The sequence below is a fragment of the Saccharopolyspora karakumensis genome (genome assembly GCF_004349225.1).
Classification (GTDB): domain Bacteria; phylum Actinomycetota; class Actinomycetes; order Mycobacteriales; family Pseudonocardiaceae; genus Saccharopolyspora; species Saccharopolyspora endophytica.
The window spans coordinates 111,149-167,790 of sequence record NZ_SMLA01000010.1; the positions used below are offsets into that span (position 1 = coordinate 111,149).

53 protein-coding genes (3 of these 53 only partly in view) are annotated in these 56,642 nt (G+C 70.2%); 33 read left to right on the forward strand and 20 right to left on the reverse strand.

The window, feature by feature from the left end:
• A protein-coding gene (locus tag E1202_RS09890; protein ID WP_132682407.1) for an SDR family oxidoreductase crosses the window boundary here: on the forward strand, positions 1-4 show its final stretch. It extends 683 nt beyond the left edge of the window; only the last 4 of its 687 coding nucleotides appear in the window; the start codon falls outside the window, past its left edge; the stop codon is at positions 2-4.
• Positions 1-723: the 3' portion of a hypothetical protein gene (locus E1202_RS09895; protein WP_132682409.1), read on the forward strand. It extends 6 nt beyond the left edge of the window; only the last 723 of its 729 coding nucleotides appear in the window; its start codon lies off the left edge, out of view; the stop codon is at positions 721-723. Before E1202_RS09890 ends, E1202_RS09895 begins: the two co-directional genes overlap by 10 nt.
• Before the next feature lie 28 nt (positions 724-751).
• Positions 752-2,041 (forward strand): UDP-glucose dehydrogenase family protein, encoded by a 1,290-nt coding sequence (locus tag E1202_RS09900; RefSeq protein ID WP_132682410.1) that lies wholly within the window; start codon positions 752-754, stop codon positions 2,039-2,041.
• Between the two features lie 55 nt (positions 2,042-2,096).
• Here the strand turns inward: E1202_RS09900 and E1202_RS09905 are convergent, their stop codons facing one another.
• Positions 2,097-2,489, reverse strand: a complete 393-nt coding sequence (locus tag E1202_RS09905) for an ATP-binding protein (protein WP_165943807.1) — start codon at positions 2,487-2,489, stop codon at positions 2,097-2,099.
• Positions 2,490-3,096: 607 nt separating this feature from the next.
• On the opposite strand from E1202_RS09905, the gene E1202_RS09910 reads away from it, so the two are divergent.
• Positions 3,097-4,269 carry a PP2C family protein-serine/threonine phosphatase gene (locus E1202_RS09910; RefSeq protein ID WP_235877963.1) on the forward strand — a complete coding sequence of 391 codons (1,173 nt, stop codon included), beginning with the start codon at positions 3,097-3,099 and terminating at the stop codon, positions 4,267-4,269.
• 45 nt (positions 4,270-4,314) lie between these two features.
• Here the strand turns inward: E1202_RS09910 and E1202_RS09915 are convergent, their stop codons facing one another.
• A complete protein-coding gene (locus E1202_RS09915; RefSeq protein ID WP_132682415.1) occupies positions 4,315-5,307 on the reverse strand; it encodes a patatin-like phospholipase family protein in 993 nt (330 codons plus the stop codon).
• Between the two features lie 270 nt (positions 5,308-5,577).
• Between E1202_RS09915 and E1202_RS09920 the strand changes: the two genes are divergently transcribed.
• Positions 5,578-6,141: a hemerythrin domain-containing protein gene (locus E1202_RS09920; protein WP_132682417.1), complete on the forward strand. Its 564-nt coding sequence runs from the start codon at positions 5,578-5,580 to the stop codon at positions 6,139-6,141.
• A gap of 67 nt (positions 6,142-6,208) precedes the next feature.
• Here the strand turns inward: E1202_RS09920 and E1202_RS09925 are convergent, their stop codons facing one another.
• Complete coding sequence (locus E1202_RS09925; RefSeq protein ID WP_132682418.1) at positions 6,209-6,433, reverse strand: hypothetical protein; 225 nt, start codon at positions 6,431-6,433, stop codon at positions 6,209-6,211.
• A gap of 238 nt (positions 6,434-6,671) precedes the next feature.
• Between E1202_RS09925 and E1202_RS09930 the strand changes: the two genes are divergently transcribed.
• Complete coding sequence (locus tag E1202_RS09930) at positions 6,672-7,694, forward strand: SDR family oxidoreductase (protein ID WP_132682420.1); 1,023 nt, start codon at positions 6,672-6,674, stop codon at positions 7,692-7,694.
• Positions 7,695-7,753: 59 nt separating this feature from the next.
• Here the strand turns inward: E1202_RS09930 and E1202_RS09935 are convergent, their stop codons facing one another.
• The 5 genes from E1202_RS09935 to E1202_RS09955 form a co-directional block, all read right to left on the reverse strand.
• The gene (locus E1202_RS09935) at positions 7,754-8,608 is read right to left on the reverse strand and encodes an MBL fold metallo-hydrolase (protein WP_132682422.1); all 855 of its coding nucleotides are present in this window, start codon (positions 8,606-8,608) and stop codon (positions 7,754-7,756) included.
• Between the two features lie 211 nt (positions 8,609-8,819).
• Positions 8,820-9,347, reverse strand: coding sequence for a hypothetical protein (locus E1202_RS09940; RefSeq protein WP_132682423.1), 528 nt, complete (start codon positions 9,345-9,347; stop codon positions 8,820-8,822).
• Between the two features lie 27 nt (positions 9,348-9,374).
• Positions 9,375-10,172 (reverse strand): SDR family NAD(P)-dependent oxidoreductase, encoded by a 798-nt coding sequence (locus tag E1202_RS09945; protein WP_132682425.1) that lies wholly within the window; start codon positions 10,170-10,172, stop codon positions 9,375-9,377.
• Between the two features lie 206 nt (positions 10,173-10,378).
• Complete coding sequence (gene hutH, locus E1202_RS09950; protein ID WP_132682426.1) at positions 10,379-11,959, reverse strand: histidine ammonia-lyase; 1,581 nt, start codon at positions 11,957-11,959, stop codon at positions 10,379-10,381.
• 130 nt (positions 11,960-12,089) lie between these two features.
• Positions 12,090-13,490, reverse strand: a complete 1,401-nt coding sequence (locus E1202_RS09955; RefSeq protein ID WP_132682428.1) for an amino acid permease — start codon at positions 13,488-13,490, stop codon at positions 12,090-12,092.
• 159 nt (positions 13,491-13,649) lie between these two features.
• Between E1202_RS09955 and E1202_RS09960 the strand changes: the two genes are divergently transcribed.
• Positions 13,650-14,441, forward strand: coding sequence for an IclR family transcriptional regulator (locus E1202_RS09960; RefSeq protein WP_132682429.1), 792 nt, complete (start codon positions 13,650-13,652; stop codon positions 14,439-14,441).
• 3 nt (positions 14,442-14,444) lie between these two features.
• Here E1202_RS09960 and hutC read toward each other — a convergent pair whose 3' ends face one another.
• Complete coding sequence (gene hutC / locus E1202_RS09965) at positions 14,445-15,200, reverse strand: histidine utilization repressor (protein WP_235877965.1); 756 nt, start codon at positions 15,198-15,200, stop codon at positions 14,445-14,447.
• Positions 15,201-15,392: 192 nt separating this feature from the next.
• Between hutC and hutU the strand changes: the two genes are divergently transcribed.
• The 3 genes from hutU (at position 15,393) to E1202_RS31365 (ending at position 18,278) form a co-directional block, all read left to right on the forward strand.
• A complete protein-coding gene (gene hutU / locus E1202_RS09970; RefSeq protein WP_132682432.1) occupies positions 15,393-17,066 on the forward strand; it encodes a urocanate hydratase in 1,674 nt (557 codons plus the stop codon).
• 88 nt (positions 17,067-17,154) lie between these two features.
• Positions 17,155-18,123 carry a formimidoylglutamase gene (gene hutG, locus E1202_RS09975; protein ID WP_132682434.1) on the forward strand — a complete coding sequence of 323 codons (969 nt, stop codon included), beginning with the start codon at positions 17,155-17,157 and terminating at the stop codon, positions 18,121-18,123.
• Positions 18,120-18,278 (forward strand): hypothetical protein, encoded by a 159-nt coding sequence (locus E1202_RS31365; protein ID WP_165943809.1) that lies wholly within the window; start codon positions 18,120-18,122, stop codon positions 18,276-18,278. The genes hutG and E1202_RS31365 overlap by 4 nt, the downstream gene beginning before the upstream one ends.
• Before the next feature lie 110 nt (positions 18,279-18,388).
• On the opposite strand, the gene E1202_RS09980 is transcribed toward E1202_RS31365, so the two are convergent.
• The 3 genes from E1202_RS09980 to E1202_RS09990 form a co-directional block, all read right to left on the reverse strand.
• Positions 18,389-19,243 (reverse strand): SAM-dependent methyltransferase, encoded by an 855-nt coding sequence (locus E1202_RS09980; RefSeq protein WP_132682436.1) that lies wholly within the window; start codon positions 19,241-19,243, stop codon positions 18,389-18,391.
• Positions 19,244-19,469: 226 nt separating this feature from the next.
• Complete coding sequence (locus E1202_RS09985; protein WP_235877967.1) at positions 19,470-20,777, reverse strand: hypothetical protein; 1,308 nt, start codon at positions 20,775-20,777, stop codon at positions 19,470-19,472.
• 208 nt (positions 20,778-20,985) lie between these two features.
• Entirely contained in the window at positions 20,986-21,660 is a 675-nt protein-coding gene (locus tag E1202_RS09990; RefSeq protein WP_132682438.1) for a haloacid dehalogenase type II, read from the reverse strand.
• 409 nt (positions 21,661-22,069) lie between these two features.
• Between E1202_RS09990 and E1202_RS10000 the strand changes: the two genes are divergently transcribed.
• Positions 22,070-22,939, forward strand: a complete 870-nt coding sequence (locus E1202_RS10000; protein WP_132682439.1) for a glycerophosphodiester phosphodiesterase — start codon at positions 22,070-22,072, stop codon at positions 22,937-22,939.
• A gap of 270 nt (positions 22,940-23,209) precedes the next feature.
• On the opposite strand, the gene E1202_RS10005 is transcribed toward E1202_RS10000, so the two are convergent.
• Both E1202_RS10005 and E1202_RS10010 read right to left on the reverse strand, forming a co-directional pair.
• A complete protein-coding gene (locus E1202_RS10005) occupies positions 23,210-24,628 on the reverse strand; it encodes an alkaline phosphatase PhoX (protein ID WP_132682440.1) in 1,419 nt (472 codons plus the stop codon).
• Positions 24,629-24,875: 247 nt separating this feature from the next.
• Positions 24,876-25,349 (reverse strand): MarR family winged helix-turn-helix transcriptional regulator, encoded by a 474-nt coding sequence (locus tag E1202_RS10010; RefSeq protein ID WP_132682441.1) that lies wholly within the window; start codon positions 25,347-25,349, stop codon positions 24,876-24,878.
• A 142-nt stretch (positions 25,350-25,491) separates the two neighbouring features.
• Here E1202_RS10010 and E1202_RS10015 point away from each other — a divergent pair, with 142 nt between their 5' ends.
• The 14 genes from E1202_RS10015 (at position 25,492) to E1202_RS10080 (ending at position 44,145) form a co-directional block, all read left to right on the forward strand.
• The gene (locus E1202_RS10015) at positions 25,492-26,187 is read left to right on the forward strand and encodes a cytochrome P450 family protein (protein ID WP_132682443.1); all 696 of its coding nucleotides are present in this window, start codon (positions 25,492-25,494) and stop codon (positions 26,185-26,187) included.
• Complete coding sequence (locus tag E1202_RS10020) at positions 26,169-26,708, forward strand: cytochrome P450 (protein WP_132682445.1); 540 nt, start codon at positions 26,169-26,171, stop codon at positions 26,706-26,708. Before E1202_RS10015 ends, E1202_RS10020 begins: the two co-directional genes overlap by 19 nt.
• Positions 26,709-26,721: 13 nt before the next feature.
• Positions 26,722-26,916, forward strand: coding sequence for a ferredoxin (locus tag E1202_RS10025; RefSeq protein WP_132682446.1), 195 nt, complete (start codon positions 26,722-26,724; stop codon positions 26,914-26,916).
• Between the two features lie 5 nt (positions 26,917-26,921).
• Positions 26,922-27,794, forward strand: coding sequence for an NAD(P)/FAD-dependent oxidoreductase (locus E1202_RS10030; protein ID WP_165943810.1), 873 nt, complete (start codon positions 26,922-26,924; stop codon positions 27,792-27,794).
• Complete coding sequence (locus E1202_RS10035) at positions 27,791-28,066, forward strand: oxidoreductase C-terminal domain-containing protein (protein WP_132682450.1); 276 nt, start codon at positions 27,791-27,793, stop codon at positions 28,064-28,066. Before E1202_RS10030 ends, E1202_RS10035 begins: the two co-directional genes overlap by 4 nt.
• A gap of 224 nt (positions 28,067-28,290) precedes the next feature.
• Positions 28,291-28,929: a TetR/AcrR family transcriptional regulator gene (locus tag E1202_RS10040; RefSeq protein WP_235877969.1), complete on the forward strand. Its 639-nt coding sequence runs from the start codon at positions 28,291-28,293 to the stop codon at positions 28,927-28,929.
• A gap of 9 nt (positions 28,930-28,938) precedes the next feature.
• Complete coding sequence (locus E1202_RS10045) at positions 28,939-30,639, forward strand: AMP-binding protein (protein ID WP_132682453.1); 1,701 nt, start codon at positions 28,939-28,941, stop codon at positions 30,637-30,639.
• A gap of 18 nt (positions 30,640-30,657) precedes the next feature.
• Positions 30,658-33,879, forward strand: a complete 3,222-nt coding sequence (locus tag E1202_RS10050; RefSeq protein ID WP_132682455.1) for an acetyl-CoA carboxylase family protein — start codon at positions 30,658-30,660, stop codon at positions 33,877-33,879.
• A 305-nt stretch (positions 33,880-34,184) separates the two neighbouring features.
• Complete coding sequence (locus E1202_RS10055; RefSeq protein WP_207918534.1) at positions 34,185-35,765, forward strand: SLC13 family permease; 1,581 nt, start codon at positions 34,185-34,187, stop codon at positions 35,763-35,765.
• A 299-nt stretch (positions 35,766-36,064) separates the two neighbouring features.
• Entirely contained in the window at positions 36,065-38,152 is a 2,088-nt protein-coding gene (locus E1202_RS10060) for a glycoside hydrolase family 3 protein (RefSeq protein WP_165943811.1), read from the forward strand.
• Between the two features lie 293 nt (positions 38,153-38,445).
• Positions 38,446-39,936, forward strand: coding sequence for a sodium:solute symporter family protein (locus tag E1202_RS10065; protein WP_132682459.1), 1,491 nt, complete (start codon positions 38,446-38,448; stop codon positions 39,934-39,936).
• Positions 39,937-40,171: 235 nt separating this feature from the next.
• Positions 40,172-41,656 (forward strand): bifunctional metallophosphatase/5'-nucleotidase, encoded by a 1,485-nt coding sequence (locus tag E1202_RS10070; RefSeq protein ID WP_132682460.1) that lies wholly within the window; start codon positions 40,172-40,174, stop codon positions 41,654-41,656.
• Positions 41,657-41,830: 174 nt separating this feature from the next.
• Entirely contained in the window at positions 41,831-42,106 is a 276-nt protein-coding gene (locus E1202_RS10075) for a YggT family protein (RefSeq protein WP_132682461.1), read from the forward strand.
• Positions 42,107-42,309: 203 nt separating this feature from the next.
• Positions 42,310-44,145 (forward strand): CocE/NonD family hydrolase, encoded by a 1,836-nt coding sequence (locus E1202_RS10080; RefSeq protein ID WP_165943812.1) that lies wholly within the window; start codon positions 42,310-42,312, stop codon positions 44,143-44,145.
• Positions 44,146-44,230: 85 nt separating this feature from the next.
• Here E1202_RS10080 and dctA read toward each other — a convergent pair whose 3' ends face one another.
• On the reverse strand, positions 44,231-45,604 hold the full coding sequence (dctA, locus tag E1202_RS10085; RefSeq protein WP_207918535.1) for a C4-dicarboxylate transporter DctA: 1,374 nt from the start codon (positions 45,602-45,604) through the stop codon (positions 44,231-44,233).
• Between the two features lie 449 nt (positions 45,605-46,053).
• Positions 46,054-46,455, reverse strand: coding sequence for an FCD domain-containing protein (locus E1202_RS10090; RefSeq protein ID WP_132682465.1), 402 nt, complete (start codon positions 46,453-46,455; stop codon positions 46,054-46,056).
• Here E1202_RS10090 and E1202_RS10095 point away from each other — a divergent pair.
• The gene (locus E1202_RS10095) at positions 46,436-47,155 is read left to right on the forward strand and encodes a cation:dicarboxylate symporter family transporter (protein ID WP_207918536.1); all 720 of its coding nucleotides are present in this window, start codon (positions 46,436-46,438) and stop codon (positions 47,153-47,155) included. The genes E1202_RS10090 and E1202_RS10095 overlap by 20 nt on opposite strands.
• Positions 47,156-47,279: 124 nt before the next feature.
• Here E1202_RS10095 and E1202_RS10100 read toward each other — a convergent pair whose 3' ends face one another.
• On the reverse strand, positions 47,280-48,230 hold the full coding sequence (locus E1202_RS10100; RefSeq protein WP_132682466.1) for a GlxA family transcriptional regulator: 951 nt from the start codon (positions 48,228-48,230) through the stop codon (positions 47,280-47,282).
• 132 nt (positions 48,231-48,362) lie between these two features.
• Between E1202_RS10100 and E1202_RS10105 the strand changes: the two genes are divergently transcribed.
• Both E1202_RS10105 and E1202_RS10110 read left to right on the forward strand, forming a co-directional pair.
• The gene (locus E1202_RS10105) at positions 48,363-49,001 is read left to right on the forward strand and encodes an isochorismatase family protein (protein ID WP_132682468.1); all 639 of its coding nucleotides are present in this window, start codon (positions 48,363-48,365) and stop codon (positions 48,999-49,001) included.
• Between the two features lie 83 nt (positions 49,002-49,084).
• Positions 49,085-50,164 (forward strand): LLM class flavin-dependent oxidoreductase, encoded by a 1,080-nt coding sequence (locus E1202_RS10110; protein ID WP_207918537.1) that lies wholly within the window; start codon positions 49,085-49,087, stop codon positions 50,162-50,164.
• An 82-nt stretch (positions 50,165-50,246) separates the two neighbouring features.
• On the opposite strand, the gene E1202_RS10115 is transcribed toward E1202_RS10110, so the two are convergent.
• The 3 genes from E1202_RS10115 to E1202_RS10125 are packed head-to-tail and all read right to left on the reverse strand — an operon-like array spanning position 50,247 to position 52,113.
• Positions 50,247-51,272, reverse strand: a complete 1,026-nt coding sequence (locus E1202_RS10115) for a M56 family metallopeptidase (RefSeq protein ID WP_132682472.1) — start codon at positions 51,270-51,272, stop codon at positions 50,247-50,249.
• Positions 51,269-51,634: a BlaI/MecI/CopY family transcriptional regulator gene (locus E1202_RS10120; RefSeq protein WP_132682474.1), complete on the reverse strand. Its 366-nt coding sequence runs from the start codon at positions 51,632-51,634 to the stop codon at positions 51,269-51,271. Before E1202_RS10120 ends, E1202_RS10115 begins: the two co-directional genes overlap by 4 nt.
• Positions 51,635-51,666: 32 nt before the next feature.
• The gene (locus E1202_RS10125) at positions 51,667-52,113 is read right to left on the reverse strand and encodes a hypothetical protein (RefSeq protein ID WP_132682476.1); all 447 of its coding nucleotides are present in this window, start codon (positions 52,111-52,113) and stop codon (positions 51,667-51,669) included.
• A 267-nt stretch (positions 52,114-52,380) separates the two neighbouring features.
• Between E1202_RS10125 and E1202_RS10130 the strand changes: the two genes are divergently transcribed.
• From E1202_RS10130 to E1202_RS10150, 5 genes are all read left to right on the forward strand, one after another.
• Positions 52,381-53,418: a C40 family peptidase gene (locus E1202_RS10130; RefSeq protein WP_207918538.1), complete on the forward strand. Its 1,038-nt coding sequence runs from the start codon at positions 52,381-52,383 to the stop codon at positions 53,416-53,418.
• A gap of 92 nt (positions 53,419-53,510) precedes the next feature.
• Entirely contained in the window at positions 53,511-53,780 is a 270-nt protein-coding gene (locus tag E1202_RS10135; RefSeq protein WP_132678314.1) for a metal-sensitive transcriptional regulator, read from the forward strand.
• Between the two features lie 123 nt (positions 53,781-53,903).
• Positions 53,904-55,337 carry an MBL fold metallo-hydrolase gene (locus tag E1202_RS10140; RefSeq protein ID WP_207918539.1) on the forward strand — a complete coding sequence of 478 codons (1,434 nt, stop codon included), beginning with the start codon at positions 53,904-53,906 and terminating at the stop codon, positions 55,335-55,337.
• 38 nt (positions 55,338-55,375) lie between these two features.
• Positions 55,376-55,966 carry a rhodanese-like domain-containing protein gene (locus E1202_RS10145; RefSeq protein WP_132682479.1) on the forward strand — a complete coding sequence of 197 codons (591 nt, stop codon included), beginning with the start codon at positions 55,376-55,378 and terminating at the stop codon, positions 55,964-55,966.
• Positions 55,967-56,037: 71 nt separating this feature from the next.
• On the forward strand, positions 56,038-56,642 hold the 5' portion of the coding sequence (locus E1202_RS10150; protein ID WP_132682499.1) for a sulfite exporter TauE/SafE family protein. Its footprint extends 178 nt past the window's final position; only the first 605 of its 783 coding nucleotides appear in the window; the start codon lies at positions 56,038-56,040; the stop codon falls past the right edge of the window.

Consider the following 56,642-nt stretch of genomic DNA (forward strand, 5'->3'; position numbering starts at 1 on the left):
GTGAGAGAACTGCGCGCCCGCGTGCTGGGTGACGGGCTGACCGCCATCGCGGTCGCCACCGGACTGGCCTGGAGCGGTCTCCGGGTGAGCTGCGCCCGCCCGGACCCGGCGGTGTCGGCGAGCGAACCGCGGCTGCAGGAGCTGGCGCGGAGCCTGCGCCGCAGCGGTGCGCTGAGCTTCGGCGAGTTGGCCGATCCCGACGCCGTGTTCGTCTGCGGCGCCGATGAGGTCACCGCCCCACCGGGCGGCTCCGTGATCAACTGCGCGCTCCCGCCGTGGGAGTGCACCCGGGATCTCCAGGCAGCGCTGGGCAGGCCGGTGGTGAGCCACCCGCAGCTGCTGCGAGAAGGCTCTGCGCTGGAGGACTTCCTGAGCGCCGACTACGCCGTGCTCGGCGCCGACGATGCCGAGGCCTTGGTGCGTGCCGACGTGGTCCTGGCGGGTGTGCCCGTGCCGCCGCTGCACTGCGACCTCGACAGCGCCGACCTGGTGCTGCACGCGACCAACGGGCTCCTCGAAGTGGAGCGCGAGTACTTCCACGAGCTGGCCGAACTGTGCCGTGCGGTCGGAGCGGACGTGGCGAGGGTGATCGAGTGCGTCCGGGCGGACCCGCGCATCGGTGCCGACACCGAGCGGCGTGGGGATTCGCCACGGCGCGGACCTGCGACGCGGCTGCGGGAGGACCGACCACCACCGGTGCTCGCGGAGCTCGAAACCTTGTGACGACGAGGGGTTTTCGCAGGAGGAGCGGATGGATGCGGAACGGGTCGTCGTGATCGGTTGCGGCTACGTCGGCCTCACCACGGGCGCGTGCCTGGCCAGGCTCGGCCATGACGTGACCTGCTGCGACGTCGACGGGGACAAGATCGCGAGGTTGGCCCGGGGTGAGGTGGAGATCCGCGAGCCCGACCTCGGCGAGCTCGTCTCGGAGGGGGTGGCCGCAGGCTCCCTGCGCTTCACCCAGGACAGCGCGCGGGCCGTCGCCGCGGCCGAGATCGTGTTCCTGTGCCTGCCCACGCCGATGGGCGCCGACGGGGCAGCCGACCTCAGCGCCGTGGAAACCGTCGCCGGGGAGGTCCGCGAGCTGCTGCCGCGCGGAGCGGTGGTGGTCACCAAGTCGACCGTGCCGGTGGGAACGGCGATGCGCCTCACCCGGTTGTTGGGGCGCGAGGACGTAGCCGTGGTCAGCAATCCGGAGTTCCTGCGCGAGGGCTTCGCGGTCCAGGACTTCCTGCACCCGGCCCGCGTCGTGGTCGGTGCCGAGGAGCAGCAGGCGGCCGAGCGCGTAGCCTCGCTCTACGACCGGCTGGACGCGCGCGCGGTGCTGATCGACCCGGTCAGCGCCGAGCTCGTCAAGTACGCCGCCAACGGCTTCCTGGCCACCAAGCTCTCCTACGTCAACGACATCGCCGAGATGTGCGAGCGCACCGGCGGTGACATCGATGTGGTCACCGAGGGGATGAAGCGCGATCACCGGGTCGCGCCGTCGTTCCTGAGCGCCGGGCCGGGCTGGGGAGGTTCCTGCCTGCCGAAGGACACCGCAGCGCTGCTCCACACCGCCGACTCCGCAGGCGTGGGGTTTCCGCTGCTGGGCGCCGCGGTCCGCGCGAACGCGCACCACCAGGCCCGGGTGGTGCGCAAGGTGGTGGACTGCTGCGGCGGTGACGTGTCGGGCTCGCGGATCGGTCTGCTCGGTCTGACGTTCAAGGCGGGCACGGGCGACCTGCGCGACTCACCGGCCCTCGCGGTGGCGCGGATGCTGTCCGACCTGGGCGCGCGACTGCGCGGCTACGACCCGACGTGCGCGGAGCGGTCCGAGGTGGAGCGGATTCGGTGCGTCGCCGATCCGTACCTGGCCGCGGAGGACGCTGACGTCGTGGTGCTGCTGACCGACTGGGCGGAGTTCGCGGTGCTGGAATGGGCGAAGGTCGCCGAGGTGATGCGGGCACCGGTCCTGGTCGACGCTCGCAACCAGCTCGACCCCCGCGCGCTCACGCGCGAGGGGATGATCTGGCGAGGAACCGGACGCACGCTGCGGTGATGTGATCAACGGGCCACGAGGCCGAGGTGGACCGCTCGCACCGTCCACGTCGGACTCAAACATCCGCCGGCGCCACGGCGTCGCTTCGCGGCTCCGAGGTGCTCCAGCGCATCTGCACCCGGGTGCCGTGCTCCCCGGAGGTCACCACCGCCTCGTCGGCGAGCCGCTCGACCAGCGGCAGGCCGCGCCTGCGCTGACCGTCGCTCTCATCCGGTGCGCGCCAAGTGCCGTGGTCGGTCACGGCGACCTCGACCCCGGTTCCACTGAGGACCGCGTCCACGTCGAGAACTCCGCAAGCGCCGCCGTAGGCGTGCTCGACGGCGTTGGCCATCGCCTCGTAGGTGGCCAAGGCCAACGATTCGACGATCCCGTCTTCGAGCCCCGCGGCGCGGGCCCACCCGTCCACTTCGTCGCGCAGCACCGGCAGGTTCCCGGCGGTTGCGCGCACGCCATGGCGGCGGAGGTCGTCGCGTTCCTCGGAAGCTGGCTCCGGCTCGCCTGGTTGAGCGCGTGCCATAGATGTGTCCTCATCGTCCGGGCTGAGTTCCCGCTTCCAGGGTAGGCGGGCTCGTCCGGTCACAAACCCGCCGCGCCGACGAATGCCCCTTCCCCGTCGGCGAAGACCTCGAACTCCTGGTCCAACCCCATGAGCTGGATCGGTCGCAGGGTGGCCGGGTTGTTCGCGACGAGGAGCTGCGGTGAGTGCGCACGAGCACTGCCAGGCCTGCGGAGGACAGGAACGTGACAGCCGTGGTGTCGAGCACCAGCACGTCAGGTCGTTCGTCGACCGCCTGGTCCAGGACCGCCCCCGGTCGAGGCGCGTTGACCAGTTCGACCTCACCGGTCGCGGTGGCGAACGACGTGCGGCCCGACCACTCGGTCACCGCGCTGAAGGGAGCTTGGTGCTCGGTCATGTCGGGAGTCCTGCGCTCCATGGTGGCGGCCGCGGTCCGCGCTGGCACAGAGACCGCCCGCCGTGGGGCGGACACCGCTGCCGCGCCACGGTTATGCTGGCCGACATGCATGCTTCCGCGGAATCTTCCGCCGAGGAGCGTTTGCGACGCATCGAACTGGTCACGGACACCTCGCTCGCACACCTGGATGTCAACGAACTGCTGCGCGAAATCCTGGCGCGAGTGCGCGATGTCCTGGACGTGGACATGGCGACCGTCCTGCTGCTCGACGCCGACGGCGAGGAGCTGATCGCCACCGCAGCGGTCGGCATCGAGGACGACGTCAAGCAAGGTGTTCGGATGCCGGTGGGACACGGTTTCGCCGGCACCGTGCTGGCCGGCCGCGAGGCATGCGTTTTCGACCGCGTGGTCGACGAGCTGCTGGTCAGCCGAGCGCTGCGGGACAAGGGCATCAGCTCGCTCGTGGGCGCGCCCATGGTCGCCGACGGCGACACGATCGGAGTGCTGTGCGTCGGTTCCTTCAACGAGCGCGAGTTCGCCGACGAGGACGCACGGCTGGTCCAGGTCGCCGCCGACCGCATCGCCACGGTCTCCCAGGCGGGCGCTTCGCGGGCCGAGCGCATCGCGGCGACCGTGTTGCAACACAGCCTGCTCCCCGGCAGGTTGCCCGCGATCCCCGGCGTTTCGATGGACGGGCGCTACGTCGGCGGCGCGGACAACGGGGTGGGCGGTGACTGGTACGACGTCTTCCGGCTTCCGTCGGGGCGGGTCGGGATCGTCGTGGGTGACGTCGTCGGGCACGGTCTGTCGGCGGCCGTGGTCATGGGGCGGCTGCGCAGCGCGCTGCGGGCCTACGCGCTCGACGACGAGGACCCCGCACGCGTGCTGCACAAGCTCGACCGCAAGGTCACCCACTTCGAGCCCGACGCCATGGCCACCGTGTGCTACGCGGTCTACGACCCGGACGCGGCGCGACTCGAGTTCTCGCTCGCCGGGCACCTGGCACCGGTGATGGCTCGTCCCGGCGAGCGCGGCGAGGTCGTCGACGCCGCGGTCGACCCACCGGTCGGCGTCGCGGTGTCGAAGCGGCGGCGTCGCTCGACCGAGATCGACGTGCCGCCGGAGTCGGTGGTGTGCTTCTACACCGATGGGCTCATCGAACGCCGCCAGCAGCCGATCGACATCGGGCTGAAGGCCCTGTGCGAATCGGTCCTCTGCGCATCCGCGAGCGACGTCTGCTCTGCGGTGATGAACCAGCTGATGACCTCGGCGTCATCCGGTGACGACGTCACGCTGCTGGTCCTGAGCAGGTGACCACCAAGGACTCGCGTGCGCACGGGATGGCCGGCCGCACGTGGCTCAGATCGAGGTTCGGATGCGAGGTGGCCGCTCTTCCAACTGCTGGCCGGTCGTGCGCAGCGCGGTGTCCATGACCGATAACCTGCGGGAGCAGTTGAGCATGTTGACGCCGATGGCGGCGAGGTCCTCGGCGGTCGGGGCGAGCACCGTGGTGCTGATTCCGGCTTCCTCCAGCTGGGCGACCTCGGCGGTGAGTCGGCTCGTCACCCTTCTGCGGAGGAGCCGTTCGGCGTGGGTCACCGGCGACAGCGGACGGTCGAGCGAGTTCGCGGCCATCGGCGCCACCACGACGGCGGTGTCCACGCCCTCGTCGAGGAGCAGGTCGGCGTTCGTGCTGGAGCCGACCGCGCCGTCGACGTAGCGCCGGTCCGCGACGGTCACCGGCGGGAACAACCCCGGTACCGAGCAAGAGGCGACGACGGCCTCGGCGAGGGACGGAGCGTCATCGGTTCCCGGGCGGAAGACCTCTCGCCGTCCGCTGTCGTAGTCGGTCGCGACCACGTTCAGAGGCGAACCAGTGCCTCGCGAGCCGGCGATGTGCTCCACGAGCTCATGAAGTGCCCCCAGCGAGCCGCGGCCGCACGGCGCCAGTGCGGTGCACCAGTGCAGGAGGGGCGCTCCGAGGGGGTTGGCCAGGCATCGCGCCAGCAACCTCGGTGAGCCCAGCCCGGGAAAGCTCAGCGGACTGCGCAGCAGCAAGGGGTTGGCGCAGTTGAACCCGTGTTCGGCCAGGACTCCTTCGTCAGGGCAGCGCTGGCTGGTGTCGAGGTCCTGGGCGCCGATGCCGCAGACCAGCATCGCGGAGAGCACCGCACCGGATGAAGTGCCCACGATCGTGTCACAGTCGCGAGGATCGCAGTGACCCGCGGTTTCCAGGGCGCGCAACGCGCCTATGCTCCAACACGCTCCCAACACCCCTCCGGCTCCCAGCACGAGCCCGATACCGGGTGCGGAATTCGTGGGAGTGGCCTTCGCGTCGCCTCGCGTGAGCATGGGAGCCTCCGTAAGGTCGGTACGGGTCGCCTCGTCCTCCTGGGACCTCACAGCGGGTTTCGCGCGGAGCGTCCCGTCCTCCCGCACCGGTTACCCGAGATCGACCCGATCAACCCGTGCACCGTTCCAGTCGAGGGTCGTGGACGAGCTTTCGCGACGATTCCCCAGCTGTGCCCAGCACCGGGGCGTTTGGCGATCTGCCGCTGTTGGGCAGCCTCGAAGTGCGCTTCTGCGCGACGACCTGCATGACCGAAGGGAGCGGTGCGCGCCATGGCACGAACGCACGAGGGCGATCTCGTCGCCGTCCTGACCGATGACCACCGGGCAGTGGACTCGGCGTTCGAGAAGTACGAGAACGGTGGTCTTTCCGAGAAGCAGCGCCGTGACCTCGTCGATCACATCATCACCGAGCTGGTTCGGCATTCGGTCGCCGAGGAGCAGTACCTCTACCCAGCCGCGCGCACGCACCTGCCGGGCGGCGATGAGCTGGCCGACCACGAGATCGAGGAGCACGCCGAGGCCGAGAAGCTCATGAAGGAGCTCGAGCGGCTTGAGGTCTCGGACGCGAACTTCGACCAGAAGGTCTTCAAGCTCGCGCGAGACATCCGCCACCACGTCGAAGAAGAGGAGCGCGGCTTGTTCCCCCGTCTTCAAGCGGCGTGCACGGTGCAGGAGCTCCAAGACCTGGGAGGCAAGATTCTCGAGGCGAAGGAACGTGCCCCCACGCGCCCTCACCCATCGGCGCCGGACACCCCGCCGGTGAACATGCTCCTCGACCCGGGGGCCGGCATGATCGACCGGATGCGGGACGCGCTGTCCGGACGGCAGCGATGAGGACGCCCGGACGCTCGCGCTCGCCCAGCTGACCGCGTCCTGGAGCGATCACCAGGGCAGGCGGTGCTCACCGCTCCGGGAGCTCGCCCGGTGGGATGTCCGCCGGCAAGTGGTGGGTCGCCTTGCCCCCGGATTCCTCGGTTGCTTCCGTTTCCTCCGCCTCCGACCTGACCTGGTCACCGGTTCCCTCGTCGTAGGACGTGTCGTCGTCCGATCCGGCGGTGGGGTTCTGCGTCGTCGGCTCACCTTCTGCCGGAGTCTGCTCACGTTCGCCACGTGCACCGCGGTCCATGATCGCCTCCCAAGACGTCCTTTCCCGAACGCCGTCGAGCTACCCGGTGCGGAGATGGCTGCAAACCCCCGTCCCGAGATCGGCCGACCGGCACCCTCTCGCGCCGACCGCTCCTGCCGGCACCGGGTTGCGGTGACGGTTCTCGCGGGTAGCCCCGAGTGGAAGGGGTCGATCAGCGCGCTGAGCGCGAGGGGGTCGATCGTGGCTCCACCCTCGACGGCAGGAAGGTGGTCCGGGAGTGCGAAACGCAGCGCGGTCGCAGGTCGTCGTGATCACGGGCGCGAGCGGTGGTGTGGGGCGGGCGGTGGTCCGCGAATACGCTCGGCGCGCTCGGGGCGTGGCCTTGCTGGCCCGGGGCAGGGCAGGTTTGGAGGCCGCCGCGAAGGAGGCCCGGGACGCCGGATGCGAAGCGTTGCCCCTGCAGGTCGACGTCGCTGATGATGAGCAGGTCAGCGACGCCGCCGACGAGGTCGAGGAACGCCTGGGCCCGATCGACGTCTGGGTGAACGCGGCGTTCACCTCGGTGTTCGCACCGTTCTCGCAGATCGCTCCGGAGGAGTTCCGCCGTGTCGTGGAGGTGGACCTCCTCGGGTTCGTCCACGGGACGAACGCGGCGCTGGAGCGGATGCGTCCGCGCGATCGAGGAACGATCGTGCAGGTGGGTTCGGCGTTGGCGTACCGGGGAGTTCCGCTGCAGTCGGCCTACTGCGCTTCCAAGCACGCCGTCCAAGGTTTCCACGAATCGCTGCGGTGCGAGCTGCTGCACGACCGCAGTGGTGTTCGGGTGACGATGGTGCAGCTTCCCGCCGTGAACACGCCGCAGTTCTCGTGGGTGCTGTCCCGGTTGCCGAAGCACCCCCAGCCGCTGCCGCCGATCTTCCAGCCGGAGGTGGCGGCCCGGGCCGTGGTGCACGCGGCCGATCACCCTCGTCGTCGTGAGCACTGGTGCGGGGGCAGCACGGTGGGCACCTTGATCGCCAACGCCGTCGCGCCGGGCGTCGTGGACCGCTACCTCGCGCGCAACGGATGTGAGGCCCAGCAGGCGGACGTGCTCTCCGATCCCGACCGGCCCGCGAACCTGTGGGCTCCCGCCGACGGCGTTTCGGGCCGGGACTACGGGGCTCGAGGCGTGTTCGACGAGAGGTCGAAGAACCGCAGTTGGCAGCTGTGGGCGTCACAACGTCACGGTTCCCTGGCTCTCGCGGTCGTCGGTGCGGCCGCGTTGGCGGCTGCCGCGGTGTCGCGGCGACGCCGGCTCTGACGTTCCGTCCGAAGTGGGCGGTACCGACGCCGCTCCACGCGCGTGCGGAGCCGGGCTCCTCAGCGGCTCACGGGAGCGCTCGCGCGGTTGCTGTGGAAGAGGTATCTCTCTCCGTGGGCGAGGTAGTGGAACTCGGTGCCGACCTGCGCTCGGGACGCCGCCTCGCGGAAGTCGTCGAGGCCGGACCGGAAGACCGAGAAGTCGTTGTAGTGAATGGGAATCGCCGTCGAGGGGCCGATGATCTCGACCGCGCGCACCGCCTGTTCCCCGGTCATGGTGACGACCGTTCCCAGCAGCGTGGTGCCACCGGCGTGGATGAGCGCGAGGTCGATGTCGGGGAACCAGCGCGGGATGTCGTGCAGCCGGTCGTGGAGCAAGGTGTCACCGCTGATGTACAGGCGGAACTGGTGCTGCCCGCCGGTGCTGAAGTCGAGGATGCTGCCCATCACCGGCGGAAGCAGCTGCGCGACGTGATCGGGGGCGTGCTTGCCCGGCATCGACGTCACCCTGAGCCGGGCGTCACCGCGCACGACGTCCTGCGACTCCCAGGTGTCGAGGGGATGCCCGCGGGAGAAGCCCTGCTCCCGGAGCAGGGGGACCGCGTGGTGGTTGGTGATGATGGGGAGGTCCTTGTCGAGTTCCTGGGCCGCGACGTCGTCGAAGTGGTCGCCGTGGTGGTGGGACAGCACGACGAGGTCGATCGGGGGCAGATCGGCGATCTGGCAGGCTGGTTCGACCTCGCGGCGAGCGTAGGCGCCGTGGCCGAGGTGCACGTGGTCGCCCGCGTGCAGGAAGGCGGGGTCGGTGAGGATCGAGAATCCGTTGTAGCGGATCACCGTCGTGGCGTTGCCGACGAAGTAGACCTCGCCTTCGCCGGTGGTCGCCTGGTCGGTGCTCGGCAGTTCGATGGTCATGCGTCCTCCACGGCGTCTGTGCGCCCCGGGTACCCGAGCTCCGCCGAGGCGAACCCGCTGGGCGGGCGGTGCACTTCGCTCACCCCGGAAGGGGGAGTCCCCAGTGGACCGCGCCGAGTGGTCGGGAAACAGGTGCCGAGCGCCCGGAACGTCGACGTCCGGATGTCGCAGCAGCGGGGCGATGACCTGGACGGGCGCGTCCGCGGTGTTGTCAGGCCGGTCGGTGTCCGCGCGCGCCGAACACCTGCGTGGCCACCTCGTGGTGGAGGTCCTCGAGCTCGGTGAGCTGCTGCTGGGCGCGATCGAGCAGCGTGCGCAGGTGTTGCGCGTCGAGGCCTGGTTGCCGTTCGGCAGCCGCGAGGAGGGTGCGCCAACCGCGAGCCTTTCCCTGCACCGCCAAGAGGAGGGCTTCGACCTCGATCAACGCGCTGAGCGGGGAGCGCCGGAACACTCCGGCGTTCAGCTTGAACCGGCCGGCCTTCTCACCCACCCACGCCGCGAACACCTTGTGGTGCGCGGTTTTCACGCCGAGCGCGGTCATAATCTGCCGCAGGCTTCGGCGATCTGCGCGGACTTCCTCGGTCAGCGCCCTGATGCGCGCCGAGATGCCGGGCGTGCGTCCCCGGTTGGCACGCGCGGCGCGAGCGGCCAGCTCCACGCCACCGGTGGCGCCGGCGAGGTGGTCGTTGAGGTAGATCGCCAGCAGCTTCTGCTGCGAGACGTTCGCCGGTGCGGCCATGATCGAGCCCCTTCTCGGCCGGTGCGGTCATGACCTGGCGGTGCCCGGGGCGCTCATCCGGCGGTGAGCCGCGGCCATCAGGCGTTCGGGCATCAGCCGCGAGATCGCGACCTGCACCCGGTTGCTGCGCGAGCCGGCGACGACGGAGTCGCGACCGTTGACCATCGCGGCGTAGCCCTGACGTGCGACGGTCACCGCGCTGTCCTTGGGGCCGGCTCCGATCCTGGTGTCCTGCATCCGGGCTCGGGTGAAGAACTCGGTAGCGGTCGGCCCGGGTAGCAGCGAGGTGACGGTCACGCCGGTGCCGCGCAGCTCCTCGCGCAGCGCCTGCGCGAAGGACTGCACAAACGCCTTTGAGGCGTTGTAGACGGAGAGGAAGGGGCCGGGTGCGGTCGCCGCGATCGAGGAGGTGAACAGCACGCGGCCGTGGTGCTGTTCGACCATCCCGGGGATGAGCAGCTTCGCCAGGTGCACCGTGGAGCGCACGTTGAGGTCGACCACTCGCAACTGGTCGTCGAGGGCGGTCTCGCCTGCGAAGGGCCCGCCGGAGCCGACGCCGGCGTTGAGCACCAGCACGTCGATCGGCCGCCCGGTCGCAGCGGCTCGCCCGGCGAGTTCTTCGACGCCACCGCGCTCGGTGAGGTCGATTTGCACGGTCTCCACGTTCGCGCCGATCCGCTCCATCTCGCGCGCGGCGTCGTGCACCCGGGCGTTCTCCGCGGTCAGCAGGAGGTCGTGGCCGTCCTGCGCGAGGCATCGCGCCAGCTCCCGGCCGATACCGGTCGATGCGCCGGTCACCAGGGCGAGCGGAGTCCGAGTGTCCACGCCAGTCCTCCCCGAGCGCTCGCGAAAAAGGGGGCCGTACTCGGGTTGCCGTGGCCGGTGCGCCTCAAACACCGCCGAGGCCGAGAGCCCGGTGTCCCGCTCGGCTGCGCTGCGAACGAAGTGACGTCACTGCCGCCGAACCGGGTCCGTGCTCGTACCGGGCCGTGATCGCGGGGACCGTGCGCGGCACGGTCCCCGCGTCAGCCTCAGGCCAGCGGGCCGACGACCTCCTCGGCGGCGGCGACCAGCTCGCCGGTGCGGCACAGCTCGACCGCGGCCTCGATCTCGGGCGCGAGGTGCCGGTCGGTGCCGGGACCGGCGACCTCGCGGCGGATGCGGTCGCGCACGGCCGCCGTCGCGGGGGAGGGGAACAGGGGTTCCCTCATGTCCAGCGCGCGGGCCGCGGTCAGCGCCTCGATCGCCAGAACGCGCGTGAGCCCGTCCACCGCGCGGCGGAGCTTGCGCGCCGCGGACCAGCCCATGGAGACGTGGTCCTCCTGCATCGCGGAGGAGGGGATCGAGTCTGAGCTCGCCGGTACCGCCAGCCGCTTGAGCTCGGAGACGATGGCCGCCTGGGTGTACTGGGCGATCATGTGGCCGCTGTCCACGCCGGGGTCGTCGGCCAGGAAAGCGGTCAGCCCGTGGTTGCGGGCGGGGTCCAGGAACCGGTCGGTGCGCCGCTCGCTGATGCTGGCCAGGTCGGCCGCGACGATGGCGAGGAAGTCCAGCACGTAGGCCACCGGCGCGCCGTGGAAGTTGCCGTTGGACTCGACGCGGCCGTCGGTGGTGACCACGGGGTTGTCGATGGCGCTGGCCAGTTCGGTGTCCGCCACGGCCTCGGCGTGGGCGAGGGTGTCGCGGGCGCCGCCGGCGACCTGGGGCGCGCAGCGCAGCGAGTAGGCGTCTTGCACGCGGGTGCAGTCGGGGCCGGCGTGGCTGGCCACGATGCCGGAGTCCGCCAGCAGCAGCCGCATGTTGGCCGCCGCGCTGGCCTGGCCTCGGTGCGGGCGCAGTTCCTGCAGGTCGGCCGCGAAGACACGGTCGGTGCCCAGCTGCGCTTCCACGCTCATCGCGGCGGTGATGTCGGCGAGCCGGAGGAGGTTGCGCAGGTCGCGGCAGGCCAGCACGAGCTGGCCGAGCATGCCGTCGGTGCCGTTGATGAGCGCGAGGCCCTCCTTCTCGGCGAGCTCCACCGGGGCGATGCCGGCCGCGGCGAGCGCTTCCGCAGCCGGCATCGACCGGCCCTCGGCGTCGCGGACCGTCCCCTCGCCCATCAGTGCCAGCGCGACGTGCGCGAGCGGGGCGAGGTCGCCGGAGCAACCGAGGCTGCCGTACTCGTGGACGACCGGGGTGATCCCGGCCGACAGCAGCGCGGCGTAGGCGACGGCGACCTCCGGGCGGACGCCGGTGCGGCCGGTGGCCAACGTGGACAGTCGAAGCAGCATCAACGCGCGGATGACCTCGCGCTCCACCTCCGCGCCGGTCCCGGCCGCGTGCGAGCGCACGAGGCTCTTCTGCAGCTGTCGGCGGAGTTCGGTCGGGATGTGCCGGGTCGCCAGCGCGCCGAAACCGGTGGAGACGCCGTAGACGGGCTTGGGCTCCTCGGCCAGGCTCTCGATCCGAACGCGGCTGGCCGCGATCGCTCGCAGCGCGTCGTCGGTGAGCTCCACAGCGGCACCGTCGCGGGCGACGCGCACCACGTCGGCCGCTCCGACCGCGCCCACGCCCACCTGGACGGGCGACGTGGTGTCCTCGGACGCGGTTTCGGTCGTCTTCTGCGCAGTCATGCGCGCACCTTCTTCCTCACGAGTGATTCCTCGGCGCAACGGGTGCCGAGGCAGGGTGGGATCCCGCCGCGCGCAGGGTGCGCGCGGCGGTGACGGGAGGGGAGTTCCCGTCCGCGGGGACGGGAGTCGCTCAGCCGGCGGTGGGCGAGCTGAGCCGTTCGGCGTCCAGCGCGGCCTCGTCGTCGTTCCGGACGCGAAGCCGGTACAGGAGCGAGAGCAGCGCGATCCACGCCGCGCCGACGTAGAGCGCGATGCGGGTGTCGGACGAGAAGGCCAGCACGACGAACACGAACACCAGGAAGGCGATCGTGATGATCTGGGCGTACGGCCAGAACGGCGCCGGGAAGCGCAGCGCGGCCGCCCGCTCGGGGCTCATCGCCCGGCGCGCCCGGTACTGCGAGAGTGAGATCATCAGCCAGACCCACACGGTCGCGAACGTGGCGATCGAGGCGATGATCTCGAAGACGTTCTCCGGCACGAGGTAGTTGAGCACCACGCCGACCAGCAGCGCGCCGGTCATGATGACCACGGTCATCCAGGGCACGCCGTTGCGGGAGACCTGACGCATGATCGCCGGTGCCTGCCCGCGCTGGGCCATGCCGTAGAGCATCCGGCCCGCGCCGAAGATGTCGCTGTTGATCGCCGACAGCGCGGCGGTGATCACGACGACGTTGAGAACGCTCGCCGCCGAGCTCAGCCCCAGGTCCTCGAAGATCTGCACGAAGGGGCTGCCGGAAGAGCCGATCGTCTGCCACGGGGCGATCGACATGATCACCGCGAGCGTCAGCACGTAGAACAGCAGCACGCGCACCGGAACGGTGTTGACCGCGCGGGGGATCGTCTTGTGCGGGTCGGCGGCCTCACCGGCGCTGACGCCGATGATCTCGGTGCCGCCGAAGGCGAACATGACGACCGCGAACGAGAGCACGAAGCCCTCGAAGCCCATCGGGAAGAACCCGCCGTTCGACCACAGGTTGCTCACGCCCGCGCCGTGATCGCCGGTGAAGCCGAAGACCAGCACGGCGATCCCGCCGAGGATCATCGCGATGATCGCGCCGACCTTGGCGAGGCTGAACCAGAACTCGAGCTCGCCGAAGACCTTGACGGTGAGCAGGTTGGCCGCGCCGATGATGAACAGGGTTGCCAGCACCCAGATCCACCTCGGCACGTCGGGGAACCAGAACCCCATGTAGACGCCCAGCGCGGTGACGTCCGCGATGCAGACGATGATCATCTCGAAGGCGTAGGTCCATCCCGTCAGGAACCCGGGCAGGCGACCGAGGTGCCTGCTCGCGTACTCGCCGAACGAACCCGGCACCGGGTCGTCGACGGCCATCTCGCCGAGCGCGCGCAGCACCATGAACACCGCCGCGCCGCCGATCAGGTAGGCCAGCAGCACTGACGGCCCCGCTTGGCCGATGGATTCCGACGATCCGTAGAACAGCCCGGTGCCGATGGCCGAGCCGAGCGCGATGAAGCGGATGTGCCGTGCGTTGAGGCCTCGACTCAGCGCCGCCGTGCGTTCTTTCACCATGTCCTCCCTCGGGAACGACATTGTTCCCTTAGCTGGCGGCTGGATGTGGGTGGGCATCCGCAGCGTCCATCGGCTTGTGCCGCGTCACACGCTCACGAACGACGCGATAGGTATAGTGCTGTATATACATTTGCGTCAAGGGGTGGAGGCAGATCCGTGGGAACGGAATCGAGCACCTCGCCGGCGGTCGGCCGTGCGCTGGACATCCTGGTCCGACTCGCCCAGCGGCCCGGGCCCGTGCGCGCATCGGCGCTGGTTCGCGACCTCGGGCTGCCGCGCTCGTCGGTCTACCACATCCTGTCGGTCCTGGAAGATCGCGGTTTCGTCGTCTACGTGCCCAGCGAGAAGGCCTACGGCCTCGGGGTCTCGTCGTTCGAGATCGGATCGGCCTACCTGCGGCAGGAGCCGCTGGAGCGGCTCGCCCAGCCGATCCTGGAGCGCCTGGCCCGCAGCCTCGGCCAGACGGTGCACCTCGGGATCCTGCACGGGACCGAGACCGTGTACCTGCTCAAGGAGCGCCCCGCGTCGGGTCCGTCCGCGGACGTCGCGCTCATCACCGATGTCGGAGTCCGGTTGCCCTCGCACCTGACCGCCAACGGCCGGGCGCTGCTGGCCGGCACCTCCGACGCGCAGCTGGCGGCCCTGTTCTCCCGCCCCGGTGCCTTCGTCTCCCGCACCGGCGGCGGCCCGCGCTGCCTGCGCGACCTGCGCAGGATCCTCGACCGGGACCGCCGTCGCGGCTGGTCGGAGGAGGTCGAGCTCGTCTCGGTAGGCCTGCGGTCGGTCGGAGTGGCGGCCCACGACCACCAAGGCAGGCCGGTGGCCGCGTTGAGCACGACCTGGTCCCGGCGTTGCGGTGACCGCGACCCGCACGAGGTCGGCGAAGTCCTCCGCCGAGGAGCGGCGAAGCTCACGGTCAGCCTGCACGGGCGCGCGCCGACGGCCTGAGGCTCACACGGAGTCGAAGGTGCCTTCCAAGCGGAAGCGCGAACCGGGGTGCAGCAGCCGAGCCGCGCTGACGAGCTGTCCCTCCGACCAGGTGCGGCGGTGGATCAGCAGGCACGGCTCGGCCTCGCCGATGCCGAGCGAGGCGCAGTCCTCAGCGGTGCCCAGCACCGCCTCGACGATGTGCTCGCCCTTGCCCAGCGGAGCGATCCGGGAGAGGTAGTCGTTGGGCGTGCGCTCGGTGAAGTCCTGCTGCAGGTACTCCGGGGCGAGGTCGGGGTGGACGTGGCGATCCTCGAGCTGGATGGCGCTGTCGTCCTCGAAGTGGACCACGCGCGAGTGGAAGATCGGGCTGCCCTCGGGGATGCCGAACATCCGGTGCGCGCGCCGGTCCGCGGGCTCCTCCCGCACGAACACGACATCCGTGCGGTGCCGGCGTCCTCGCCTGCTGACCTCCTCGGCGATGTTGCGCACCCCGTAGAGGGCCGAACTGCTCCTGCGCTCGGCCACGAAGGTCCCCACACCGGGCATCCGCACGAGGAGCCCGTCCGAGCTCAGCTCGCGCAGCGCCCGGTTGATCGTCATGCGCGACAACCCCAGCGAGTCGACGAGCTGGTTCTCCGAGGGCAGCAGCTCGCCCTCGGGCCACCGGCCGGTGCCGATCTGCTCGGTGATCACGTTCTTCAGACGGCGGTAGGCGGGCGCCGATTCGCGGCGGCTCGCTCCGAACAGCGCGGCGACGTCCTGCGCGTCGATGGCCACGCCGATCACCGTCCCGTCCGTCGATCATTGCCGAAAGCAGACGGCCAGTTTATCCGGTGTGGACCACTCGTCGTGCGAGGCCGCTCGGGACCGGTCTCGGATCCGAGAATGTCGCTCCCCGGTCTTGGCCGTCGATCAGACGCCGGGTTTGCATGACCTCGTCACCAGTTCGCTTCGACTTCGGAGTTCCCCATGACCAGCGATCACCCGACCGAAGGCGCCCGGCCCGTCAGCGCCCCGCGCGGCACGACCCCCAGCTGCCGCGGGTGGCAGCAGGAGGGAGCGCTGCGGATGTTGATGAACAACCTCGATCCCGAGGTGGCCGAGAACCCGGACTCCCTCGTCGTCTACGGCGGTACCGGGAAGGCTGCGCGCAGCTGGGCGGCCTTCGACGCGATCGTCGAGTCGTTGCGGACGCTGGCCGACGACGAGACCCTCCTGGTGCAGTCCGGCAAGCCGGTGGGCGTGCTGCGCACGCACGAGTGGGCCCCGCGAGTGCTGATCGCGAACTCGAACCTCGTGGGCGACTGGGCCAACTGGGAGGAGTTCCGCCGGTTGGAGGCCGAGGGCCTGATGATGTACGGGCAGATGACCGCGGGTTCCTGGATCTACATCGGCAGCCAGGGAATCCTGCAGGGCACCTACGAAACCTTCGGCGCGGTCGCGCGAAAGCGGTTCGGGGGGACCCTGGCGGGCACGATCACGCTGACCGCGGGCCTCGGCGGCATGGGCGGCGCGCAGCCGCTGGCCGTCACGATGAACGACGGCGTGGCGATCTGCGTGGACTGCGATCCCCAGCGCATCCGGCGCCGCATCGATCACCGCTACCTCGACGTCGAGGCCGCCGACGTCGAGCAGGCCGTGGAACTCGCCCGCCGCGCTCGGGACGCGCGCGAGCCGCTGTCGATCGGCCTGCGCGGCAACGCTGCGGAGATCTTCCCGCAGCTGCTGGCCATGGACGTGCCCATCGACATCGTCACCGATCAGACCTCGGCGCACGACCCGCTGTCCTACCTGCCGCTGGGCGTCGAGCTCGACAGCTGGCAGGCGGAGGCGCAGCGGGACCCCGCCGGGTTCACCGAACGCGCCCGCACCAGCATGGCCCGGCACGTGGAGGCGATGGTCGGGTTCCTCGACAAGGGCGCGGAGGTCTTCGACTACGGCAACTCGATCCGCGATGAGGCTCGCAAGGCCGGGTACGCGCGGGCTTTCGACTTCCCGGGGTTCGTGCCCGCCCACATCCGCCCCCTCTTCGAGGAGGGGCTCGGCCCGTTCCGGTGGGCCGCGCTCTCCGGCGATCCCGCCGACATCGCCGCCACGGACAAGGCGATCCTGGAGCTCTTCCCGGACAACGACCACCTGCGCCGGTGGATCACCTTGGCCGGTGAGCGGGTGCAGTTCGAGGGGCTGCCCGCGCGGATCTGCTGGCTGGGTTACGGCGAGCGCCACCTCGCCGGGCTGAGGTTCAACGAGATGGTCGCCTCCGGGGAGCTGTCGGCGCCGGTCGCCATCGGCCGCGACCACCTCGATTCCGGTTCCGTCGCCTCGCCGTACCGCGAAACCGAGTCCATGGCGGACGGATCCGACGCGATCGCCGACTGGCCGCTGCTCAACGCGCTGGTCAACACCTCCTCCGGTGCCTCGTGGGTGTCGCTGCACCACGGCGGTGGTGTCGGCATGGGGCGTTCCGTGCACGCCGGGCAGGTCTGCATCGCCGACGGAACGGATCTCGCCGCGCAGAAGCTCGCCCGCGTGCTGACCAACGACCCGGCCATGGGCGTGCTGCGCCACACCGACGCCGGTTACGAGCGCGCGGCCTCGGTCGCGCGGGACCGGGGCATCCACATCCCGACGCTGGACAGCTGATCGGACTCGGGCGCCCGGGCGGCACTGGCACGAGCCCCGCCCGGGCACCCGGACCACGAACCACTCACGATGGAACGGAGATTCGGCCATGCAGGGCACCGCGAGCAGGTCGTTGCCGGGGTGGACCGGTCGCGACGACGGTCCGGGCGATGAACACCTCCGCTGGCACCACGTCGTGCAGCGGTGGGACGGCACCGCGGAACCCGGGGCGTGCGCCTTCGTGGGCTTCCGCAGCGACGAGGGCGTGCGCCGCAACAAGGGGCGTCGGGGCGCCGCGCGGGGTCCCGAGGCGCTGCGCGGCGCTCTCGCCTCGATGGCGCTGCCGTTCCCGCAGCGCGCCTTCGACGCCGGTGACGTCGAGGTCACCGATGGTGACCTGGAGTCGGGGCAGCGCGAACTCGGGCGCGTGGTGACCGGTCTGCTCGACGCCGGTCACCTCCCGGTGGTCTTCGGCGGCGGGCACGAGGTGGCCTTCGGCAGCTACCTGGGCCTGGTGAACTCGAAGCCGGTGGCGCGAGGCGCCCTCATCGGTGTGCTCAACCTCGACGCGCACTTCGACCTGCGCGCCGATCCGGTTCCGAGCTCGGGAACCCCGTTCCGGCAGATGGCCGAACGAGAACGCGCCAGGGGAGCGGACTTCCGCTACGCGGTGCTGGGGATCAGCCAGCCGAGCAACACGGCCGGACTGTTCGCCACCGCCGACTCGCTCGGTGTCCGCCACCTCACCGACGACCGCTGCGGGGTGATCGATCGGCCGCTGGTCGACGGTTTCCTGGACGACTTCCTGAACCGCTGCGACCTGGTCCACCTCACCATCGATCTGGACGTCCTGCCGGCTTCGGCAGCACCGGGGGTGAGCGCCCCGGCCGCGTTCGGCGTTCCCGTGGAGACCGTCGAGCACGTCTGCCGCAGGGTCGTGGCCAGCGGCAAGCTCGCGCTGTGCGACGTCGCCGAGCTCAACCCGGACCTGGACATCGACTCCCGCACCGCGCGCACGGCCGCACGCCTCGTGCACCGCGTCCTCACCGAGCACACCCGCAACGGAGAACGACGATGACCGCCGTGACACCGGATGAGTCAGCCGATCCCGAACCCCGCAGCGGTGGAACCGGGCACCGACCCGACGCCGAACACCACCGGAGCGACGTCCCGGACACCTTCGAGCGCGTGCTCGAAGAGGACGCCCCCACGATCCACCGCGGCCTGGACTAACGGCGGGCGGCGTCGTCGGATCTCCACCGCGGATCAGGCACGAAGGAAAGCCACGGCACCTGGCCTCGTCATTCCTCCCCGTTCGCGGCCAAGCGCAGTGGTCGCGGGGGTCAGCTCTTGATGCCGACTGCGGCCCAGATCTTGGTCCGCTCGGGTTGGGCGAGGGATTCGTGGGGTTCTGAGCGCCACTCCGAGCAGTACACGGCTCCGGGTTCGACGATGTCGAATCCGGTGATCAGCTCGGGGGCCTGGGAGCGTGGCCGGTAGGTGACCGGGACGCTCGTGTCGGCGAAGATCGCTTCGACTTCGCGCATCTGCTCCGGCAGGTCCTCGTCGGTGAGGTGGCTGATCGCGAGAGCGCTGCCGGGGCCGAGCGCGCGGCGGTACCGGGCGAGCAGCTCGGTGACGTCGTCGCCGACCCAGTGCAGCACCGCGGCCATCATCAACCCGACCGGCTGCGAGAAGTCGAGCAGATCCGCGGTCTCCGGCGCGTTGAGCACGGCTTCGGGATCGCGGAGATCCTCCTGGATGATCGCCGTGTGGGGCTGGTCCTGGAGCAGGCGCCGGGTGTGCGCGGCGGCGATCGGTTCGTTGTCCACGTAGACCACCCGGGCGTCGGGGTTCATCTCGTGGGCGGCGTCGTGGACGTTGCCCACGGTCGGGACGCCCGAACCGAGGTCGAGGAACTGGGTGATGCCGCGTTCCAGGCAGAAGCGCACGGCACGACGGAGGAAAGCGCGGTTGGAGCGCACGACGGTCCGCGAGTCGGGATCGACCTCGAGCAGCTTGTGGAACGCCTCCCGGTCGGAGGCGAAGTTGTGGTCGCCGCCCAGGCCGTAGTCGTAGATGCGCGCCGGGTTCGGCACCGAGATGTCGACCTCGTCCTTCGAAGGCTGGTTGGCATCACGGGATCCGCTCGAATCAGCGGACCCGTCGAGGTGCTCGCCGAACCGGCGCTCTGGCATCGTTCCCCCCTGGAAGATCGCGATCGCGGTCAGCGATCCTACGCACCCGGCCGCACTGCCCGGGAGTGCTCCATCGGGGTGATGGTCGGCTGCGGCCGGGGGGAGGCGCATCCGAATCGGGGCGGACCGGACAACGCCGCGAGCGGGAGCGGCCCGTGCGTGCTCGACCGACCAGGGGTGGCCCTGGTGGGGTATCGGCGGTGCAGCCCAGCGCGAGCTCCGCCCATCAGCGGGTTTCGCGGTCGTGCCAGGTGTCCATGTGCGTGGCGTGCGTGCGCAGGTAGGCGCCCGGTTTGAAGAAGTGGTCGTAGAAGTCCAGGTCGAGGTGGTGGGCTTGGACGTAGTTGAGGATGAACACCGTCGGCACCGTTGCGGGGAACTTGCCGAAGCTGTCGAAGATGTACTGGGCCTGGAGCGCGACGCAGGCCCTGAACGCTTCGTCGTGGACCTGGGCGCTCGCGCGGAACCCGGGGCTGTCGGTCCAGGCGCCCGGCGTGTCCCGGTGGAACGGGCCCCCGGGACCGAACTTGCGCTCGGCGAAGGCGTCCACCGCTGCCCCCATGTCGTGGTGGTGGGGTGGGCAGTAGGCCTCGAAGACGCCCTCCCGACCGGTGGGGTTGGGCGTCGACCAGCGCTCGTCCTCGTCGTAGCGGAATCCGAGGCCCGGTACGTCGGGGTTGCCGGAGGCGCCGAGCATCGAGAACCGGTCGATCCCGTCGAACATCCATCCGCCGAGCCCCATCGCCTGCAGCATGAGCACACCCGCGTAGCAGGCGGTCGCGAGCTCGGCCGTGGCTTCGGTGAGCGCGTACTGCTCGGTGAAGGTCAGGGGGAACGGCTGGTCGACGTCGACCAGCCCGCTGAACTCGTCGAGGCCGGGGATCGTGCGGTTGTTGATGTCGTCGTAGACCGCGTAACCGTTCTGCACGAAGAAGCACAGCACGGCGATCAGGTGCTGCGCCAGGTCGGCCACCGGGATGACCAGCAGCGAACCGGGAACGTTGACGCACCAGGTGTTGTGCCCTTCGAGGTAGGGCTCCTCGGCGGGCAGGTAGAGCCTGCTGGTCGAAAGCTGTTGTGACTGCACGCGGTGGCGCTCGACCATCAGCTCCGGTGTGACCTCCTCGACCGCCGGGTCGACGAGCGCGCCGGCATCGCGGGTGGGGAAGAAGTAGACGCCCGAGTCGTCGGTGAAGAACAGCTCGGCGGTGTGGAACCCGGCCGCGGAGGGAAAGGTGCGACCAGCGGCTCCTCCGGCGTAGTTGGAGACGTGCGGTGCGTAGCGGGCGTGCCGGGTGATCGAGTAGTGCCAGCCCGTCGTTCCGCCCATCGCGCTCAGCACGAGCATCCGCTCGAACTCGGTGAGCGAGCGGGGTTCGTGCCGGGAGCGGTAGGCGAGGGGGCCGTCCGGGATCTCGTCGCCCAGGGCGAAGCGCCGGGAACGTCGACCGAAGAGCGCTTCGACCAGGGGAAAGGCCGCCAGATCCGCCATCGCCTCGCTGCCGCTGGGAAACATCCGGTTGAACCGCTCCACGACTGATCATCCCCCGTCTCGTCGCATCACGGTCCAGTCCAGCGCAGACGCCGGGAAGGGACCAGAGTCGGAGGTCATCGTTCGCGTTCGTCGGTGACCGCCAGGCCTTGCGCGCGTGTTCAGCAGCCGATGTCCTGTGCCGCTCCTTGTGCGGGAGAAGTATCGCCGGGTGTTCGGTCCGAGGGTTCGCTCGCCTTCACGCGTGACGTCAGGTTTCGGTCAGCGCTGCGATCTGCTGGGCGACGTCGACGAGATCGCGTCCGAGGATGTCCGCCGGGGCGAACACGTCGCCGTAGTGGCCTTCGAGGCGACCGGCCCAGCCGGTGGTGAGTCCGGCTCGTTTCGCGCCGTGGCAGTCGAACGCGTGCACGGCGACCAGGGCGACGTCGTGCGGGGCGTGGCCGATCTCGTCGAGCGCGTGTTCGTAGACGCGGACGGGTGGCTTCCAGCTGCGGACGTCGGCCACGCTGATGACCTGGTCGATGTGGTGATCGAGTTCGTTGCGCTCGAGGAAGCTGGTCGTGGTCTCGGCGGTGCCGTTGCTCAGGCAGACCATGGAGATGCCCGCCTCGGAGAGCGTGCACATGGCGGGTTCGACATCGGGGTGCGCGGGCAGGTCCTGGAACCCGGCAAGGACGTGGGCGACGGCGTCGTCGTCGAGGTCGCCGCGGGCGAGCGTCTTCAGCGCTGCTGCGGCGACGGCGGGGAAGGGCTCGTAGTCCCCGGCGAGGGTCAAGGCCATGCCGTCGCGCAGGAGCCGGTCGAACCAGCGCTCGAGCAGTTCGGGGGCCAGTCCCGCGTCCGCGAACCGGGTCCGCAGGGGTTCCAGAGACATCAGCGTCTCGACGACGTCGAACGCCACCGTGCGAGGTCGGATGGGCATGGCTTCTCCTGTCCCGGTCGTCCCGTCATTCGGGTGGGTTGAGGCGGAGTCCTGCGAGTCGGGTGGCTTGAGCGACGAGGCGGTCGCGGCTGTCCCGGACGAAGCATGACTCGTCCACCCGGTTGTCGTCGATGAGCTGTGCAGGGTCGTCGTCACCCTGGACTGACGTCGTCATGTGGTCGGGAGCTGGAAGATGAGCGAGATCGACGGTGCCGTCGCACTCGTCACGGAAGGCAGCCGCGGCATCGGCTAGGTCGGCGCGGCCGAGATCGCCCGGCCGGCGGTCGCGGTGCAACGTTCAGGTGCGAGACACCGGTGGGCCAGGCGGCGATCAGGTCCGCGATACCGGACGTCCGCAGTATTCTCCCGTCCTTCCGGACAAAACTGACACGGACGAGGAGATCGACCTATGCTGCACCGGGTCGCGGCGGTGGCCGCAGCCGCGCTGCTCACGACGATGACGGCGACGACGGCGGTGACCGCGGCTCCCGCGGAGCCGACCGCCACCGTCACCAACATCGCCCATCGCGGCGCGTCCGCGTACGCGCCGGAGAACACCCTGGACGCCGTGCGGCTGGGCGCCGAGATGCAGGCCGACCTCGTCGAGATCGACGTCCAGCGGACCAAGGACGAGAAGCTGGTCGTCATCCACGACACCACGCTGTCGCGCACCACCGATGTCGAGCAGAAGTTCCCCGCCCGGGCGCCGTGGCGGGTCTCGGACTTCACGCTCGAGGAGATCCGCACGCTCGACGCTGGCTCCTGGAAGGACCCGCGCTACACCGGTGCCGTCGTGCCCACCTTCTCCGAGGTCCTCGACGAGCTGGAGCGCACCGCCTCCGGTCTGCTGCTGGAGGCCAAGGCGCCGGAGCTCTACCCGGGCATCGCCGAGCGGATCGCCGGTGAGCTGCAGCAGCGTCCTCAGTGGATGCAGCCCGACCCGATGGCGCAGCACCTGGTGGTGCAGAGCTTCAACTGGGACTTCATCCGCCACTTCCACGGCCTGCTCCCGTCGGTCCAGGTGGGCGTGCTGGGTGCGCCGACCACCGACCAGCTCGCCGAGGTGGCCACCTACTCCAACCAGGTCAACCCGCACCACTCGGCCGCGACCCCGGAGTACGTCGCCGCTGTTCACGAGCACGGCATGCGCATCAACCCGTACACGGTCAACGACCCGGCCCTGATGCGGACGCTGATCGCCAACCGCGTCGACGGCATCATCAGCGACCGGCCGGACGTCCTCCGCGAGGAGATCCGCAACGCGCGCCCGGCAGCCTGACGACCGGCGCCTGCGGACAGAGGTGCCGGAATACCGCCGTAATCAGGACTCCGATTGCGGCGGTGCTCCGGCACCGACCCGGAATACCGCCGCATTCCGTTACGCCGCGTTCCGGGGACGGATTGCTGCGGTAATCGGGGTACCGGCGCGGGACGTGAGGCTCCGGGCCGATCGAGCGTGCTTCGGGTGGGCTCGGTCGGCGTGCGTTGACGACGGCGCCCCGACCAGGTCATCGCTGGGCGGGGCGCCGTTGGTGTCGCGGTGGGTGGATCAGGCGCCGTGCAGGCGGTCCCAGGGGCCCGTGATGGCGTAGAGGACGCCGGGGTTCTGGACGCTGGCGAAGAGGGTGTTGCCGTCGGGGGAGTAGACCGGGCCGCAGAACTCGCTGAACTCCGGCTCGGCATCCGTGCCGGTGTTGATCTCGTTGCGGGCCAGCGGGTAGGTCCGGCCTTCGAAGGTCGCTCCGAACAGGTGCTGCTGCCCGTCGCCGTCCTCGGCGAGGATCAGGCCGTTTCCGCGGGAGGACACGGTGATGTTGTCCGGACCGTCGAAGTGGGCGCTGTCGTCCTGGTCGTACTCGAACCGCAGCTTGAGCTCGATGGTCTGGTTGCGCGGGTTGTAGAACCACACCTGACCGTCGTGCGGGGTGCCCGGGCTGTCTTCGAGGCGGGCGTAGCTGCAGACGAAGTAGGCGCCACCGTCGCCCCACCAGGCGCCCTCGAGCTTGCGCCCGCGGGTGATCTGGTCGTCGGTGAACTGCTCGCGGATCGAGGTCGTGGCCGCGGCGCGGTCCGCGACTGCCACCCAGGTCACGCCGTAGGTGGTACCGACCTCGGTCGCGCGGGACAGGTCGTCGACGTGCTGACCGGACTTGTCGGCGGCCTTCATGGCTTCGAAGGTGCCGTCGTCGTCGCCGAGAGCGCGGAGCTTGCCGGGGCCCAGCGGCAGCGCGGAGGCCGGCGGGGTGAAGCGGTAGAACAGGCCGTTCGGGCCCGACGCGTCCTCGGTCTGGTAGATGTGCCCGGTGTTCGGGTCGACGACGGCGGCCTCGTGGGAGAACCGGCCGAGCGCCTTGATCGGCTTCGGGTTCCGGTTCGCCTCGCGGTTGTAGGGGTCGACCTCGAAGGTGTAGCCGTGGTCGAACTGCTGGCCGTCCTCGCCGGCCTTGTCCTCGGTCTCCTCGCAGCTCAGCCAGGTGTTCCAGGGGGTGCGGCCACCCGCGCAGTTGGTGGAGGTGCCGGCCAGGGCGACGTACTCGGTGATGCGGTTGCCCTCGGCGTCGACCTCGACGACCGTGCAGCCGCCGGGGGAGACCGGGTCGTAGGTGAGCCCGTCGAGCCGGGGCACGGGGAACTCGGGGTTCTGGCTGACCTTGATCTCGTGGTTGTACACGATCACGCTGCCGCCCTCGGGGCGGATGAAGGCGGCCATGCCGTCGTGCTTCTGCGGTGTGGGTTCGCCGGATTCGAGCTTCGTCCTGCCGGCTTCGGTGATGACCTTGTAGCTGAACCCGGCGGGAAGAGACAGCAGCCCCGCGGGATCGGGAACCAGCGGCCCGTAACCGGCGGCCCGGCCGTTCTCTGCAGAGGCCGGCGCGGCGGCGGTCACTGCTCCCACGTTGCCGACGAGGGCGATCCCGATGCCGCCCAACAGCGAGCGGTTGACGAACTGCCTGCGAGAGAGATCCATGTGCGACTCCACGTGAGAACGATCGAAACAGCGCTTCAGCCTCGTCGGCCGAGCGGTACTTCCGATGAACCCGGCGAAGCGAAAGGGCGTCGGCGCCGCGAATTCGGTGCTCGCCTCGACGGCGCGGACCCGGCTGCCGCGTCGTGCGCCGGTTTCCACCGTTCCCATCAAAAGTGGACGAATCAATTCCGACCAGTCGCAACGGAAATCGGCTGCTCTGCCGTGGTGGTCGCGGCCGGCGAGCGGATCAGTCGTGGGTGTTCCGCTCGCGGGGCCAGGGGTTGCCCTCGACGCCTTCGATGTCGATGTTGAAGCGGGTCAGCAGGTCGACGAAGGTGGCGAGTTCGTCCTGCGGCCACTCGGCGACCACCGTTTCCACGCCTTCCCGGCTGCGGTCCCGATCGGCGGCCAACTGCCGCAACCCCTCGTCGGTGGGCCGGAACCGGCGAGCCATGCCGCCGTCGGGGTCGGGGAACCGCTCCACGAACCCCTGCTTGAGCAGCGCCCCGACCTGGCGGTTGATCGTGGAGATGTCGAGCCGGAACGCTTCGGCGAGCTGCCCCAGCGACATCGACCCCGAGAGCTCCAACCGGGTCAGCAGCAGGTAGGCCGACCTGTCCAGGCGCTGGCCGGCGCGCGCTTGCCGGGTGGACAGGTAGTGCCTGGCGAACAGCGAGAGCTCGCGCTCCAGATCGTTGAGCGTCCGCTTGTCCTGCGTCACGGGCGGGCCTCCTTCGCGCTGCGCGGATCACGCCCATTGTTCCGGCGGCGACCGCGAGCCTGCCATGTGCATCGTACACATACTGTGTATAGTGCACATTGTCTCCGTTCCCCGGAGTGCAGACGACGCGGAAGGAAGCACGATGACCCCGTCGCAGCCCGGCCCCACGCTGGACTCGTACCCCACCCAGCGGAGCTGCCCCTTCAGCCCGCCCGATGTCTTCGACCGCCTGCGCGGGCAGGCGGAGCTGCCGACCGTGGAGGTGCTGCGCGGCGGCCGCCCGTGGCTGATCACGCGCTACGATGACGCCCGAGCGGTCCTCGCGAGCGGGAACTTCAGCGCGAGGATGGATCGGTCCGGCTTCCCGCTGGTGACACCCACCGATCTCCAGCAGCTCGATTCCGAACGCCCCAGCCTCGTCCGGACCGACGATCCCGAGCACCTGCAGAAGCGGCGCCGACTGACCCGGGACTTCACCGTCAAGCGGATCAACGCGCTGGAGCCGGAGATCCAGCACGTCATCGACGAGTGCGTCGACGGCCTGCTGCACGCCGGCCGACCCGCCGATCTCGTCGCCGAACTCGCGTTGCCGGTGCCCTCGCGGGTCATCTGCCTGCTGCTGGGCGTGCCCTACGACCAGCACGAGTTCTTCCAGCGCAAGTCCGCCGAAGCGCTGTCGGGCCAGGCGGACGTGGACACCGTGCGCACCGCGCTCGACGAGTTGGCCGAGTACCTGGCGAGCTGGCCGAGCAGAAGCGGCGCGCTCCGCAGGAAGACCTGTTCTCGCGCCTGGTGCACGAGTTCCACGAGCCGGGGATCATGGATCGCGCCGAACTGATCAACACCGCGATGACGCTGCTGATCGCCGGGTTCGAGACCACCAGCAACATGATCAGCCTGGGCACGGCCGCGCTGCTGCACCACCCCGCTCAGTTGGAGCGGTTCCTGGCCGGGGGCGGTGCTTTTCAGGCCGACGCCGTCGAAGAACTGCTGCGCTACCTCACCATCGCCCAGAACCCCCGCCAGTTCGTCGCCGTGGCCGACACCCGGATCGGCGACAACCTGATCCGGGCCGGTGAAGGCGTGCTGGTCTCGCTGCCCTCGGCCAACCGGGATCCCGCGGCCTTCGACGACGCGGACGCGCTCGACCTCGGGCGTCCGGCTCGTCACCACCTGGCGTTCAGCTACGGCACCCACCAGTGCCTCGGGCAGTCGCTCGCCCGCCGCGAGCTGCTCCTGACCTTCCAAACCCTGTTCACCCGCGTGCCGACACTGCGACTGGTCGACTCCGTCGAGGAGTTCGACCTCAAGATCGGCACGCGCGTGCACGGATTCAACTCGCTCAACGTCACCTGGTAGGAGGTCGCGAACCATGAAGGTGTTCATCGATCAGGACAAGTGCGTCGGCGCCGGGCAGTGCGTGCTGGCCGCTGACGAGGTGTTCGACCAGCGCGACGAGGACGGTGCCGCCTTCCTCCTCGCCGAGCAGCCGGACGATCGGCACCGCGCTGCGATCGAGGACGCCGCCCGGGTGTGCCCGGCGGCTGCGATCCGCGTCGAGGAGTGAGGCGGGTGAGCGACGACGTCGTCATCGTCGGTGCCTGCCTGGCGGGAACGTCGACGGCGCTGGAGCTGCGCTCGCACGGTTTCGACGGCGCGATCACGCTGGTCGGGGAGGAGCCGCACGCGCCCTACGACCGCCCGCCGCTGTCCAAGCAGTTCCTCACCGGCGGGTGGGACGAGCAGCGGATCCTGCTGCCGGGGCACGACCGGCTCGCCGAGCTGGGCATCGAGTTCCGCCCGAACACCGTTGCGGTGGGCGCGGATCTCGACGGGCGCGCGGTGACCTTGCACGACGGTTCGGAGCTGCCGTTCGGCGACCTGGTGGTCGCCACCGGGGTCGCGCCTCGTCGGCTGCCCGCATCCGGACCGGTACCGCTGACGTTGCGCTCCATCGCCGACGCCCGGCGGGTCGCCGCGGAGCTGCGCCCGGGCAGGCGCGTGGTCGTCATCGGAACCGGGTTCATGGGCACCGAACTCGCCTGGGCCGCTCGCGCGGCCGGGTGCGAGGTGGCCGTGGTGGGGGTGGACCCGGCTCCGCTGTCCGCGCTCGGCCCCGAGGTCGGCGCGGTGATCGGCCGCGCGCTCACCGGGAGCGAGATCGCGCTCATCAACGCGGTCGGGGTGACCGACATCCGCGTCGGCGCGCGCGGCGAACAGGAGGTGCTGCTCGACGACGGCGCGGTGCTGCGGGCGGACGTCGTGGTCGCCGCGATCGGTTCGCGCCCGCAAGTCGACTGGTTGCGAGGAGCCGGGCTCGACCTGTCCGACGGGCTCGGTGCGATGCGAGATGCCGTGCGGCGCAGGGCGTCTACGGGGTCGGTGACGTCGCGCGCTGGTGGCACACCGGTCTCGGGCGCAGCGTGCGCGTCGAGCACCGGATGAACGCCGGTGAGCAGGCGCGGGTCGTCGCTCGCAACATCCTGGGCGCCGAGCAGGACTTCACGCCGATCCCGTTCTTCTGGAGCGATCAGGGCAGCAACAAGCTCGTCGTCCACGGCCACGTCACCGCGGGAGCCGAGCTCGAGCTCGAGGCCGGGGCCTTCACCGACGACGCGTTCGCGGGGGTCTACCGCGAGGAGGGCCGAGCGGTGGCGGTCTTGTCCTGGAACAGCCCTCGGCGAGCGACCCGGCTGCGGCGCGACCTGCTCACCTGACGGGCGCGCATCCGGGGCGCCTCGCGTATTGACATGGACGTCAACGTCAACGAGTGTGGGTCGAGATCACGTGCTGTCACTCGTTCCGGAGGGGCTGCTTTGACCACATCCGCATCGGCGCGCGGCGAATCGAAATCCGGTGCCGAACAAGGCTTGTCAACCCCCTGATGTCCGCCTCCCGGGCGTCCGCCGAAGGCCGGCGCGGCGGTCACGACAATGGAGTCGTGACGACGAGTGATGCCCAGGAGCGTGCGCGAGCCAGTCGCCGGGAGACGTCGGGGCCTCGGCGGGAGGAGCTGCTCGCCGCTGCCGCCGCCTGCTTCGACGACCTCGGCTACGCGGCGACCACGGTGGAGCTGATCGCGGCCCGGGCGCAGACCTCGCGCCCGACGTTCTACGCCTACTTGCGATCCAAGGACGAGGCGTTCCTCGCGGTGACCGAGCAGGTCTGCGCCCAGCTCGAAGCCACCCAGCAGCTGGACGGCATCGAGTCCCTCCCGCCGGCCGCGGTGCTGCGGTCGACCACTCGCGCGTTCGCCGGGGCGATCTTCGCCAACGGGTCGCTCGTGGCGCAGATCGACAGCCGCGCCGGGGTCGATCCCGACGTGGACGCGCTGTGGAGCACGCTGCGGCGTCGGCTGGAGCGGCGCTTCACCAACTACCTGTCCGGGCTCGACCCGGCCACGATCGATCCCTGCGTGGCGCCGCCGCAGCTGGTGTCGATGCTGAGCGATTCGATCGTCCGCGGCGCCGCCCGCCTCGGCCGCGCTCCCGACGAGGTCCGCGAGCAGTTCATCAACGATCACATCCGGCTGACCGAGCGCGCCGTCGGCGTCGTCGCCGACTCGCGGCCCGAACCGTAGGAGGCCCGAATGTCGTTGTCCCGCCGTGAAGAAGCCCTGGCCGAGGTCCGCCGCCTGCAGGCGGCCAACTGGCCGGATCAGGTGCCGGGCACCGTCGTGCACCCCGTCGAGGTGCCCGGTCTGCCGGAGCACCTGCGGCACCGGGCCGAGACCCGCCCGGACACCATCGCGATCTCCTTCTACGGCCGCGACATCACCTACGCCGAGTACGACGAGCTGAGCGACCGCTTCGCCGGCTGGCTCGGCGAACGCGGTGTGGCACCGGGGGACCGGGTCGGCGTGTTCCTGAGCAACTGCCCCCAGTTCCTCATCGCGATGGTCGGCGTCCTCAAGGCGGGCGCGGTGCACGTGCCGATCAACCCCATGTTCCGGGGCCACGAGCTGCGGTACGAGCTGGAGGACGCGGGCGTGACCGTGCTGCTGGCGCAGGACTCGTTCGCCGACCTCGTCGAATCGGTGCGCGGAGACACACCTCTGCGGCACGTGGCGTACACCGGTCTCGGCGACCTGCTCACCGCCGAACCCGACGTGCCGGTGCCGTTCGAGCTCACCGCCGAGCGTTCCGACTGGGCCGAGATCAGCGCCTCGGCGCCCGCTGAAGCGCGACCCAGCGACCCCGACGCGCTGGCGGCGCTCAACTACACCGGCGGGACGACCGGGTTGCCGAAGGGCTGCGAGCACACCCAGCGCCACATGGTCTACACGGCGGCGACGGCCAGCGTGGCCGGCGGGACGCAGGTCGGTGATCCCGGTGCCGTGTCGCTGAACTTCCTGCCCGTGTTCTGGATCGCCGGCGAGGACTTCGGCGTCCTCAAACCGCTGGTGAACGGCCAGCAGGTCGTCCTGATGACGCGCTGGGACCCGGTTGCGGCCGTCGCCCTGATCGAGCGGCACGGCGTGACCGACGTGGTCGCCACGGTCGACAACTACGTGGAGCTGATGGACGAGCCGGGTTTCGAGGGAGGGCGGGTGTCGTCGCTGCGCAACGCGCTGGCGGTCTCGTTCGTGCTCAAGCTGACCCCGGAGGTCCGGGCGCGGTGGCGGGAGGCCACCGGCAGCGTCCTGCGGGAGGCCTCGTACGGCATGACCGAGACGCACACGGCCGACACCTTCACGCTCGGGTTCCAGGACGGCGATCGCGACCTGCACGCCGATCCGGTGTTCTGCGGGCTGCCCGTTCCGGGCACCGACGTCCTGATCGTCGACGAGTCCGGCGTTCCGGTGCCGGTGTGCACCTCTGGGGAGATCATCGTGCGGAGCCCGTCGATCCTGACCGGCTACTACGGTCGGCCCGACGCGACCGCGGAGACGATCCGCGACGGCTGGCTGCACACCGGCGACGTGGGACGCCTCGACGAGTGGGGAGCCCTGCACTACCTGGCGCGCGCCAAGGAGATGATCAAGACCAACGGGATGAGCGTGTTCCCGTCCGAGGTCGAGGCCCTGCTGCGCCTGCACCCGGCGATCCGTGCGGTCTCGGTGGTTCCCCGGCCCGACCGCGCGAAAGGCCAAGTGGCGGTGGCGTTCGTGGTGGTGGGCGGCAGCACCGCGAGCGAGGACCTGCGCGCGTGGGCGAAGGACAACATGGCCGGGTACAAGGTGCCCGATTTCGTCGTCGTCGACCAGCTGCCGATGACGGCCACGGGCAAGGTGCGCAAGGGCGACCTGCTCGACCGCGCCGCAGAACTGTCCGCCGGTGACCGCGCGTAGACGGAGGGGTTCGTGACGATGAAGAAGCTCCTAATCGCCAATCGCGGTGAGATCGCGCTGCGCGTCGTGCGCACCGCGCGCGAGATGCGGGTCAGCACGGTCGCCCTGTACGCGGAGGACGACGCGGACACGCCGCACGTGCACGCCGCCGACGAGGCGTTGCCGCTGGTCGGAGCCGGTCCGGTGGTCTACCTCGACCAGGCGGCGGTGCTGGCCGCGGCCGCGCGGTCCGGGGCCGACGCGGTGCACCCCGGGTACGGATTCCTCTCGGAGAACGCCGAGTTCGCGCGCGCCTGCGCGGCGGCGAACGTCGGCTTCGCAGGACCGGACCCGGCGGTCCTGGAAACCTTGGGGGACAAGGTGTCGGCCCGCGCGGCCGCCGTGGCGGTCGGCGCGCCCGTGCTGGCCGCCACCGTCGGGGCGGCAGCCGTCGACGAGGTGCGCGCGTTCCTCGCCGAGAACCCGGCCGGCATCATGATCAAGGCGCTGGCCGGTGGTGGCGGGCGCGGCATGCGGGTGGTTCGCGACGCCGCTGCGGTGGACGAGGCGTACCGGTCCTGCGCGGACGAGGCCGAACTGGGCTTCGGGAACCGGGAGGTGTTCGCGGAGGCCCTGTTCGACGGTGCCCGGCACGTCGAGGTCCAAGTGGTCGCGGACGGCACGGCGGCCCTGGCGCTCGGTGATCGGGACTGCAGCCTGCAACGGCGGCACCAGAAGCTCATCGAGATCGCCCCCGCGGCCGGCTTGGATCCCGCAGTGCGTCGCGGTGCGCACGAGGCCGCGGTGCGGCTGTGCGCGAGCCTCGGCTACCGCGGCCTGGCCACGGTGGAGTTCCTGGTGCGGGGCGAGGAGTTCGCGTTCCTGGAGGTGAACCCCCGGATCCAGGTGGAGCACACCATCACCGAGGAGATCACCGGCGTGGACCTGGTGGCCGCGCAGCTCGCCCTCGCCGACGGAGCCGGGCTGCACGACCTCGCGCTGCCGGACGGCGTGGTGGCCGACGCCTCCGGCGTGCGCGGCGAGCCCGCGACGACTGCGAACACGGCTGCGCAGGCCCGCGTGAACCTGGAGACGATGACTCCCGACGGCGGCGCGGTGCCGACCGCGGGCACGCTCACGGCGTTCACCCCGCCCAGCGGGCCGGGGGTCCGCGTGGACACCTTCGGCCTGCCGGGCCTGGTCGTGAGCCCGCGGTACGATTCCCTGCTGGCCAAGGTGATCGTGCGCGCGGGAACCCGCACCGCCGCTCTCGTCAAGCTCGACGCGGCCCTGGGCGAGTTCGCGATCGAGGGCGCGGGCACGAACATCCCCTTCCTGCGCTCCCTGCTCGCCGACGACGAGCTGCGCGCAGGTCCCGTCGCCACCGCGTTCCTGTCCGAGAACGTCGAACGACTGGTGGCCGCAGCCGGCACCAGCACCTCCGCTGCCTCGACCGGCGCCGCGTTGGAGCTGCGTCCGGGGGAGGAGGTCGTGCGCGCTCCGATGGCGGGCACCGTCGTCGCGGCCGCCGCTGAAGGCGACGAGGTGGCGGCGGGCGGCCGGCTGGCGGTGCTGGAGGCCATGAAGATGGAGCACGTCCTGTCCGCCGATCACGCCGCGCGCGTGGTGCGCGCGCTCGTGCCGGCGGGCCGCACGGTGGCGCCGGGCGATGCGCTGGTGGTGTTCGCGCGGACCGACGAGGTGGCCGCCGGACCCGGCTACGAGCTCGACCTGGACGCCTCCCGGCCGGACCTCGACGAGGTGCGCGAGCGGCAGGCCATCACCCAGGACTCGGCACGTCCCGAGGCCGTGGCCAAGCGCCACCGCCTGGGACGTCGGACCGCGCGCGAGAACATCAGCGACCTGGTGGACCCGGGCAGCTTCGTCGAGTACGGGTCCCTGGTGCTCGCGGCTCAGCGCAGCCGGCGGTCCGAACAGGACCTGATCACCAACACACCCGCCGACGGACTGGTCGGCGGCGTGGCGACCATCGGCGCGGACCGGTTCGGTCGGACGGCCGCTGAGACCGTGGTGATCTCCTACGACTACACGGTGCTCGCCGGGACGCAGGGAATGCGCAACCACGCCAAGACCGATCGGATCCTCGGGGTGGCCCGGGACCGGAAGGTGCCCGTGGTGCTCTTCGCCGAGGGCGGCGGTGGCCGACCCGGTGACACCGACGTGGACCTCGTCGCGGGGCTGGACGTTCCGACGTTCCGCCTGCTGGGTTCGCTGCGCGGAGGTGCACCGACGGTCGCGATCGTCTCCGGGCGCTGCTTCGCCGGGAACGCCGCCCTGGCCGGCGCCTGCGACGTCGTGATCGCGACCCCCGACGCCAACATCGGCATGGGCGGGCCCGCGATGATCTCCGGCGGTGGGCTGGGGGAGTACCGGCCCGAGGACATCGGCCCCATCGACGTGCAGCGCCGCAACGGGGTCGTCGACCTGGTCGCCAGGGACGACGAGCACGCCGTCGAGCTGGCACGCCGGTACCTGTCCTACTTCCAGAGCCCGCTGTCCCCGGGCGAGGGCGTCGAGTGGGAGGAGCCCGATCAGCGGCTGGCCCGGCACGTGGTGCCCGAGAACCGGTTGCGCGCTTACGACGTCCGCAGCGCCATCGATGCCATCGTCGACGTGGACTCGGTGCTGGAGCTGCGCCCGGACTACGGCGTCGGCATCGTGACGGCGCTGGTGCGCGTGGAGGGCGTCGCGCACGGCCTGGTGGCCAACAGCAGTCACCACCTGGGCGGCGCGATCGACGTGGAGGCGGCGGACAAGCTGGCCGACTTCCTGACGCTCTGCGAATCGGGCGGGTTGCCGATCGTCTCCCTCTGCGACACACCGGGGTTCATGGTCGGGCCGGAGGCGGAGAAGGACGCGACGGTCAAGCGCTTCGGCGAGCTGTTCGTGCTCGGCGCTCGGCTGACGGTGCCGTTCGGCGCGGTCGTGCTCCGCAAGGGTTACGGCCTGGGCGCGATGGCGATGACCGGCGGCTCCTTCCGGGCGCCGCAGTTCACCGTGGCGTGGCCGACCGGTGAGATCGGCGGGATGGGTCTGGAGGGGTCGGTGCGGCTGGGCTACAGCAAGGAGCTCGCAGCCGCAGCCGACGAGGCCGCACGGCAGCAGCTCTACGACGGTCTGGTGGCCGAGGCCTACGAGCGCGGGCGCGCGCTGCGCGCGGCCACCACCTTCGAGCTCGACGACGTCATCGACCCCGCCGACACCCGTCGTTGGATCAGCACGCTGCGACCCCGCGACTGACCCCGCGATCCGCCGGCCCTGATCACGCGCACCCGCTCGCCGTTGCTCCATGAGCGCTGCGGGTCGGTGGGGACACCGGTGGATTGGCGAAGATCACCTCTGAACCATTGAGACACCGCATGTATCAATCCGACGGAAACATGTATTTCACCTCCGTGATCCAGGCGCTTACGGTTCTGTAGATCTCGGATTCCCGTGGTCTCAACGTCCCGTCTCACCGGTCAGGGGACGGGATTTCAGTGGAGATCGGGACCCGGAATTCCACTGAAATCCGGTCACTTCCAGCTTGGATTCGAGGCAGTGCAATGAGCAACCCGCTGAGTGGAGAGTCGGACTCGCGGTCGTCGGCCGCAGCACCCGAGACCACGGCGAACTCCGCCGCCCCGGCTGCGGAGCAGAAGGGCGATGCCCTCGACTCCGGTGGGAAGAGCCGCTGGTGGCTCCTCGCGCTGGGGCCGGTGGCCGGCCTGCTGCTGGCCCTGGTCCTGCCGTCCTCGTTGTCCTTCGAGGGCCGCGCGGTGGCCGCTTGCGCGCTCTGGATGGCGATCTGGTGGATGACCGAGGCGGCCCCCATCCCGGTGACCTCGCTGCTGCCGCTGGTCCTGTTCCCGCTGTTCGGCATGGGCAGCATGAAGGAGGTCGCCGCACCGTACGCGGACTCGGTCGTCTTCCTCGTGATGGGTGGCGTCATCCTCGGTCTGGCCACGGAGAAGGCCAACCTGCACCTGCGCGTGGCGTTGCTGACCATCCGGGCCGTCGGCACCCGGCCCGCCCAGATCGTGTTCGGGCTGATGGCCGCCTCCGCCTTCATCTCGGCCTGGGTGTCCAACACGGCGACGGCCGTGATCATGGTGCCGATCGCCGTGTCGATCCTGCGGCTGGTGCGATCGGTCGACGAGCAGGCCGCGGGCACGAAGTTCGCCGCGTCGATGCTCCTCGGCGTCGCCTACGGCGTGACCATCGGTTCCACCGCGACCTTGATCGGGCAGCCTCCGATGGCCCTGATGAAGGCCTATCTCGGCAAGGCCCACGACATCGACCTGCAGTTCGGCCACTGGATGCTGGTGGGCGTGCCGTGGGCCATCGTCATGCTCTTCGTGGCGTGGCTCGTGCTGACCAAGCTGGTCTTCCGCGCGGAGGTGGACCGAATCCCGGGCGGTGCCGAGATGATCCGGTCCGAACTGGCGAAGCTCGGACGCATGTCCACGCCGGAACGCCGCGTGGGCATGATCTTCCTGTTCGCGATCTTCTTCTGGGTCTTCGTGCCGTTCCTCGCCGACATCCCGATCGTGGAGAAGGCCCTGCCGTTCCTCGGCACGATCTCGGACACCCAGGTCGCCATGGCCGCCGCCATCGCCTGCTTCCTGGTGCCCGCGGAGAAGCGCTCCGCGAACGGCGACGGCGCTCCGCTCCTGCGCTGGTCCGCGGCCAAGGAGATTCCGTGGGGCCTGTTGCTGCTGTTCGGCGGCGGTTTGTCGCTGTCGGCGATGTTCACGGCCACCGGCTTCAGCGAGTGGCTCGGCGGACAGGTCGGCGGGCTCGTCGGCGTGCCGTCCTGGCTGGTGCTGCTCGTGGTCGTCGTCGTGAGCCTCGCGCTGACCGAGCTCACGTCGAACACCGCCACTGCAGCCGCCTTCTTCCCGATCTTCGGCGCGGTGGCGGTGGGCTTGGGTCTGGATCCGCTGTTCATGACCATCGCCGTGACCCTGGCGGTGTGCTCGGCCTACATGCTGCCGGTGGCCACCCCGTCGAACGCCGTGGCCTTCGGCTCGGGCGAGGTCTCCATCAAGCAGATGGTCCGCGCCGGCGTCTGGCTCAACGCGCTCTCGCTGGTGCTCATCGTGCTCGTCATGTACGCGCTGGTACCGCTGGTGTTCGGCCTCTAGGCGGCCGCCGCGGGGCAAGTTCGATCGAGGCGGAAATCGGGCCGGTAGCCCCGGGAGACAACGGTCTTCGTGCCGATCGCCTCGACGGGACCGACGAGCTCGGGGCAACTGATGGCAACTCGTTGAGCGCACCCGGCGATCCGGCGATGGTGGATCGGCTCGAGCCGATCAGCCGCCGTCCGCGCTGGTGCTTTCGAGCACTGCTCCGACGGGCGGGCGTTGGGCTTCGCACGTTCAAAGGAGAACGCCAGATGAGCCTGTGGTCCAGCCGTCGGAGACGTCGAGGAGTCGTCGTTGCCGTGGCAATCCCCACCGCCTTGCTGTTCGCGGGGACGTCCGTGGCGGTGCCGTCGTCAACGCAGCCCGGTGAGGGCGAACCGGTCGTCGAGTCCCGGGTGAAGAACGTGATCGAGGTCGGCGGACACCGGTTCCGCGACCTCAACGGCAGCGGCGCGCTCGACGCGTACGAGGATTGGCGCCTGCCCGGTGAAGTGCGCGCCCGGGACTTGTCGGCCCGCATGACCGTCGAGGAGAAGGCGGGCATGATGCTGATCTCCTCGCACTACATGGGCTCGAGCTCGCGCTGCGGCGACGGGGGTGGTCGAGAGCTCGTCTGCGAGGAGGACGAGTGGGACACCACCAACAGCTGGGACGGAAAGCCGTTCGACCAGCCCGTGCTGAGCTCGTCGGGCGCCACCGCGGGCATCGGCGAGCGCAACCTGCGGCACTTCATCGTCCGCGACAACCCCGAAGCCGCCGACCTCGCCACGTGGACGAACGCGTTGCAGGAGATCGCCGAGGGAACTCGTCTCGGTATCCCGGTGGTGATGACCTCCAACCCTCGCAATCACCTGTCCGGCGGCCGGTTCGGTGTCGCCGAGGCGAGCGGGAAGTTCTCGACGTGGCCCGGCGAGCTGGGTTTGGCGGCGACGCACGACCCCGGCTTGGTGGAGGAGTTCGGCGGCATCGCGGCGAAGGAGTGGCGTGCGGCCGGAATCCACAAGGGCTACATGTACATGGCCGACACGGCCACCGAGCCCCGCTGGACCCGCGCGAGCGGCACCTTCGGTGAGCACCCCGAGCTCGCCGCCGACATGATCGGTGCGGTGGTGCGCGGCTTCCAGGGCGAGCGGCTCTCCCCGGAGAGCGTGTCGCTGACCACGAAGCACTTCCCCGGCGGCGGAGCGCGCAAGGACGGCCAGGACCCGCACTACTCCTGGGGGCAGGACCAGTTCTACCCGACGGAAGGCAGTCTGGAGCGGTACCACCTGCCGCCGTTCCAGGCCGCGCTCGACGCCGGCACCACCTCGATCATGCCGTACTACTCGAAGCCACGGAACGACGGGAGCGCCCAGCAGCTTCCGCGCCACCTGTGGTTCTCGCCGCAGCAGCAGTTCGAGGAGGTCGGTTTCGCCTACAACAAGCCCGTTCTGCAGGGACTGCTGCGCGACACGATGGGATTCTCCGGATACGTCAACAGCGACACGAGCATCACCACCGCGATGCCGTGGGGCGTCGAGGATCTCAGCCGACCGGAGCGGTTCGCCAAGGGCATCGACGCGGGCACGAACCTGTTCTCCGGGGAAGCCGATCCCAGCCACCTCCTGCAGGCCGTGCGCGACGGTCTGGTCCGGGAAACCGATCTGGACCGCTCGGTGAGGTTCCTGCTCCGGGAGATGTTCGACCTCGGCCTGTTCGAAGACCCCTACCGGGACCCGCGGCGGGCTCAGCAGATCGCTGACGATCCGACTTCCCAGACCAGGGCCGACGAGGCGCACCGCAAGTCGGTCGTCTTGATGCGCAACGACCATCGCACGCTTCCGATCACCGACGACGAGGTCGGGCGGGTGAAGCTCTACGTCGAGGTCTTCGCCAAGGACGAGCCGGCCGAGCAGAGCGCGGCTCTGGCCGAGGCGATCCAGGAGCACGACCCGTCGATCACCGTGGTCGCGCGGCCGGAAGAGGCGACGCACGCCTTCCTCGCGGTCGTCCCGAGCTTGGGGCTTCGCGACGACTCCGGGGACGGGCTGTCGGTCGAGCTCGGCGAGCGCACCGGTATCGACGTGGCGCGGATCCAGCAGATCCAGTCCCAGGTCGACGAGAACGTCGTCGGCATCAACATGACCAACCCGTGGCTGGTCGGCGCGGTCGAACCGGGGGCGGACGCGATGCTCGCGATGTTCGACGCCACGCCCGAGGCGGTCGTCGACGTCATCCGCGGCGAGGTGAACCCGACCGGCAGGTTGCCGGTCACCCTCCCGGCCGGCCCGGAAGCGGTGAACCGCAACGCTCCCGACGTACCCGGGTACGACGAACCGGGCTACGCCTACGTCAACGACGCGGGTGACGCCTACCGGTTCGGATTCGGCCTGTCCTACGACCGCTGAGGGCAGAGCGGTCGGCGGGCCGGTCGCGGACGCTTCGCGACCGGCCCGCCGGGGTCACCAGCGGGAGATCGAAGGCAACTGGTGGCAACTCGTTGCCGAACGGGTTGGGGAGTGAGGATGCTGCGGCCTGCGGCTCCAGCGGGCCGCAACGACCGCGCGCACGGCCGCAAGACGCTTCGGGAAGCGCACGTTCCTCGCGCTTGCGCGACCGACCCGTGGCGGCAGTGCCCCGCACAACGACGTGCCCGCCGTTCGAGAGCCGATCTCACCGGCGCAGGGAAGGAAGACCCGATATGCACCTGTTGGACTGGTTGGTCATAGCAGGCTATTTCGTCGTGATGATCGCGATCGGTGTGTGGGCGCACCGCCAGGTCTCCAACGCCGCTGACTACTTCACCGCCGGCGGGAAGATGCCGTGGTGGCTGGCCGGCATCTCGCATCACATGTCCGGCTACAGCGCGGTGGTCTTCGTCGCCTACGCCGGGGTCGCCTACGACCAGGGGATCGTCTCCTACGTGGTGTTCATGTTCCCGCTCGCGGTCGCCACCGGCATCGGCGCGTTCCTGTTCGCGCCGAAGTGGAACCGCCTGCGATCCCGCTACGACATCGCGTCCCCGCTGGAGTACCTGGCGGCCCGGTTCAACGTGCCCACCCAGCAGGTGCTGGCGTGGAGCGGCTCCCTGCTCAAGATCTTCGACGTGGCCGCGAAGTGGTCGGCGGTGGCGCTGCTGCTGGACAAGTTCGTGGGCGTTCCACTGGTGTGGGGCGTGATCATCACGGCGGGCGTGACGTTGCTGTACTGCACCGCGGGCGGCCTGTGGGCCGACGCGCTCACCGAGCTCGGTCAGTTCGTGATCCAGGGTCTGGCCGCGTTCGCCATGGTCATCGCCGTGGGATCCGCCTTGTCCGCCCGGGGTTTGAACTACCTGAACTTCTGGGGCGCGTTGCCCGAGGGGCACACCGACCCGACGACGAGCGAGTACCCGATGTACTTCGTGATCGTCTACATCCTCGTCAAGACCTTCGAGTACAACGGCGGCATGTGGAACCTCGCGCAGCGCTACCTCGCGACGCCGAGCTCCACCCAGGCGCGCAACACCGCTCTGCTGTCGAGCCTGCTGTACCTCGTGTGGCCGATCGTCCTGATGCTGCCGATGTTCGCCGCACCTCTGCTGGTGGAGGTCGAGAAGTCGCAGGACGTCTACGCCCAGATGGCCCTGGACTTCCTGCCCGCGGGATTGCTGGGCCTGGTGCTGGTCGGGGTCTTCTCGCACACCATGGCCATGGCCGCGTCCGACGCGAACGCCATCTCCGCGGTCATGACCCGCGACGTGCTGCCCAACGTCTGGAAGCGCGCCAAGAACTTCACCGATGAGCAGGCGTTGCGGACCGGGCGCTACCTGACCGTGATCTTCGTGCTCCTGAGCGTGATCATCGCGATCAACGCGGAGAACCTGGGCGGCGTGCTCTCGATCATCGTGACCTGGGTGGGAGCGCTCATCGGACCGATCTCGATCCCGATGATGCTCGGCATGCTGCGCCCGTTCCGCCACGTCGGGCCGACCGCGGCGCTGATCTCGTGGGGCGGCGGGCTGCTCTCGTACGCGCTGACCAAGTACGCGTGGCATCTCAACGACGCGATCACGGTGGTCACCCCGGTCCTCGTGTCGCTCGTGCTGTTCGTCGGCATCGGCGCCGTCCTCCGGGACGCGCCCGCGGCGGCGGAGGAGATCACCGAGAAGCTCGCGCAGGACGCGGAACCAGCGGAACCGTCGCGGGCCTGAGCGTCCGCAGCGGGTTCCGCTCGGGACGAGTGCGGGTGGTGCCGGGTCCGGTGGCCCGGCAGCACCCGCACCCCGTTGTTCGCGGGTGACGTCGGGCCGTCGCGAAAACCGTTGATGGGGCGGTGGCTTTCCATGGGGCGCTACCGGATGCCCGAACCGAACCATTTGTCCGGTACTTCCTGGTGTTCACGTGGACGTGGTCCACCGGACGGAGCCCGGGTCTAGAAACAGGGGAATGAACGGCACATTCATCGCGCAGCGCGCGGTTGTCGCGGTCGGAGCGTCACTCGCGCTGGTGGGGGTGACCACCCCGGCGCACGGCGCGCCACCGGAACGGCACGCGTCGCTGCTGTACTTCCAGGACGCGCACGACGTGTCGCCGGTGCTGCAGGACGACGGCTGGCGCGGTGGCGTCGCCCGCGTTGCAACGGTCCTGGACGCCCAGCGGGCCCAACATGAGGGATCGGCCGCGGTTTTCGGCGGCGACCTGGCGGGTGGCACCCTGTTCGGCGGTGTCTACCACGGCTTTCCCCTGGTCGAGGCCTTCAACCGGATGGGCGTGCAGGTGGCCAACTTCGGCCAGCACGATTTCGACTTCGGCGTCGCCAACACCGAGGAACTGGTCAAGGCGTCGGACTTCCCGTGGGTGTCGACCAACATCGTCCACACCGACGGCAAGCCCTTCCTCCCGCAAGCGCGCACGCGCACCCAGCGCGTGGGCGAGGTGAGCGTGGGCTACATCGGGCTCACCGAGGACATGGGCAACACCACCACGGCCGGCACCTTGACCGACGTCGACCCCGTGCCGGCGGCGAAGGACGCAGTGCGCCGGCTCCAGGAGCAGGACGTCGACGTGATCGTGGCCGTCACCCAGATCAGTCGCGACGCCAGCCAGCGGTTGCTCGACGAGGTGCCCGAGATCTCCGCGGCCTTCCGGGAGGAGAACGGCTACGACAGCGCCTCCGAGGTGACGGTCCGCCACGACGGCCGACTCGTGCTCGCCCCGGAGGGGAACATGGGGAGCGTCATCCGCCTCGACATGACCGTCGGCGACGACGGGGTCCGCCTCGACCACGACGTCGTCGAGGTCGACGAGACGGTCTCGCCCGATCCGGCGATGCAGGAGTTCGAGGACTTCTACGTCGCCGACCTGGAGCGCAAGCTCGGCGAGCAGATCGCCACGACCACGGCCCCGCTGGACCGCGACAACACCCGCTACCTGGCCGCCGACGCCTTCCGGGCGTGGGGAGCGGCCGATCTCGGCTGGATGAACAGCGGCGGCGCACGGGCGGACATCCCCGGGCCCGAGGTCAGGTTGCGCGACGCCTACTCGGTGCTGCCGTTCGGCAACCAGGTCTCGGTCATCGAGGTCACCGGAGCTCAGCTCAAGGAGGGCGTCGAGCAGTCGGAGGGCGGTGACCAGGCCAGGCCGTCGGGCTTCACCTTCCACTACACCCCGAGCGCTCCAGCGGGAGCCCGCATCTCCGAACTCCGGCTGGAGAGCGGCGAGCCGGTCGACCCGAACGCCACCTACTCGCTCGCGATCACGAACTTCAACGTCCAGCGCATCCCGGCCTTCGCCACCGCCGCGGTGCGCACACCCGCCGGAATCGTCGACGCCGAGGCGCTGGTCGCCCTGATCAAGGCCAGGACCACGTTGTCGCCGGTGACCGAACCTCGGGTGGTGCGGTCCACGGCGGCGACCGCGCTCAACGGCTGACCCGAGCCCGGACCCGAGCCCGGATCCGAGGCCGTGCTCCGGGCTCGGGCCCGCCGGCGGTGCCGGAACCGTTCGCCCGGGTGGCGGGGGTGGAGCCCCCCGGGGGCACTTCTGACCGGGGTGGCTCGTTGATACTGGTGTGAAGCCGGTCCGGGAAACACTGGGGAGTTGGTCATGAGCGCCGTCGGGACTCTGCTGGGATACGCCTTGACGGTGTTCCTGCTGTTGCTGGTCGCGCGGCTCGTGCTGGATTGGGCGCGGGTCGCTGCGGAAGGCCCGCACTGGGTGAGCCGGGCTCGGGCGCTGACGCACACCGCTACCGAGCCGGTGATCGCGCCGGTGCGACGGGTGCTGCGGCCGGTGCGGGTCGGCGAGATCTCGATCGACCTCGCCTTCACGGCCGTGCTCGTCGTCGTGCTGATCCTGCGCTCCGTCGCCTTCAACCTGTAGCCGCGGCGTCGTCCGGCCGCGCCGGCCGTTCGTGCTTCGCCGGAACATCCGGACTCCGGGATTCCGCCTGCCGTAACGGTGTGAGCAAGTTTCCTCACCTCACCTGTCCGAGCCTCTAGCCTCCCGACGGGTGCATGGCGCCGCGTTCGCGGTGCGCCACTCGTCGGTCGAGGTCGTCCCGGTGCGGGAAGGGTGGTCTCCGGATGTCAGTGCGGACGTTGCAGGGGCTCAAGAGGACGAGGCGCCGCGGTGCGGGAGTGGTCGCAGCGGCGATCGCGGCGGTGATGGTGCCGGCGGTGCCGCCGGCGCAGGCGTCGGGGGTGCCGTACCCGGACGCGGAGTGGAGCGAGGCGTGGATCTCCTCGCCGTCGAGCGCGGGCGAGGCGACGCTGCACGCGGACGTCCTGCGGCCCAAGGGCGCCAAGCCCACCGACAAGACCCCGGTGATCCTCTCGATCGGGCCCTACTTCAACCACTCCGGTCAGACCGGGCCCGTCGGTGCCGTGGAGGGCACGCCGTACGACCCGATCGGGCCCAACGACGGCCCTTCGGAGCGGTTCCAGGACTTCGTCGAGGGCTCCGGGCTGCTGGAGAAGGGCTACACGTTCGTCATGGTGGACCTGCGCGGCTTCGGCGGCTCCACCGGATGCCTGGACTGGTCGGGTCCGGGGGAGAAGGCCGACGTGGTCAACGCCGTGCAGTGGGCGGCGAACCAACCGTGGTCGACGGGACGGGTCGGCATGTACGGCAAGTCCTACGACGGGTTGACCGGGCTGATCGGGGTCAACGAACGGCCTCCGGGGCTGGCCGCGGTGGTCAGCCAGGAACCGGTGTACGACGACTACCGGTACCTCTACGGCGACGGGATGCGCCGGCTGAACTCGATCGCCACGCCCGCCCTGTACGACGGCATCGCCGCCACACCGGGACCGATCACCGATGCTCCGCAGTACAACCTCCAGAGCCTCAACGACCCGGTCTGCCTCGCCCAGAACTTCGCGCAGCAGGCGGGCGATGACCGGCACGACTCGGCGTTCTGGCAGGAGCGCAACCTCATCCCCGGTGCCGCGGGCTCGAACGTGCCGCTGTTCCTCACCCAAGGCCTGACCGAGAACAACACGGTCGCCGACGGGATGCAGGAGTACCTGGACAACCACCCGGGCTACGAGCGGAGCTGGCTGGGCCCGTGGGAGCACGTGCGCGGCAACGACGTCGACGAGACCGGTCGCCTCGAGATGGGTCGGCAGGGCTGGTTCGACGAGGTCATGCGCTTCTACGACCGCTTCCTCAAGGACCAGGCGCCGACCGTCCCGGACCCGCCGCACGCGGTGCAGACCAACGACGGGGTGTGGCGGTCGGAGGCCCAGTGGCCCGCGGCGGACATGAGAGAGTTCCGGACGCCGTTGAACAGCGGCACCTACGTCGACCACGCCCAGTCGGTCTCGACCGCGGCCCACTCCTCGTCCGGGCAGCCCTCCGATCCGGCCGTGACCTCCGGCGTGTGGACCGTGTCGACACCGCTGCCGCACGACGTCCACCTGTCGGGCTCGCCGGCGGCCTCGGTCGACGTGACGACGTCGATGCCCAACGCCAACCTGGTGGTCGACGTCTACGACCTCGGCCCGGACGGCACGGGTCCGCTGATCACGCGCCAGGGGCACCTGGTGCGCGAGCCGGGCGAGTCGACCGTCCCGCTGCGCCTCTGGGGCGCTGATTGGAAGCTGCCGGCCGGTCACCGCATCGGCGTTCGGGTCACCGACAACAACCAGGACTGGTGGCCGATGGCCGCACCCAGCGGCCAGACCGTGACGGTCCGCGGCGGCTCGGTGGACCTGCCCTTCCTCGAGCACCGCCGGACGATGACGGCCCAGGGCGCCCCGGGCGTGCAGCTCGCCGGCTACCTGGAGCAGCAGAGGGCCGGAGCCCCGGCCGATGCCGTCGGCGGCGCCGTCGACTTCACCCTCCCCGGCCCGCTCGCGGATCCGCCGCCGGACTCGGTGTTCACCGGCGGCTACGTCGAACCGGTCGGCGGGAACTGACCTCAGGAAGACGACGGCGGGGCGACTCGAACTTCGAGTCGCCCCGCCGTCGTTCTCGCCCCGGAGCCGCAGCCCAGGGGATCGGTCACTTGGTCAGTTCACGCTCGTCGTCCTGCGTCGCAGCCCGTTCGGCTTCGGTGCGCTCGGACAGCAGCGCCTTGGCCGAGGCTTCGGGAGTGGCGAGGACGTCGCGTGCCTGCGCCGGATCCAGAGCACCGTCCCACTTGGACACGATGAAGGTCGCCACGCAGTTCCCGAGGAGGTTGGTGACCACGCGCATCGTGTCCATGATCCGGTCGGCGCCGAGGATCAGCGCGACGGCCGCGACCGGGATCACGCCCACCGCCGAGGCGGTCGCCGACAGGGCGATGAACGCCGAGCCCGGCACGCCCGCCATGCCCTTGGAGGTGAGGATGAGCACGAGGATCACGGTGATCTGCTGCCCGACGGTGAGGTCGACTCCCACGGCCTGTGCCATGAACAGCGTCGCCAGCGACAGGTAGATCGACGCGCCGTCGAGGTTGAACGAGTAGCCGGTCGGCACGACGAGGCCGACGGCCTCCTTCCGGCACCCGGCGCGTTCCAGCTTCTCCATCATGCGCGGCATCACGCACTCGCTGGAGGCCGTGCCGATGGCCAGCGCGAACTCCTCCCGCGCGAACCGCACGAACCGGATCAGGCTCAGCCCGGTGAACACGCGCATGAGCACGCCGAGCACGATGATGAACAGCGCCGCCGCCCCGTAGCAGGCGGCGATGAGCTTGGCGTAGGTCGACAGCGAGGACAGGCCGTACTGGCCGATCAGGTAGGCCATCGACCCGAAGACGGCGATCGGTGCCAGCCGCATGACGTAGCCGATGATCTTGAAGATGATCTCGCCGGCCTGCTCGATGAAGTGGAACACCTGCGGGGCCCGGTCGATGCCCACGTGCAGCAGTCCCGCGGCGAACAGCACGGCCAGCAGGAGGACCTGCAGCAGCTCGTTGTCGGCGAAGGCCCCGACAGCGCTCTCGGGGATCATGTGCAGCACGAAGTCGGCGGCACCGGGCATCTGCTCGCCCTCGGTCTTGGCCTCCACTCCGGAGGTGTCGAGGGTGCTGGGGTCGACGTTGAGGCCTGCGCCGGGCTGGACGACGTTGCCCGCGATGAGGCCGAGCGCGAGCGCGGCCGTGGTGACGATTTCGAAGTAGATCAGGGCTTTGAGCCCGATGCGTCCCACCGAGCGCATGTCGCCGGCCTTGGCGATGCCGACGACGACCACGCAGAAGATCAGCGGGGCGATGACCATCTTGATCAGGCGGATGAACCCGTCGCCGACCGGCTTCAGCGATTCACCGAAGCCGGGCCAGAGGTGGCCGACGAGGATGCCGAGCACGGCGGCGATGAGGACCTGGACGAACAGGGAGGACAGAACGCTTCGAACCGGACTTCGCGCCCCTTGAGCTGGAACAGCAGACACGATCCCTCTTCCGTGATGTGGAAATATACTTCCGAAGATTGATCTGAAGTGTGAGTCCAGCCGTCATCCGCGTCAAGAATCGTTTCTCGAACGAAAGCACCCAACTTTCTCAACAAAATGTTGAAATCGCCCCGCGGGGTGTGGCCGCCCGGCGGTCGGCATTGGCGATCTCTCGGAGTGCCGGGCCGCATCGTGTCGCCGGCCGGAAGCAATGGCGAAGTCCCGTCGCACGCCGTGGCGCGGAGGGACGGCATTCTCAAAACCGCGCTGTGCCAGTACTGTTGATCGATGGGTGGCAAAGCGAGTGGGAGCCCGGCCGCGACCGGCGCTGATGCGGGAGTCGCCCGGCGGTGTGAGGAACGTCGACGGCAAGCCGAGATCCGCCGCTGCACGCGCGATCTCGACTGTCACCCGGAGCTCGCGAACCGTGCGGACCCGACGCCCGCGCGTCAGCTCGCTTCGGAGGTCGTCCTCTCGGCGGCGTGACGTTCGCGCTGTTCGAGGGCGTCGATGGCCGAGCCGGTGAGACTGCGCTCGATGTGGGCGCGCATGAGCTCTCGCGCACCGGCGCCATCGCCGACCTCGACGAGGTCGACCAGGTCGTGGTGCTCCCGGTGGTCCCGCGTGCGCGGTTCCTCGCCAGGTGGTAGCTCCAGGCCGATGCGGCGGTAGCGATCGGACTTGTCCCAGAGGTCGTCGGGCATCCGGATCAGCACGTCGCTGCGCGAGGCGAGGTAGAGGGCCCGGTGGAACGCGCGGTGCGCGGTCAGCGCCTCCTCGCCCCAGGCGCGGGTGACGGGAAGCAGGCGCGCCGCGGCTGCGCGCAGCTTGGTGAGGTCCTCGTCGGCCACCTACGGCGCGGGCAGTCTGCAGCAGCTCGGCTATCTGATCCTGCTGTTCACGGCGACCTGCGTGGTCTACGTGGTCGTCGTCCTCGGCGCGATCATGCGAGCCTGCAGGCTGAGCCTGTTCGGCCTGATGCGATTCCTCAAGGCCGAACTGCTCGTCGCGTTGTCGACCTGCTCCAGCGAAGCGGTCCTGCCCCAACTGGTCCGGAAGCTGGAGATGATGGGGATCGGGCGACCGGTCGTCGGCATCGTCATCCCCTCCGGGTTCTCGTTCAACCTGGACGGGTCGGCGGTCTACCTGACGATGGCCTCGCTGTTCCTGGCCCAGGCCTTGGGCATCGACCTGTCCTGGCAGCAGCAGCTGGTCATGGTCGGCATCATGATGCTGACCAGCAAGGGCACAGCCGGGATCGCCGGTGGCGCGTTCATCGTGCTGGCCAGCACGATCGCCGCGGTCGGCCACATGCCGCTCGCGGCCCTCGCCCTCATCGTCGGGATCGATCGCATCCTCAACGAGGGGCGCGTGTTCATCAACGTCCTCGGCAACGCCGTCGCCGCCATCGTCATCGGCAAGTGGGAGAAGGACTTCGACGTCGACAGGGCCAACGCGGTCTTGCGCGCCGGGGCGGCCGAACTCGAGCAGGTCGACGCCGAGCACGACGCGGCCGAGAACCGCGCCGTCGCCAACCAGCCGCAGAGCTGACCCGGTGGTTCGCCGGAGTGCGGAACGCGCTCCGGCGAACCACCCCATCGGTGGTGGGTGTCTCGTGTGGACGGTGGCCAGGCCGGCCGAGCTGGAGCTGCGGGGATTTCTGCTCGGGCAGGGGTCAGTTCGCGTTGGCGTGGAAGCGTCGGCGGTACTGCGAGGGGGAGACCTTGAACGCGGCCGAGAAGTTCTGGCGCATCGTCACGGCGCTGCCGAACCCGCAGTCCTCGGCGATCTGATCGACGGAGCGGTCGCTGGATTCCAGCAGTCGGCGGGCTTCGTCGAGTCGGCGTGCGCGGACCCACCCGGCCGGGGTCGTTCCGGTCGCCGAGCGGAATGCGCGGACGAACGTCCGGGTGCTCATGTGGGCTGTGGCGGCCAGGCGTTCGACGGGCAGCGGTTCGGCCAGGCGTTGCCCGGCCCACTCCATCGCTCGGGAGATCGCGTCGTCCTCCGACCGCGGGGGCATCGGGCGCTCGATGTACTGGGCCTGCCCGCCTTCCCGGTGCGGTGCGATGACCAGGCTGCGCGCGACCTTGTTGGCGGCTGTCGCGCCGAGGCGGGAGCGGACCAGGTGCAGGCACGCGTCGAGTCCTGAGGCGGTGCCCGCGGAGGTGAGGACGTCGCCGTGGTCGATGTAGAGCACGGAGTCGTCGAGGTCGAGCTCGGGGTGGCGCTGGGTCAGGAGCTCGAAGGCCTGCCAGTGGGTGACGGCCGCGCGTCCGTCGAGCAGGCCGGCGTCGACGACGGGGATGGCGCCGAGGCAGAGCCCGACGATGGTCGCGCCGCTGCCGTGCGCGTTGGTCAGCGTCGTGCGCACGGCGGTGCTGGCGGGTCGGCCGTCGAAGAACCAGGACGGGATCACCAGGACGTCGGCCTCGCGGGCGTCCGCGAGCCCGGAGATGTCTCCGATGCGGTAGCCCTCGGCGGTGCGGACGGTGCCCGGGCGATCGCTGAACAGGAACGTCTCCCACGTCCCCAAGCCCTGCCGGGCTACCTCGTCGAAGACCATCTGGGGAACGGCGAGGTGGAACATCGTGACGTCGTTGAACGCGTAGATCCCGACGCGCATCCGGCCCCCTCTCATCGTGGCGTGAATCCATCGTACATCGGCATTCGCGCCACTCGTCGCTCGGCGAGGACGCGGGCACGATGGGTTTCGAGACGCCACAGCGGCGCATCCGCGACCACCAAGGAGAACCTCGTGAACAGCCCTCGACGCGCGCTCGTCGTCATCGACGTCCAGCAGGTCTACTTCGACGGCCCGTTGGAGATCCAGCACCCGCCGCCCGCGGAGTCCCTGCCCCGCGTCGCCCGGGCGATCGATGCCGCCAACGCCGCCGGGATTCCCGTCATCGCGGTTCAGCACACGATGGGCGAGGACGCGCCCGTGTTCAACCCGACCCAGCCCAGCTTCCAGCTCCACCCGGAGATCGCCGGTCGTCGCACCGACGGCTGGAAGCAGGTCGTGAAGGACCGCAGTTCCATCTACTCCGGCACGGACGTCGTCGACTGGCTGCGCGAGCAGGGCGTCGACACCGTGACCCTGGTCGGCTACATGACCAACAACTGCGTGCTCGCCTCGGCCGTCGAGGCCGAAGGCCTGGGCTTCGCCACCGAGGTGCTCGACGACGCGACCGGCGCGATCAACCTGGCCAACGACGCCGGCGTCGTCGACGCCAAGACGGTGCACGCGACGCTGATGACGCTGCTCAACTCGAACTGGGCCGCCGTGGCCTCGACCGAGGCGTGGACCCAGGCCCTCGAGGCGCAGCAGCCCCTGCCGAAGAGCGACCTGGGCAGCTCGGCCGTCGAGGGCGCCCGACAGGTCACCGCGGCCTGAACGCCCAACGTCCACCGCGCCGGCTCGACCACCGAGCCGGCGCGGTGGACGTGGCCCCACGAATGAAGAATCCGCTGTCAGAAGTGAGGAAGCTCGTGATCCCCGCGTCGCCTTCGGGCACTGCACCGTTCGCCCTCTCCGTCCTCGACAACGCGCACACCGCTGTCGGGCAGACCGCCGAGGAAGCACTCGGCGAGGTCATCGCGTTGGCTCGGTTGGCGGAGCGCCGGGGTTATCAACGGTTCTGGATGTCCGAGCACCACGCGATGCCGGGCGCGGCGACGTCCTCGCCGCAGCTGATGCTGGCGCGCCTGACCGGTGAGACCAGCAGAATCCGGCTCGGTGCGGGCGGGATCATGCTGCCCAACCACGCGCCGCTGGTGATCGCCGAGCAGTTCGGCATGCTCGAGGCGCTCGCTCCGGGTCGGATCGACCTCGGGCTGGGGCGCGCACCAGGCACGGACGTCGCGACCGCTTCGGCGCTGCGCCGGCACGTCGACGCCAACGACGGGTTCCCGCAGCAAGTGCTGGAGCTGCTCGGGTTCCTCGGCGACGACTTCCCGGACGGTCACCCCTACCAGGACATCCACGCGGTCCCAGGGCCGTGGCAGGCCTACCAGAACCGCGTGCCCTGTCACGAGACCTCGCCAGAGACGTGGATCTTGGGCTCGTCGCCGTACTCGGCTCGCCTCGCGGGTCGGCTCGGCCGCCCGTACGCCTTCGCCCTGCAGTTCGGCGACTCCGACGTGGAATCGGCTCTGCGGTTGTACCGGGAGAACTTCCGTCCCTCGGAGGTCCTCGCCGAGCCTTACACGCTCGTCAGCGTCGGTGCGATCGCGCACGACGACCCGGCCGAAGCCCGGCGGCAGGCGGCCTCGTCGGCGATGGCGATGCTGCGGATGTTCCAGCGCAGGCCCTACAGCCTGCTCCCGCCGGAGGAGGTCGAGGCCTACCCCGCGAGCCCGCAGGAGCAGCAGGTCCTCGAGACCTACGTCCACCACTACCTCAACGGCACCGGATCGGAGGTGGCCGCGGGCCTCGAACGACTCCACGCCCGGACCGGGGTCGACGAGGTGATGCTCGTGGTCATGGGGCACTCACGCCAGGTCCAGGCCCGCACGGTGGAGCTGATCGCCGACCACTACGGCCTGCCCCCGCACTGAGTTCGGAGGGAGCGGTCGGTCGGACAGGTATCCAGCGCGGGGTTCTCCGCGTTGCCCGCGCGACTGGTGGGTCGGTGCTCGGTCATGTCGCCGTGCGGTCGGCTTGCGACGAGGACTGCGGTGGTGGTTGCCCGCCCTGGCACAGCGGTGTGGGATCGGCCGTGGCCGCCGGTAGCAGCACCGCTGCCGCAGCCGCGAGGGTCAGGAGAGGCGCCGTGATCGCGGTTCTGGTCGACCAGCGGGACCCGGGGTTCGCGGGCTGAGGTTCGACGAGGCGCCGGACCCGGTCGAGGACGTCGGAGCCGGTGGCCGAGAGGGCGGCCCGAGGTGCGGCTCCGGTCGAGGCGGGGAGAGCGGTCGCCATGGTGGCCAGTGCGCGGGCAACGGAATGCGAGCCGTGGCGAGCGCTCGCCTGATCATCGGCGACCCATTCGACGAGGCGGGCGAGCTCGTGCGGTGCCCTCCGCAGCAGGGGGACGAACGGGAACGCGGTCGCCAGGATCGATCCCCACGTCACGTAGAGGTGGTGTCTGCCTCGCAAGTGCGCCTGCTCGTGGGCCACGACCGCGCAGATCTGGTCCCGCGGCAGACCCCGGAGCACACCTGTGGTCAGCACGATCTCCGAGCGGCGGCCGGGAACGCAGTACGCGACCAGGGTGGCGCTGTCGATGATCGAGAAGCGCTGTCCGCAGCGGTGCGCGGTCCGCATCAGAGCGCGCACCTCGCGCCGGTGCTTGGTCCGCCTGCGGCGGTTGTGGTGGATCTGACGCGCGGTGGTCCAGCCCAGGCGCAGCAGGATGGCGAGGGAGCCGAGCAGGGCGACGGCGGCGGGGACGTCCGCGGGGTGGTGCACGGTGAGGATCGCTCGCACCGCGCGCAGGCAGGCGTGCAGCAGTCCGGCCAGGCCCAGACCGCCGGAGAGGTGTGCGGTGGCGGCGAGCCCCACGGCGAGCAGCGCGACGATCCAGGACGTGGGCAGGGCGGTCCACAGCACGAGCCCGACCCTCGGGGCGGCACGATGCCGGCGCGCGCAGGCGCGCAGGAGCCGTGGGCCGAACGCGGCGAACACCGCTGCGTAGGCGGCCAGCCCGAGGAGCAGTGGCGTCATCGCTCGTCCGGTGTCGCGGTGTCGGCGAGGAGCTCGCGCAGCAGCGAGGCCTCTTCATCGCTGATCTCGTCGACGAACTTGAGGAAGGTGGCGCGAGGGCTGGTGCTCGCGGCCAGCGCTTCACGCATCAGCGAGGCCGCGTGCTCGCTCGACTGCACGCGAGGGCGGTAGAACCACACCCTGCCGATTCGTTCCCGGTCGAGCCACTCCTTGCGGTGCAGCTTCTCCAGGACGGTGGCCACGGTGGTGTAGGCGAGGTCGCGGTCGCGCAGTTCCTCGTGCACCTGCCGCACGCTCAGAGCCTCGTCGGCGTTCCACAGCAGTGACATGACCGCTGACTCCAGCGGCCCCAGGTTGCGCATCGAGCTCGTCCCCCTTCCGGTCACAGGTTAGGTCATGCTCGCCCGGCCGGAACCGCACAACCGGCTGCGGAGCGCAGCCTGGACCGCAAGGCGTAGCCCAGCAGCACGAGCGAGCCGATGGCCAGCACCGGCTGGAACGGGCCGAACCAGGTGAGGGCGCCGTTGGTGCCCAAGGCGAGTACGACGAGCTTGTTGCAGGTCGGGCAGCCCACCGCCAGCAGGGACAGCACCGCCCCCAGGACGCTGCGGTGCTCCCGTCGTCCTGGCTGCGCCGGAGACCGGTCAGCCGCATAGGTGGCGATCAGGAGTCCCGACAGGACCGCAGAGGCGATCCAGACCGGATAGGCCCACCACGGCGCTTCGACCATGCGCGCGAAGACCGGGTTCGGGATGAGCACGGTCACCACCCCGGTGACCACCGCCACGACCGCGGTTCCGGCCGCGGCCACCAGCCATTGGCGCGTTGTCCAGCCGCGCATCGCGCCTCGCTTCCCGGACGGGGTGTGCCCATCCTCTCCGACGTTCTCTACTATCCCGCGTGAGAATACTACTATGCTGCGTAGAAATGGCTCGAACGGGCTGGTGCCGCGGGCTTTTCATCGATCTCGGTGTCCCGGTTCGACGCACGAGGTCGCCGCAGCGCTCTCGGTAGGCGGCCGCGAGCGGCATCGTGGGCGCTGATCGCGGCACGGGTTTCGGCCTCGCCGACGCTACCCAGCAACGAACGAAGGAGTGCTGTCACCACCATGCCGACCAACCGCACGCGCGCGATGCGCAACGCCCTGGTGGCCGCGACCGCGATGTCCACCGCGGTCATCGGCGGCGCGCCCGCAGCAGCTCAGCCGCAGGAGCCGGATTCGGCGTCCGGCGCCGCGCAGCGCTTGCGCGAGCTGGCCCGGCAAGCCGAAGTGGTCACCGAGGACGTCAAGAAGGCCCAGGACGACCACGCCGCACGACAGCGAGAGCTCGTGGAGGCCACCTCGGCGGCCCAGCGGGCGGAGGCTGTCGCCCAGCGGGCTCGCGCCGACGAATCGCGCTTCCGCGACCGCGTGGACGAGCTCACCGCCGCTTCCTACCGCGGCGCGCGGTTGAACACGATGTCGGCGGTGCTCATCAGCGAATCGCCCGATGCGTTCCTCCAGCGGGCGACGGCGGTGGAAACGCTCGCCGCCGACAACGCCGAGGTGGTGCACGCGTTGGCCGCGGCCACGCGGCAGGCCGGGTCCGCTCAGCGGCGAGCAGCGGACGCGCGCGCCCGTGCTGCGCGGGCGGAGTCCGACGCGGGCCGGTTGCGGCAGGACATCGCGGGCCGCAAGGCCGCGATGGACGCCCAGGTGGCCCAGGTCAAGCGCCAGTACGACGAACTCAGCTCCACCGAGCAGGACGCCCTGCGCGGTAGCGGCGGTGATGTCGGCCCCATCGGCGGGAGCGGGATCGCGATCTCCGCGGTGAACGCCGCGCTGAGCAAGCAAGGCTCGCCCTACGTGTGGGGCGCCAAGGGTCCGGAGGAGTTCGACTGCTCCGGCTTGGTGCAGTGGTCCTACGAGCAGGCGGGCAAGTCGCTGCCCTCCTCGACCCGCACGCAGGTCTCGACGGGCACCAGCGTGTCCGAGGGTCAGCTCAGGCCCGGGGACGTGATCTTCTACTACGACTCGGCCAGCCACAACGGGATCTACATCGGTGGCGGCAAGGTCGTGCACGCGCCCACCGAAGGGCAGGACGTCAAGGTCGAGGACTACCGGGACATCGGTGACGTCCACTCGATTCGCCGCATGGTCGGCTGACCGCTCGCCCGGTCTCCGCGATGCTGCCCTCGCGACCGTGGAATACCCCCGGGGGTAATGTACGTTGGAGGTGGCGAGAGGAGATGGTTGTCGTGGAGATGAAGCCTGAGATGGTGGGGGATGCGCTGACCCGGTTGCGCCGGGCGCGCGGCCAGCTCAACGGCGTGATCGAGGCCATGGAGGAGGGGCGCGACTGCGCTGAGGTGCTCACCCAGCTCGCGGCGGTTTCGCGTGCTCTGGACCGTGCCGGGTTCAAGATCGTGGCCAGTGGCATGCGCTACTGCCAGCAGGCGCGCGACGACGGGGACGAACCGCCGATGACGGAGCAGGAGCTGGAGCGGCTGTTCCTGGCGCTCGCCTGAGCTCCCCTGCCTTCGCTGAATCGGGGGTCGTGTGACTCATTGATACCCCCCTGGGTATAAAAGCGAACACACTTCCGGGGTCGGTGCCGCGGGCCGACGTCGGTGACGAAATGGAAAGGGTGCATGGCGGTGACGGAGACGAACGCGGTGAAGCAAGAGGACGTGTTGCCCGGTGGTCTGGCGGTCGAGGTGATCGAGACCTCCTCGCTGGGAGATCGCAGTTACCTGGCCACCGACGGTGAGGTGGCCGTGGTGGTCGATCCGCAGCGCGACGTGGATCGGGTGATCGCCGCGGCCGGGCGGCTCGGTGCCCGCATCGCGCTGGTCGTGGAGACCCACGTGCACAACGACTACGTCTCGGGTGGTCTGGAGCTGGCTCGGCTGACCGGTGCCGAGTACGGGGTCGCCGCTGCCGACGAGGTGCCGTTCGAACGGCGGCCGCTGTCCGACGGCGACGTCGTGGAGCTGTCACCCCGGATGCGGCTGCGGGCGATGGCCACGCCCGGGCACACCTTCCACCACCTGTCCTACGCCTTGGAGGGTGAGGAAGGTCCGGTTGGTGTGTTCACCGGCGGTTCGCTGCTGTTCGGCACGACCGGGCGCACCGACCTCCTGGGTGAGCAGCACAGCGAGGAGCTGGCGCGCCACCAGCACGCTTCCGCGCACAAGCTCGCGGCGGTCCTGCCCGATGGGGCGCAGATCTGGCCCACCCACGGCTTCGGGAGCTTCTGCTCGGCCACGCAGGCATCCGGTGATGCGGCGACCTTGGGGGAGCAGAAGCGCAGCAACCCGGCTCTGGTGCTGGCCGAGGGGGATTTCGTCGAGCAGACGCTGTCCGGACTGGACGCCTACCCGGCGTACTACGCGCACATGGGTGTGCAGAACACGACCGGACCGGAACCGCTCGATCTGCGTGCGCCGGCCCGCGCCGAACCGGACGAGCTGCGGCGCCGCCTTCAGCACGGCGAGTGGGTGGTGGACCTGCGCTCCCGCAAGGCCTTCGTCGTCTCCCACCTGGCGGGCACGGTCAGCCTCGGCCTGGACGGGCCGATGGTGACCTGGCTGGGCTGGATGATCGACTGGGGTGCCCCGATCACGCTCGTCGGCGAGTCCCGCGAGCAGGTCGCCGAAGCGCAGCGGGAACTCGCCCGGATCGGCATCGACAAGTTCGCCGCAGCGGCGGTGGGCAGCCCCGAGCAGCTCGCGGCCGATCCGGGTCAGCTGCGCAGCACCACGACCGCGACCTTCGCGGACCTGGCCGCGGCCCTGGACGGCAATCCCGACGGCAAGCCCGCGCCGGAGGTGGTGCTCGACGTGCGCACCAACAACGAGTTCGCGGCCTCGCACGTCACCGGCGCGGTGCACATCCCGCTCTACGAGCTCAAGGATCGGATCGGCGAGATCCCGGCAGGGGTCGTGTGGGTGCACTGCGGCAGCGGCTACCGCGCCACCGCCGCCGCTTCGCTGCTGGAAGCCCACGACCTCGCGGTCGTGCTCGTCGACGACTTCTTCAGCGCCGCCGCCGAGGCGGGCGTTCCGATGACCCACCAGAGCTGACCCACGGACCCGGAACGAAAGCGTAGGGAACACGCAGTATGCCCAAGACCCTCGATACCGCCCAGGTTCGCGAACTGCGCGAGGCCGACCCGCAGGCCCGTCTGATCGACGTGCGAACCCCTGGTGAGTTCGCCTCCTCGCACATCCCGGGCTCCTGCAACGTGCCGCTGAACTTGCTGCGGGAACATCACGATGAGCTCACCGCGGAACACGGCGACCCGATCGTGCTGGTGTGCGCCTCAGGTGCTCGTGCCGAGCAGGCCGGCACCCTCTTGGAATCCGCAGGCCTGGACCGTCTCAGCGTGCTTCGTGGCGGCATCACCGGCTGGCAGCAGCACGGAGGTGAGCTCAACTACGGCCGTGGCACCTGGGCCATGGAGCGCCAAGTGCGGCTGACCGCGGGACTGCTCGTTTTCATCGGCGTGGTGGCCAGCACGGCCTACGAGCCGCTGAAGTGGATCGCCGGGTTCGTCGGCGCGGGCCTGACCTTCGCCGCGGTGACCAACACCTGCGCCATGTCCCGAGTGCTCGGGCTGCTGCCCCACAACCGCGCCTCCGATTCCGATGGTCGAGCCCTCCTCGTGGCCCTGACCGGTGGCGAGGGGACAAGAGGCCGTGCTGCGGGTTGATCTCGCGGCAGGTTCACGGCTTCGACGACGGTGGTGGCGCGACGAGTCCGTCACTGGGACAGGTGGTTTCGTTGTACTTGGCGGTGGTGTTCGGTGCCGCGATCGGCTTGGTGCTGGGACTGCTCGGGGCGGGAGGTTCGATCCTCGCCGTTCCGGCACTGGTCTACGGCGTCGGAGAACCCCTGCAGACGGCCGTTCCCACCTCGCTGGCGGTGATCGCGCTGTCCTCGCTGGGCAGCCTGCTGCCGCGTGAGCGACGCGCGTCGGTGCGGTGGCCGGTCGCGCTGGTCTTCGGTGCGGCCGGAGTGCCCGCCGCGTTCGGCGGTGCTGCGCTCGGCAGGTTCTTCCCGCAGCGCTGGCTGCTCCTGGCATTCGCAGCGCTGATGATCGTCGTCGCGGCCCAGATGCTGCGCGGCGGCGAGAACCGTTCGGGTGCCTGCCGGGCCCGGGACGGTCGCGTGAACTGGCGTTCCTGCCTGCCGAAGTCAGTCCTGGCCGGAGCCGTCGTGGGTGTGCTGACCGGTCTTTTCGGCGTCGGCGGCGGCTTCATCGTCGTCCCCGTGCTGACGCTGCTGCTGGGCTTGGGCGCTCAGCAAGCGGTAGCCACGTCCTTGGTGGTCGTCCTCATCAACTCGGTGGCCGGGCTCACCGCGCACGCGGGCGCGATCGGAAGCAT

Excerpts from the sequence above, each read along its gene's own strand:
- E1202_RS09900 (WP_132682410.1), top strand. The coding sequence starts at position 752 with ATGGATGCGGAACGGGTCGTCGTGATCGGTTGCGGCTACGTCGGCCTC.
- E1202_RS09915 (WP_132682415.1), bottom strand. The coding sequence starts at position 5,307 with ATGCTCACGCGAGGCGACGCGAAGGCCACTCCCACGAATTCCGCACCC.
- E1202_RS09920 (WP_132682417.1), top strand. The coding sequence starts at position 5,578 with ATGGCACGAACGCACGAGGGCGATCTCGTCGCCGTCCTGACCGATGAC.
- E1202_RS09925 (WP_132682418.1), bottom strand. The coding sequence starts at position 6,433 with ATGGACCGCGGTGCACGTGGCGAACGTGAGCAGACTCCGGCAGAAGGT.
- E1202_RS09935 (WP_132682422.1), bottom strand. The coding sequence starts at position 8,608 with ATGACCATCGAACTGCCGAGCACCGACCAGGCGACCACCGGCGAAGGC.
- E1202_RS09940 (WP_132682423.1), bottom strand. The coding sequence starts at position 9,347 with ATGGCCGCACCGGCGAACGTCTCGCAGCAGAAGCTGCTGGCGATCTAC.
- hutH (WP_132682426.1), bottom strand. The coding sequence starts at position 11,959 with ATGACTGCGCAGAAGACGACCGAAACCGCGTCCGAGGACACCACGTCG.
- hutU (WP_132682432.1), top strand. The coding sequence starts at position 15,393 with ATGACCAGCGATCACCCGACCGAAGGCGCCCGGCCCGTCAGCGCCCCG.
- hutG (WP_132682434.1), top strand. The coding sequence starts at position 17,155 with ATGCAGGGCACCGCGAGCAGGTCGTTGCCGGGGTGGACCGGTCGCGAC.
- E1202_RS31365 (WP_165943809.1), top strand. The coding sequence starts at position 18,120 with ATGACCGCCGTGACACCGGATGAGTCAGCCGATCCCGAACCCCGCAGC.
- E1202_RS09980 (WP_132682436.1), bottom strand. The coding sequence starts at position 19,243 with ATGCCAGAGCGCCGGTTCGGCGAGCACCTCGACGGGTCCGCTGATTCG.
- E1202_RS09990 (WP_132682438.1), bottom strand. The coding sequence starts at position 21,660 with ATGCCCATCCGACCTCGCACGGTGGCGTTCGACGTCGTCGAGACGCTG.
- E1202_RS10000 (WP_132682439.1), top strand. The coding sequence starts at position 22,070 with ATGCTGCACCGGGTCGCGGCGGTGGCCGCAGCCGCGCTGCTCACGACG.
- E1202_RS10005 (WP_132682440.1), bottom strand. The coding sequence starts at position 24,628 with ATGGATCTCTCTCGCAGGCAGTTCGTCAACCGCTCGCTGTTGGGCGGC.
- E1202_RS10015 (WP_132682443.1), top strand. The coding sequence starts at position 25,492 with ATGACCCCGTCGCAGCCCGGCCCCACGCTGGACTCGTACCCCACCCAG.
- E1202_RS10020 (WP_132682445.1), top strand. The coding sequence starts at position 26,169 with ATGGATCGCGCCGAACTGATCAACACCGCGATGACGCTGCTGATCGCC.
- E1202_RS10025 (WP_132682446.1), top strand. The coding sequence starts at position 26,722 with ATGAAGGTGTTCATCGATCAGGACAAGTGCGTCGGCGCCGGGCAGTGC.
- E1202_RS10035 (WP_132682450.1), top strand. The coding sequence starts at position 27,791 with ATGAACGCCGGTGAGCAGGCGCGGGTCGTCGCTCGCAACATCCTGGGC.
- E1202_RS10045 (WP_132682453.1), top strand. The coding sequence starts at position 28,939 with ATGTCGTTGTCCCGCCGTGAAGAAGCCCTGGCCGAGGTCCGCCGCCTG.
- E1202_RS10050 (WP_132682455.1), top strand. The coding sequence starts at position 30,658 with ATGAAGAAGCTCCTAATCGCCAATCGCGGTGAGATCGCGCTGCGCGTC.
- E1202_RS10055 (WP_207918534.1), top strand. The coding sequence starts at position 34,185 with ATGAGCAACCCGCTGAGTGGAGAGTCGGACTCGCGGTCGTCGGCCGCA.
- E1202_RS10065 (WP_132682459.1), top strand. The coding sequence starts at position 38,446 with ATGCACCTGTTGGACTGGTTGGTCATAGCAGGCTATTTCGTCGTGATG.
- E1202_RS10070 (WP_132682460.1), top strand. The coding sequence starts at position 40,172 with ATGAACGGCACATTCATCGCGCAGCGCGCGGTTGTCGCGGTCGGAGCG.
- E1202_RS10075 (WP_132682461.1), top strand. The coding sequence starts at position 41,831 with ATGAGCGCCGTCGGGACTCTGCTGGGATACGCCTTGACGGTGTTCCTG.
- E1202_RS10080 (WP_165943812.1), top strand. The coding sequence starts at position 42,310 with ATGTCAGTGCGGACGTTGCAGGGGCTCAAGAGGACGAGGCGCCGCGGT.
- E1202_RS10100 (WP_132682466.1), bottom strand. The coding sequence starts at position 48,230 with ATGCGCGTCGGGATCTACGCGTTCAACGACGTCACGATGTTCCACCTC.
- E1202_RS10115 (WP_132682472.1), bottom strand. The coding sequence starts at position 51,272 with ATGACGCCACTGCTCCTCGGGCTGGCCGCCTACGCAGCGGTGTTCGCC.
- E1202_RS10120 (WP_132682474.1), bottom strand. The coding sequence starts at position 51,634 with ATGCGCAACCTGGGGCCGCTGGAGTCAGCGGTCATGTCACTGCTGTGG.
- E1202_RS10125 (WP_132682476.1), bottom strand. The coding sequence starts at position 52,113 with ATGCGCGGCTGGACAACGCGCCAATGGCTGGTGGCCGCGGCCGGAACC.
- E1202_RS10130 (WP_207918538.1), top strand. The coding sequence starts at position 52,381 with ATGCCGACCAACCGCACGCGCGCGATGCGCAACGCCCTGGTGGCCGCG.
- E1202_RS10140 (WP_207918539.1), top strand. The coding sequence starts at position 53,904 with ATGGCGGTGACGGAGACGAACGCGGTGAAGCAAGAGGACGTGTTGCCC.
- E1202_RS10145 (WP_132682479.1), top strand. The coding sequence starts at position 55,376 with ATGCCCAAGACCCTCGATACCGCCCAGGTTCGCGAACTGCGCGAGGCC.